The organism is Geodermatophilus sp. CPCC 205506 (assembly GCF_051383635.1).
GTDB lineage: Bacteria > Actinomycetota > Actinomycetes > Mycobacteriales > Geodermatophilaceae > Geodermatophilus.
In genome coordinates, this window is the sequence record NZ_JALPKP010000003.1 from 56,547 (window position 1) to 112,100 (window position 55,554).

60 protein-coding genes (2 of these 60 running past the window's edge) are annotated in these 55,554 nt (G+C 74.7%); 35 read left to right on the plus strand and 25 right to left on the minus strand.

The window, feature by feature from the left end:
* The 6 genes from MY520_RS02575 to MY520_RS02600 all read right to left on the minus strand — a co-directional run.
* Positions 1-350 carry the 5' portion of a hypothetical protein gene (locus MY520_RS02575; RefSeq protein ID WP_436689775.1) on the minus strand. 40 nt of this gene lie to the left of the window's left edge, so only the first 350 of its 390 coding nucleotides appear in the window; the start codon lies at positions 348-350; its stop codon lies beyond the left edge, outside the window.
* A gap of 105 nt (positions 351-455) precedes the next feature.
* Positions 456-2,132: an MFS transporter gene (locus MY520_RS02580; RefSeq protein ID WP_436689777.1), complete on the minus strand. Its 1,677-nt coding sequence runs from the start codon at positions 2,130-2,132 to the stop codon at positions 456-458.
* Between the two features lie 9 nt (positions 2,133-2,141).
* On the minus strand, positions 2,142-2,855 hold the full coding sequence (locus MY520_RS02585) for a Crp/Fnr family transcriptional regulator (RefSeq protein WP_436689779.1): 714 nt from the start codon (positions 2,853-2,855) through the stop codon (positions 2,142-2,144).
* A 468-nt stretch (positions 2,856-3,323) separates the two neighbouring features.
* Complete coding sequence (locus MY520_RS02590; RefSeq protein WP_436689781.1) at positions 3,324-4,637, minus strand: TldD/PmbA family protein; 1,314 nt, start codon at positions 4,635-4,637, stop codon at positions 3,324-3,326.
* Positions 4,634-6,109: a TldD/PmbA family protein gene (locus MY520_RS02595; RefSeq protein WP_436689783.1), complete on the minus strand. Its 1,476-nt coding sequence runs from the start codon at positions 6,107-6,109 to the stop codon at positions 4,634-4,636. Before MY520_RS02595 ends, MY520_RS02590 begins: the two co-directional genes overlap by 4 nt.
* Positions 6,106-6,405, minus strand: a complete 300-nt coding sequence (locus MY520_RS02600) for a hypothetical protein (RefSeq protein WP_436689785.1) — start codon at positions 6,403-6,405, stop codon at positions 6,106-6,108. The genes MY520_RS02595 and MY520_RS02600 overlap by 4 nt, the downstream gene beginning before the upstream one ends.
* Before the next feature lie 116 nt (positions 6,406-6,521).
* On the opposite strand from MY520_RS02600, the gene MY520_RS02605 reads away from it, so the two are divergent.
* On the plus strand, positions 6,522-7,112 hold the full coding sequence (locus tag MY520_RS02605; RefSeq protein ID WP_436689787.1) for a GAF domain-containing protein: 591 nt from the start codon (positions 6,522-6,524) through the stop codon (positions 7,110-7,112).
* Complete coding sequence (locus tag MY520_RS02610; protein ID WP_436689789.1) at positions 7,090-7,902, plus strand: S8 family serine peptidase; 813 nt, start codon at positions 7,090-7,092, stop codon at positions 7,900-7,902. Before MY520_RS02605 ends, MY520_RS02610 begins: the two co-directional genes overlap by 23 nt.
* 159 nt (positions 7,903-8,061) lie before the next feature.
* Here MY520_RS02610 and MY520_RS02615 read toward each other — a convergent pair whose 3' ends face one another.
* Positions 8,062-10,176 (minus strand): catalase, encoded by a 2,115-nt coding sequence (locus MY520_RS02615; protein ID WP_436689791.1) that lies wholly within the window; start codon positions 10,174-10,176, stop codon positions 8,062-8,064.
* 116 nt (positions 10,177-10,292) lie between these two features.
* Between MY520_RS02615 and MY520_RS02620 the strand changes: the two genes are divergently transcribed.
* Together MY520_RS02620 and MY520_RS02625 are read left to right on the plus strand one after the other, a co-directional pair.
* On the plus strand, positions 10,293-11,195 hold the full coding sequence (locus MY520_RS02620; RefSeq protein WP_436689793.1) for an ATP-binding cassette domain-containing protein: 903 nt from the start codon (positions 10,293-10,295) through the stop codon (positions 11,193-11,195).
* Positions 11,192-11,941 (plus strand): ABC transporter permease, encoded by a 750-nt coding sequence (locus tag MY520_RS02625; protein WP_436689794.1) that lies wholly within the window; start codon positions 11,192-11,194, stop codon positions 11,939-11,941. The genes MY520_RS02620 and MY520_RS02625 overlap by 4 nt, the downstream gene beginning before the upstream one ends.
* Before the next feature lie 17 nt (positions 11,942-11,958).
* On the opposite strand, the gene MY520_RS02630 is transcribed toward MY520_RS02625, so the two are convergent.
* A complete protein-coding gene (locus tag MY520_RS02630) occupies positions 11,959-13,146 on the minus strand; it encodes a serine hydrolase domain-containing protein (protein ID WP_436689796.1) in 1,188 nt (395 codons plus the stop codon).
* Positions 13,147-13,199: 53 nt separating this feature from the next.
* The gene (locus MY520_RS02635; protein ID WP_436689798.1) at positions 13,200-13,748 is read right to left on the minus strand and encodes a DUF1990 family protein; all 549 of its coding nucleotides are present in this window, start codon (positions 13,746-13,748) and stop codon (positions 13,200-13,202) included.
* A 45-nt stretch (positions 13,749-13,793) separates the two neighbouring features.
* Here MY520_RS02635 and MY520_RS02640 point away from each other — a divergent pair, with 45 nt between their 5' ends.
* The 4 genes from MY520_RS02640 (at position 13,794) to MY520_RS02655 (ending at position 17,572) form a co-directional block, all read left to right on the plus strand.
* Positions 13,794-14,648 carry a HipA family kinase gene (locus tag MY520_RS02640; protein ID WP_436689800.1) on the plus strand — a complete coding sequence of 285 codons (855 nt, stop codon included), beginning with the start codon at positions 13,794-13,796 and terminating at the stop codon, positions 14,646-14,648.
* Positions 14,645-15,037: a DUF3037 domain-containing protein gene (locus MY520_RS02645; protein ID WP_436689802.1), complete on the plus strand. Its 393-nt coding sequence runs from the start codon at positions 14,645-14,647 to the stop codon at positions 15,035-15,037. Before MY520_RS02640 ends, MY520_RS02645 begins: the two co-directional genes overlap by 4 nt.
* Before the next feature lie 124 nt (positions 15,038-15,161).
* A complete protein-coding gene (locus tag MY520_RS02650) occupies positions 15,162-17,108 on the plus strand; it encodes a PhoX family protein (protein ID WP_436689804.1) in 1,947 nt (648 codons plus the stop codon).
* Positions 17,109-17,194: 86 nt separating this feature from the next.
* Positions 17,195-17,572 carry a VOC family protein gene (locus MY520_RS02655; protein WP_436689806.1) on the plus strand — a complete coding sequence of 126 codons (378 nt, stop codon included), beginning with the start codon at positions 17,195-17,197 and terminating at the stop codon, positions 17,570-17,572.
* A 3-nt stretch (positions 17,573-17,575) separates the two neighbouring features.
* Here the strand turns inward: MY520_RS02655 and MY520_RS02660 are convergent, their stop codons facing one another.
* From MY520_RS02660 to MY520_RS02680, 5 genes are all read right to left on the minus strand, one after another.
* Positions 17,576-17,869 (minus strand): 4a-hydroxytetrahydrobiopterin dehydratase, encoded by a 294-nt coding sequence (locus MY520_RS02660; protein WP_436689808.1) that lies wholly within the window; start codon positions 17,867-17,869, stop codon positions 17,576-17,578.
* Positions 17,870-18,003: 134 nt separating this feature from the next.
* Complete coding sequence (locus tag MY520_RS02665) at positions 18,004-18,714, minus strand: phosphoadenylyl-sulfate reductase (protein ID WP_436689810.1); 711 nt, start codon at positions 18,712-18,714, stop codon at positions 18,004-18,006.
* Between the two features lie 168 nt (positions 18,715-18,882).
* The gene (locus tag MY520_RS02670; RefSeq protein ID WP_436689812.1) at positions 18,883-20,571 is read right to left on the minus strand and encodes a nitrite/sulfite reductase; all 1,689 of its coding nucleotides are present in this window, start codon (positions 20,569-20,571) and stop codon (positions 18,883-18,885) included.
* A 277-nt stretch (positions 20,572-20,848) separates the two neighbouring features.
* On the minus strand, positions 20,849-21,400 hold the full coding sequence (cysC, locus tag MY520_RS02675; RefSeq protein WP_436689814.1) for an adenylyl-sulfate kinase: 552 nt from the start codon (positions 21,398-21,400) through the stop codon (positions 20,849-20,851).
* A 46-nt stretch (positions 21,401-21,446) separates the two neighbouring features.
* Complete coding sequence (locus MY520_RS02680; RefSeq protein ID WP_436689816.1) at positions 21,447-21,929, minus strand: RrF2 family transcriptional regulator; 483 nt, start codon at positions 21,927-21,929, stop codon at positions 21,447-21,449.
* 46 nt (positions 21,930-21,975) lie between these two features.
* On the opposite strand from MY520_RS02680, the gene MY520_RS02685 reads away from it, so the two are divergent.
* Complete coding sequence (locus MY520_RS02685) at positions 21,976-22,737, plus strand: (deoxy)nucleoside triphosphate pyrophosphohydrolase (RefSeq protein ID WP_436689818.1); 762 nt, start codon at positions 21,976-21,978, stop codon at positions 22,735-22,737.
* A 128-nt stretch (positions 22,738-22,865) separates the two neighbouring features.
* The gene (locus MY520_RS02690; protein WP_436689820.1) at positions 22,866-23,750 is read left to right on the plus strand and encodes a DUF559 domain-containing protein; all 885 of its coding nucleotides are present in this window, start codon (positions 22,866-22,868) and stop codon (positions 23,748-23,750) included.
* Positions 23,751-23,844: 94 nt separating this feature from the next.
* On the opposite strand, the gene MY520_RS02695 is transcribed toward MY520_RS02690, so the two are convergent.
* Positions 23,845-24,015: a CsbD family protein gene (locus tag MY520_RS02695; protein WP_436689822.1), complete on the minus strand. Its 171-nt coding sequence runs from the start codon at positions 24,013-24,015 to the stop codon at positions 23,845-23,847.
* Positions 24,016-24,361: 346 nt separating this feature from the next.
* Between MY520_RS02695 and MY520_RS02700 the strand changes: the two genes are divergently transcribed.
* From MY520_RS02700 to MY520_RS02730, 7 genes are all read left to right on the plus strand, one after another.
* Positions 24,362-25,975, plus strand: a complete 1,614-nt coding sequence (locus MY520_RS02700; RefSeq protein ID WP_436689824.1) for a peptide ABC transporter substrate-binding protein — start codon at positions 24,362-24,364, stop codon at positions 25,973-25,975.
* 139 nt (positions 25,976-26,114) lie between these two features.
* Positions 26,115-27,038 carry an ABC transporter permease gene (locus tag MY520_RS02705; RefSeq protein WP_436689826.1) on the plus strand — a complete coding sequence of 308 codons (924 nt, stop codon included), beginning with the start codon at positions 26,115-26,117 and terminating at the stop codon, positions 27,036-27,038.
* Entirely contained in the window at positions 27,031-27,999 is a 969-nt protein-coding gene (locus MY520_RS02710; RefSeq protein WP_436689828.1) for an ABC transporter permease, read from the plus strand. The genes MY520_RS02705 and MY520_RS02710 overlap by 8 nt, the downstream gene beginning before the upstream one ends.
* Positions 27,996-29,045, plus strand: a complete 1,050-nt coding sequence (locus tag MY520_RS02715) for an ABC transporter ATP-binding protein (protein WP_436689830.1) — start codon at positions 27,996-27,998, stop codon at positions 29,043-29,045. The genes MY520_RS02710 and MY520_RS02715 overlap by 4 nt, the downstream gene beginning before the upstream one ends.
* Positions 29,038-30,093: an ABC transporter ATP-binding protein gene (locus MY520_RS02720; RefSeq protein WP_436689832.1), complete on the plus strand. Its 1,056-nt coding sequence runs from the start codon at positions 29,038-29,040 to the stop codon at positions 30,091-30,093. The genes MY520_RS02715 and MY520_RS02720 overlap by 8 nt, the downstream gene beginning before the upstream one ends.
* A gap of 37 nt (positions 30,094-30,130) precedes the next feature.
* Entirely contained in the window at positions 30,131-31,036 is a 906-nt protein-coding gene (gene mshB, locus MY520_RS02725) for an N-acetyl-1-D-myo-inositol-2-amino-2-deoxy-alpha-D-glucopyranoside deacetylase (RefSeq protein ID WP_436689834.1), read from the plus strand.
* Positions 31,033-31,452 (plus strand): hypothetical protein, encoded by a 420-nt coding sequence (locus MY520_RS02730; RefSeq protein WP_436689836.1) that lies wholly within the window; start codon positions 31,033-31,035, stop codon positions 31,450-31,452. The genes mshB and MY520_RS02730 overlap by 4 nt, the downstream gene beginning before the upstream one ends.
* Here the strand turns inward: MY520_RS02730 and MY520_RS02735 are convergent.
* Positions 31,409-32,161, minus strand: coding sequence for a GNAT family N-acetyltransferase (locus MY520_RS02735; RefSeq protein ID WP_436689838.1), 753 nt, complete (start codon positions 32,159-32,161; stop codon positions 31,409-31,411). The genes MY520_RS02730 and MY520_RS02735 overlap by 44 nt on opposite strands.
* Positions 32,162-32,320: 159 nt before the next feature.
* On the opposite strand from MY520_RS02735, the gene fdxA reads away from it, so the two are divergent.
* From fdxA to MY520_RS02750, 3 genes are all read left to right on the plus strand, one after another.
* Entirely contained in the window at positions 32,321-32,647 is a 327-nt protein-coding gene (gene fdxA, locus MY520_RS02740; protein WP_436689840.1) for a ferredoxin, read from the plus strand.
* A 32-nt stretch (positions 32,648-32,679) separates the two neighbouring features.
* On the plus strand, positions 32,680-33,765 hold the full coding sequence (gene dapC / locus MY520_RS02745; protein WP_436690008.1) for a succinyldiaminopimelate transaminase: 1,086 nt from the start codon (positions 32,680-32,682) through the stop codon (positions 33,763-33,765).
* A gap of 109 nt (positions 33,766-33,874) precedes the next feature.
* A complete protein-coding gene (locus tag MY520_RS02750; RefSeq protein WP_436689841.1) occupies positions 33,875-34,678 on the plus strand; it encodes an aminoglycoside phosphotransferase family protein in 804 nt (267 codons plus the stop codon).
* A gap of 2 nt (positions 34,679-34,680) precedes the next feature.
* Here MY520_RS02750 and MY520_RS02755 read toward each other — a convergent pair whose 3' ends face one another.
* Positions 34,681-35,346 carry a hypothetical protein gene (locus tag MY520_RS02755; RefSeq protein ID WP_436689843.1) on the minus strand — a complete coding sequence of 222 codons (666 nt, stop codon included), beginning with the start codon at positions 35,344-35,346 and terminating at the stop codon, positions 34,681-34,683.
* A gap of 98 nt (positions 35,347-35,444) precedes the next feature.
* On the opposite strand from MY520_RS02755, the gene MY520_RS02760 reads away from it, so the two are divergent.
* Complete coding sequence (locus MY520_RS02760; RefSeq protein WP_436689845.1) at positions 35,445-36,578, plus strand: alpha/beta fold hydrolase; 1,134 nt, start codon at positions 35,445-35,447, stop codon at positions 36,576-36,578.
* A 12-nt stretch (positions 36,579-36,590) separates the two neighbouring features.
* Here MY520_RS02760 and MY520_RS02765 read toward each other — a convergent pair whose 3' ends face one another.
* Entirely contained in the window at positions 36,591-37,964 is a 1,374-nt protein-coding gene (locus MY520_RS02765) for a TrpB-like pyridoxal phosphate-dependent enzyme (protein WP_436689847.1), read from the minus strand.
* Between the two features lie 189 nt (positions 37,965-38,153).
* A complete protein-coding gene (gene dapD / locus MY520_RS02770; RefSeq protein WP_436689849.1) occupies positions 38,154-39,128 on the minus strand; it encodes a 2,3,4,5-tetrahydropyridine-2,6-dicarboxylate N-succinyltransferase in 975 nt (324 codons plus the stop codon).
* Between the two features lie 129 nt (positions 39,129-39,257).
* On the opposite strand from dapD, the gene dapE reads away from it, so the two are divergent.
* From dapE to MY520_RS02800, 6 genes are read left to right on the plus strand one after another with little or no spacing between them, the layout of a single operon-like run.
* Positions 39,258-40,376, plus strand: coding sequence for a succinyl-diaminopimelate desuccinylase (gene dapE / locus MY520_RS02775; RefSeq protein ID WP_436689851.1), 1,119 nt, complete (start codon positions 39,258-39,260; stop codon positions 40,374-40,376).
* On the plus strand, positions 40,373-41,212 hold the full coding sequence (locus tag MY520_RS02780; RefSeq protein WP_436689853.1) for a TIGR00730 family Rossman fold protein: 840 nt from the start codon (positions 40,373-40,375) through the stop codon (positions 41,210-41,212). The genes dapE and MY520_RS02780 overlap by 4 nt, the downstream gene beginning before the upstream one ends.
* A 3-nt stretch (positions 41,213-41,215) precedes the next feature.
* Positions 41,216-41,566: a DivIVA domain-containing protein gene (locus tag MY520_RS02785; protein ID WP_436689855.1), complete on the plus strand. Its 351-nt coding sequence runs from the start codon at positions 41,216-41,218 to the stop codon at positions 41,564-41,566.
* Positions 41,559-42,017, plus strand: coding sequence for an SRPBCC family protein (locus MY520_RS02790; RefSeq protein WP_436689857.1), 459 nt, complete (start codon positions 41,559-41,561; stop codon positions 42,015-42,017). Before MY520_RS02785 ends, MY520_RS02790 begins: the two co-directional genes overlap by 8 nt.
* Before the next feature lie 47 nt (positions 42,018-42,064).
* Positions 42,065-42,250 (plus strand): hypothetical protein, encoded by a 186-nt coding sequence (locus MY520_RS02795; protein ID WP_436689859.1) that lies wholly within the window; start codon positions 42,065-42,067, stop codon positions 42,248-42,250.
* Positions 42,251-42,262: 12 nt separating this feature from the next.
* Positions 42,263-42,970: a DNA alkylation repair protein gene (locus MY520_RS02800; protein ID WP_436689861.1), complete on the plus strand. Its 708-nt coding sequence runs from the start codon at positions 42,263-42,265 to the stop codon at positions 42,968-42,970.
* Positions 42,971-42,972: 2 nt separating this feature from the next.
* Here MY520_RS02800 and MY520_RS02805 read toward each other — a convergent pair whose 3' ends face one another.
* Together MY520_RS02805 and MY520_RS02810 are read right to left on the minus strand one after the other, a co-directional pair.
* On the minus strand, positions 42,973-43,305 hold the full coding sequence (locus MY520_RS02805) for a hypothetical protein (RefSeq protein ID WP_436689863.1): 333 nt from the start codon (positions 43,303-43,305) through the stop codon (positions 42,973-42,975).
* A 71-nt stretch (positions 43,306-43,376) separates the two neighbouring features.
* Positions 43,377-43,997, minus strand: coding sequence for a LysE family translocator (locus MY520_RS02810; protein WP_436689865.1), 621 nt, complete (start codon positions 43,995-43,997; stop codon positions 43,377-43,379).
* Between the two features lie 76 nt (positions 43,998-44,073).
* Between MY520_RS02810 and MY520_RS02815 the strand changes: the two genes are divergently transcribed.
* The 6 genes from MY520_RS02815 (at position 44,074) to MY520_RS02840 (ending at position 50,262) form a co-directional block, all read left to right on the plus strand.
* Positions 44,074-44,979 (plus strand): DMT family transporter, encoded by a 906-nt coding sequence (locus MY520_RS02815; protein ID WP_436689867.1) that lies wholly within the window; start codon positions 44,074-44,076, stop codon positions 44,977-44,979.
* 131 nt (positions 44,980-45,110) lie between these two features.
* Positions 45,111-45,659, plus strand: coding sequence for a DNA-3-methyladenine glycosylase I (locus MY520_RS02820; RefSeq protein ID WP_436689869.1), 549 nt, complete (start codon positions 45,111-45,113; stop codon positions 45,657-45,659).
* Positions 45,660-45,774: 115 nt separating this feature from the next.
* Positions 45,775-45,942, plus strand: a complete 168-nt coding sequence (locus tag MY520_RS02825; RefSeq protein WP_012947303.1) for a DUF3117 domain-containing protein — start codon at positions 45,775-45,777, stop codon at positions 45,940-45,942.
* Positions 45,943-46,031: 89 nt separating this feature from the next.
* The gene (locus tag MY520_RS02830) at positions 46,032-47,543 is read left to right on the plus strand and encodes a leucyl aminopeptidase family protein (RefSeq protein ID WP_436689872.1); all 1,512 of its coding nucleotides are present in this window, start codon (positions 46,032-46,034) and stop codon (positions 47,541-47,543) included.
* On the plus strand, positions 47,543-49,006 hold the full coding sequence (locus MY520_RS02835) for a hypothetical protein (RefSeq protein ID WP_436689874.1): 1,464 nt from the start codon (positions 47,543-47,545) through the stop codon (positions 49,004-49,006). Before MY520_RS02830 ends, MY520_RS02835 begins: the two co-directional genes overlap by 1 nt.
* A gap of 194 nt (positions 49,007-49,200) precedes the next feature.
* On the plus strand, positions 49,201-50,262 hold the full coding sequence (locus tag MY520_RS02840; protein WP_436689876.1) for an MBL fold metallo-hydrolase: 1,062 nt from the start codon (positions 49,201-49,203) through the stop codon (positions 50,260-50,262).
* 1 nt (position 50,263) lies between these two features.
* Here MY520_RS02840 and MY520_RS02845 read toward each other — a convergent pair whose 3' ends face one another.
* Positions 50,264-51,766, minus strand: coding sequence for a phytoene desaturase family protein (locus MY520_RS02845; protein ID WP_436689878.1), 1,503 nt, complete (start codon positions 51,764-51,766; stop codon positions 50,264-50,266).
* A 137-nt stretch (positions 51,767-51,903) separates the two neighbouring features.
* Between MY520_RS02845 and MY520_RS02850 the strand changes: the two genes are divergently transcribed.
* Positions 51,904-52,302 carry a hypothetical protein gene (locus tag MY520_RS02850; protein WP_436689880.1) on the plus strand — a complete coding sequence of 133 codons (399 nt, stop codon included), beginning with the start codon at positions 51,904-51,906 and terminating at the stop codon, positions 52,300-52,302.
* Positions 52,303-52,387: 85 nt separating this feature from the next.
* Complete coding sequence (locus tag MY520_RS02855) at positions 52,388-53,077, plus strand: DUF6766 family protein (protein ID WP_436689882.1); 690 nt, start codon at positions 52,388-52,390, stop codon at positions 53,075-53,077.
* Positions 53,078-53,225: 148 nt separating this feature from the next.
* Here MY520_RS02855 and MY520_RS02860 read toward each other — a convergent pair whose 3' ends face one another.
* From MY520_RS02860 to MY520_RS02870, 3 genes are all read right to left on the minus strand, one after another.
* Positions 53,226-54,329 carry a spore photoproduct lyase family protein gene (locus MY520_RS02860; protein WP_436689884.1) on the minus strand — a complete coding sequence of 368 codons (1,104 nt, stop codon included), beginning with the start codon at positions 54,327-54,329 and terminating at the stop codon, positions 53,226-53,228.
* Positions 54,330-54,393: 64 nt separating this feature from the next.
* Positions 54,394-55,428: a M23 family metallopeptidase gene (locus MY520_RS02865; protein WP_436689886.1), complete on the minus strand. Its 1,035-nt coding sequence runs from the start codon at positions 55,426-55,428 to the stop codon at positions 54,394-54,396.
* Positions 55,425-55,554 carry the final stretch of a hypothetical protein gene (locus MY520_RS02870; protein WP_436689888.1) on the minus strand. Its footprint extends 572 nt past the window's final position, so 130 of the gene's 702 nt are visible here — the last part of the coding sequence; the start codon falls outside the window, past its right edge; its stop codon occupies positions 55,425-55,427. Before MY520_RS02870 ends, MY520_RS02865 begins: the two co-directional genes overlap by 4 nt.

Below are 55,554 nucleotides of genomic sequence, written 5' to 3' on the forward strand. Positions count from 1 at the left end.
CCGCTCAGGTGGCCGGCGACGTCGTCGTCCTCGCGGGCCTTCGGGTCGGTCGGCCGGTAGCGGCCCCGGATGACGTGGCCCTGGGTGTCGTCGGTCTCGTCGCGCTCGGCGTCGGCGCCCCACCGTGGTGCGTGGCCGTGGGTGTCGTCGGTCTCGTCCCGTTCGGCGTCGGCCCCCCACCTGCCGGCGTGGCCGTGGGTGTCGTCGGTCTCGTCCCGTTCCGAGTCCGCTCCCCACCTGCCGAGGTGGCCCTGCGTGTCGTCGGTCTCGTCGCGTTCGGCATCGGCGCGCGCCTTGTAGAGGTGGCCCTCGGTGTCGTCAGGGTCGAAGACGGGCTGCTGCGGGTTCATCGGTTCCTCCTCGGGGTGCGGACTTGCTGGTACTGCGAGTCTTCGACCGCCGGCGGCACCGGACTGTCGAGCCGGCGACTCCGCAGCTGTCGGCTGCGCGACACGTCAGGCTCTCCCCGGGGTGCGGGCCAGCCGGGTGCTGATGCCGGTGGTCAACGTCGGGGACAGGGTGGGTGCTCCGGTCACCGCCTCCAGGAACAGCTCACCGGGGATGCGCCACAGCAGGGCCTCGGTCGCCGCCGTGACGGTGGCGGTGCGCGGCACCCGCTCGACCAGACCGATCTCGCCGAGGTAGTCGGGCGCCGTCATCTCGTTGATCCGGCGCACGGTCACGCCGTCGTCGTGGTCGACCACCAGGTCGCCGTCCACGAGTACGAAGAGGTCCTCGGCCGGCTCCCCCTGCCGAAGGACGACGGTGCCCCCGGGCAGCCGCTCCTGACGGACCGCGGCGGCCAGCCGCTCGATCGCCGCGGGACCGGCTCCCTCGAACAGCCGCAGTGTCTGCAGGACGGCGACCCGCGGCTCCAGCGCGTGCCGCCCGCGCTCCGTCGCGGCGTCGAACCCGCGCAGCAGCGACAGCGAGGCGGCCGCGATCAGCACCGGTGTCAGTCCCGCGACGGCCAGCGTGGCCGGGAGCCCCAGCCCGTCGACCAGGGCCGGGGCGACGAGGGTCCCGAGGGCCGTGCCGACCGCGGAGAGGGAGAGGACCAGACCGGACACCCGACCCAGGACGTCCCTCAGCACGGTGCGCTGCATCGTCGTCTCGATGAGGATGTCGAGCGCCACGATGGCCACCCCCTCGACGACGAGGACGAGGTAGGCCACTGCCGGCGCCCTGACCAATGCCAGCGCCGCCAGGGGCACCCCGGTGAGCAGGACGAGGATGGCGATGGTCAGCCTCGGGCGGCGTGCCCGCGCGAACCGGGGGCTGAGGGTCGCCCCCAGGATCCCGCCGACGCCGGAGGCGGCGAGCAGCCAGCCCAGGCCCTGGGAGCCGGTCCCGAGCAGCTCGCTGCTGACCAGGACGAGGACGACGAGCTCGACGCCGTACACGAGCGTCCCGGCCACCAGGCAGCCGACGAGGACGAGGACCACCCGATCTCCGACCAGGGCCCCGACGCCTTCCCGCAGTTCACCGAGGACACTCCCGTGCGCGGACGGCGTGGTGCGCCGGGATCGGGTGCGGATGGCCAGCAGCAGCAGGGCCGAGATCCCGAAGGTCGCCGCGTTGATCCCCAGGGCGATCGCCGGCTGGCCGAACAGGAGGAGCAGCGCGCCACCCGCGGGTCCGGCGACGAAGGCGACCTCGTCGACCGTGCTCATCAGCGCGTTGGCCGCCGCGAGCTCGTCCTCCGGGACGACGGTGGTCACCATGGCCGATGCCGCCGCGTGGTACAGCGTGGCCGCCGACGCGGCGACCGCGGAGAGGACCACCACGAGCGGGACGGGCCCGGACATCGCCGCGGTCACCGTCAGGCCCGTCATCACCGCCAGCTGGACGACGTCCCCGGCGGCCATCACCGTGCGGCGTTCGTAGCGGTCGGCGATCACGCCGGCGATCGGGGACAGCAGCGTGTAGGGGACGAACCGGCTCAGCGCCGCCGCCGACACCCACGCGGCGGACCCGGTCTGCGCGAACACGTACGCGACCAGCGCGACGATGTAGAGGAAGTCGCCGAGCTTGGACGTGGTGAACGACAGCAGCAGCAACCGGTAGTCGCGCCGCCCGAGCACCTGGCGCCGCGGGCTGCTGCGCGTGACGGCTGCCCGCTCGGTGACCATCGGCGTCCCTCAGCCGACGAACCGGTGCAGCGCGTCGACGTCGTGCAGCCGGATCTCCTGGGAACCCACGGTGACCCACCCTCGGCGCTGGAAACCCTGCAGCGCCGCGTTGAGGCTCTGCCGGGAGGCCCCGACCCGGTCGGCCATCTCCGCCTGGGTGAGCCGGGTTCGGACGACGACGGCGTCGCCGTCTGCCCGCGGGAGCGACAGCAGCAGCTTGGCGACCCGCCGCGGGATGTCGAGGAACACCAGGTCGGCGGCGTGCCCGGTCAGCCGCCGCACGGTGGAGGCGAGCGAGTCGAGCAGCGCCCGGGTGAGCGCCGGCGAGCGCTCCGCGGCCGAGAGGACCGCCTCGCGTGGGATGCGAAGCACGGTGGCGTCGGTCAGGGCCGCGATGGTCGCCGACCGCGCACCGCCGTCGGCCACGGTCAGCTCACCGACCGTCTCCCCCGGCTCCACGACGGCCAACAGCAACTCCTCGCCGTGCGGCGAGCTGCTCACCGCCTTGAGGCTGCCCTCGACTACGACGAGGAGAGAGTCCCCGGGGTCCCCCTCGTAGACGAGCAGCTGCCCCCGCCGGTAGCGCCGAGCCGTGGCGACGGTGGCCAGGCGCTGGAGGTCGGCCTCGGGGACGCCGGCGAACAGCCGGCACCGGGAGAGCGCCCGGGCCCGTCCCTGCTCGTCCACCATGCCCCCGCCCCACGACGATGTGATCTGAGTCATGAACGGCCCGGTGAGCATGACTGCCCTCGCCCCCGCTGGGAAGGCCGGGCGGGACGTTCCCGGCTCGTATCGCGTCCTGCCCCAGCGCCTCAGCGGTCGCGTGGAGCGTCGCCCTGACGTGCTTCCACGGCTGCGAGGCGCCGGTCCAGCTCCTTGACCGCCTCGATGAGCGGTGCGACCAGGCCCGCGTAGCCGACCTGCTTGCGGCCCTGCTCATCGGTGGTGACGAGCGCGGGGAATGGCCCTGCGTGTCGTCGCCGCCGGATCCGGGGGCCGTCTCCTGCAGCGTGGTGAGGGCACTGCTGAGCTGTGCGACGGCCTGCTCGAGGCCGCTCGCGTCGTGGGTGCCGGTCGTCTCGGATTCCCTCTCTCTCGTGGGTGGTGGCACGAGCCTGTCCCGGACGACATCCCCCGGCTGTCGGGGTGTGCGACAGCCCCGCGGTCGGATGCGCGACGCCGCGCGCCGGCTCACCGCAGTCCCCGAGGCAGGAGGACGGTCGGCGCTCGGACGGGGGCGCCGGTGACGACGCGGGCGTTCGCGCCCACGCCGCCGACCTGGGACCACAACTCCCCGAGCGTCGTGGACCAGGGCAGGACGGGGAGCCGTCCCGCGGGCTGCCCGTCCTGCACGAGGTGGCCGACGAGGCCGACGTCCACCCGTCCGGTCACCGGCCGGATGCCGCTGCCCTCGCCGGTCAGCTGCCGGACGTGCACCGCCTCGTCCGCCGTCACCACGCCGGACGGCGCGAGCCGGAGCGTCGTCGGGGCGACGACGGGCAGCGACCGGTGACTGCCCCGGCGCGCGTTGCCGGTCGACCGCTGACCCGGGGGTGCGGTCGCCGAGGTGTGCAGCGCCCCGACGAGGCGGCCGGCCTGCAGCAGCGGCGTCAGCTGCCGGGGCACCCCCTCGTCGTCGACGGGCGCCGCGAGGGGGGACGCCGGGTGGAGCCCGTCGTCCACCAGGGTGACGCCGGGTGCGGCGACCTCCTGGCCGAGCCCGCCGGAGAACGGTCCGCGCCCGTCGAGCGCCGGGCCGGTGAGAGCCCGGCCGAGCGCGGCCAGCAGGGGGGCGGTGACCTCGGGGGCGAGCAGGACCGGCCATCCGGGGGGCAGCGCCCGGTGCGGACCGAGCAGGTCAGTCGCGGAGCGGACGGCGTCCTGGGCGACCGACGCCGTATCGCACCCGCTGTCCGTGCCCCACCACTCCGCGTACCCGCTGGCGGTTCCGTGGGCGTCCTCGCCGACGACGGCGAGATCCACCTCGACGGACCGTCGGGAGTACCCGGTCCGCACCCCGCGCGACGAGGCGACGGTGACCTCCACGCACTCCTCGCGCCAGGAGGCGGTGTCGACCGTCCGCACCCGCGGGTCGAGGGTCGGCGCGCGGCGGGCGAGCTCGATGGCGAGGGAGATGCCGTGCCTCAACCCCGTGCCCTCCGCCGACGACGAGGACGGTGCCGGTGGCAGCGGCGCGGGGTCCGGCAGCCGGTTCGCCGGGGACGGCGTGGACAGCGCCGCTGCCGCGCGAGCCGACCCCAGCGTGGCCGCCAGCCCCGCCGCGCCGAGGTCGGTGGTCGACGCGTAGCCCATGCGGTCGCCGGTGACCAGCCGCAGCCCCACCCCCTGGCTCTCCGACCGGCCGACCCGACGCAGCCGGCCCCCGGCGCCGGCCTCGACCCGCGTCACGAGCCGGTGCAGTCCGTACACCTCGACGTCCTCGTGGCCCTGGCAGCGGGCGAGCAGCGCGTCGACCGCTCCCGCGATGTCCGGTGCGTCGGTCACGAGGCCACCCCCGTCACGACGAGGCCGTCGATGCGCAGCGTCGGGCTGCCGTAGGACACCGGCACCCACTGACCGTCGTTGCCGCACAGCGCCTGGGTGAACACGAGGTCGTCGGCCACGGCCGAGATGCCCGCGAGCGCGGCGGGTCCCTTGCCCAGGAGGGTCACTCCGGACAGCGGCATGGTGAGCGCCCCCCGTTCGACCAGGTGGGCCTCGCTGGCGGTGAACGAGAAGTCGCCCGTCGCGATGTCGACCTCCCCGCCGGACAGCCGCGACACGTACACGCCGTGGGCGACGTCACCGAGCAGATCGGCCGGGTCGGCGGGGCCCGGGCGCAGGTGGGTGTTGCTCATCCGGCACAGCGGGGCCGACGCGGCGGACTCGCGGCGGCCGTTTGCCGTGCGCGGCCGGCCGAGCTCGTCAGCGGTCGAGCGGTCGGTCATCGCGGCCGCCTGCACCCCGGAGTCGATGAGCACCGTCGGGGCGGCCGGCGCCCCCTCGTCGTCGACCCGGTAGGAGCCGAACCCGCCGGGCAGGGTCGGGTCGTCGACCAGGGTGACGTGCGGGTCGGCCAGTTCCCGGCCCTGCGTGCCGGCGTAGATCGAGGTGCCCCGTGCCACCCCGTCGGCCTCGAGGCCGTGCCCGCAGGCCTCGTGCACCAGCAGGCCTCCGCCGCCGGGCCCCAGGACGACCGGCATGGGGCCGGCCGGTGCCGGCCCGGCGTCGAGCATGCGCAGTGCCCGGCCGGCGGCCTCGGCGCCGATCCCCTCCGGCGGGCGATCGTCGAACAGCTCCAGGCCGCCGCCGTGACCGGGGCCCTCGAAGCCGGTGGCCGTGCGGCCCGACCGCCGAGCCACGACGCGGCAGGTCATCCGCGTCCGCACGCGGGTGTCCCGGGCGAGCAGCCCGTCGCTGGTCGCGACGAGGACGTGCTGCACCACCTCGACGAGGGTCACCGTCACGGAGCGGACGGCGGCGCCCGCTCCGTGCGCCGCGTCCGCCGCCCGCCGGAGCAGGTCGGCCCGGACGGCCGTGTCCACGTCGGCCCTGTCCACGTCGGCCGGGGGCCGGCCGACGGCCGGTGCGGTCGTCCGGTCGAGCGGACGGACGGCGACCCGGGAGCCTGTTCCGTCCCGGACGGCGGCTGCCGCCTCCGCCGCCCGGAGCAGGGACGGCCGGGTGAGGAGCGTGGTCGAGGCGGAGCCGCGGGGTCCGCGCCCCCCGACGCGGACCCCCGCCCCGACGTCCCGGTCGCTGCGGAACTCGAGCTCCCCGTCGTCGAGCCGCGCGGTGGAGCTGGTGCGGTGCTCGGCGAACACCTCGCTCCACGTGCCGCCGCGGACCAGTGCGGCGGTGAGCGCGGCGGTGACGTCCCCGGGGTCGAGGAGATCCCGGAGGGGGTCGATCGGCCCGTTCGGCTCGCCGCCCGCCTCGACCGCGCCGTCCACGTCGGGGCGGCGGGCTCCGGTCACGGCTTTTTGTAGCCCTGGGGTGCCTCGGGCGGGTCGGTCTCGGCGTCGGCCCGAGCGAAGTGGCGGCGGTGGCCTTCGACGTCGTCGGTCTCGTCGGATTCGGCGTCGGCGTGCCGGAAGTTGCGGCGGTGGCCTTCGACGTCGTCGGTCTCGTCGGTCTCGGCGTCGGCTCGCTTGAAGGGCATGTGGCCCTCGACGTCGGGGGTCTCGTCGGTCTCGGCGTCGGCCCTGTACCGGAGGGGCATGTGGCCCTCGACGTCGGCGGGCTCGGGGACGGGGCGGTCGGTCTCGGTCATGACGTCCTCCTGTGGTGGTTGCTGCGGTGCAGCACTACCGTCCCGGCGCGGCGGCGGGCAGCCTGTCCGCCGTCGGACGTCGGAGTTGTCGGATTCCGGACAATGCAGGGGGTCTCGTGGCCGCGCAACACGTGGATGCCCTCCTGACGTCGCTCACCGAACTGGGCCGCCGGGTGTTCGGTGCAGCGGCCTGCTCGCTGGCCGTCCTGGAGCCCGACGACGAGCACCTCGTCTTCCGCGCCGCGAGCGGGGCGGGCGCCGACGAGGTCGTCGGGTTGCGGCTGCCGGTGAGCAGGGGCATCGCCGGGTGGGTGGTCTCGTCCGGGCAGCCGATCGCCGTCCACGACGTCCGCGCCGATCCGCGCTTCGCCGTCGACGTCGCGGAGTCCACCGGCTACGTGCCGCGGTCCATCCTCGCCGCGCCGATGACCGCTTCCGGCGAGGCGATCGGCGTGGTCGAGGTGCTCGACCGGCAGGCGGTCGACGGCCGCGACGACATGGACCTGCTCACCCTGTTCGCCGACCAGGCGGCGCTCGCCATCGGCCTGGCGCGGACGTCGCCGACCGCACCGCCCGGAACCGACCCGGCTGCCGTGCTCGCCCAGGTGTCCCGGCTCGGCGCAGCCGAGCAGCGGGTCGTCGTCGGGCTGCTGAGCGAGTTCCTCGCCTACGTGGGACGGCGCGGTGGACCTGCCGGCCTGGTCTGAACCGTTCACCGCCGAGCGGCTGGGGACGGTCCGACCCCTGGGGGTGCCGATCACCCGGGAGTGGGCCTGGGGCGGCTCGACCGGGCGGGGCGTGAAGGTCGCCGTCATCGACAGCGGCGTCGACGGAGGGCACCCGCGCGTCGGCGGGGTCGACGGCGCGGTGGCGCTGGAGTACGACCCGGACGCGCCGGACGACGTCCGCGTCCTCGAGGGGCCGCACGAGGACCTGTTCGGCCACGGCACCGCCTGCGCGGGGGTCATCCGGGGACTGGCCCCCGACTGCGAGATCCACAGCGTCCGGGTCCTCGGACGGCGGCTGACCGGCAAGGGCCTGGTCTTCGCCGCCGGCCTGCGCTGGGCGATCCAGGCCGGGATGGACGTCGTCAACCTCAGCCTGAGCACGTCGCGGCGGGAGTACTTCCCGCTGTTCCACGAGCTGGCCGACGAGGCCTACTTCCGCCGGGTGCTGCTCGTGTCCGCGGTGAACAACACCCCGGCCGCGAGCTACCCGTCGCTCTACTCGTCGGTCTGCTCGGTGGCCGCCCGGCCCGGGCCCGGCCCGGGCTTCGCCTACAACCCCGACCCGCCGGTCGAGTTCGGGGCGGCGGGGGTGGACGTCGACGTCGCCTGGCTCGACGGCGGTGCCATCACGGCGACGGGCAACAGCTTCGCCGCCCCGGTGATCGCGGGCTACGCGGCACTCATCCTCGCCAAGCACCCGGGCCTGACGCCGTTCCAGGTGAAGACCGTCCTGCAGGCGACCGCCGACAACGCCGCCCCGACCGCCTGAGCCGGTGCCGGAGCGGAACGGATGCGTTCCGGCAGGCGCGGGGTCACAGTGCTGTCCTCCGGCACGGAGGCGACATGGCGACGCGGACGTTCCTGTTCGTGGACCAGGTGGGGTGCCCGAGGGGCAGAAGTGGCCACTTCTGCCCCTCGGGGGCGGAGCTCAGACAGTCGGCGGGACCAGGGAGGCGCTGACCAGCGGGGTGCGGTCCCAGGCGCGGTGCAGCCCGAGGGCGCCGACCAGGCCGGCGGCGAGCGCCCTGTCCGACTTCTTGCCGGTGAGCACGCCCGGGGCCTCGACGTCGATGCCCGCGGTCTGGAGCACCTGCACGCCGTCGCCCCACGCGCCGACCGCCTTCAGGTGCCGGAAGGCCTCCTGCAGCATCACCAGCGCGCGGAAGTCGCCGTCCTTCGGGGCGCCGTCGGCCACGACGATCGCGTCGAACTCGATCGACCGGCCGGTGGCGAAGGTCCGCTCGACGATCTCCACGTCCTTGCCGTCGACGAGCTGCCCGCCGTGCGGGGCGATGACCCGCAGCAGCGCGCCCTCCGCCTCGAGCGCCGTCCGCAGCGTGGCGATGCCCTTGAGGTCGGCGCCGGGACCGGCCACCACGCCGACGATCCGGCCGGCGATCGGGAAGGGGGTCGGCGTGATCTGGCGCAGCGCGGGGGACTCGACGGTGGGCCGGACGGGGTCGAGCTCCGGCGCGGGCAGGCCCAGGCCGGTGGCGACCTGGGTGCACAGCTCGGCGTCGATCCGGGCCAGCACGGTGAGCGCCCGCTCCTTGATGCCCTGCTCGTAGCACTTGCCGAGCTCGAAGGTGTAGGCGTCGATGACGTGCTGCTGCTCGACGCCGGTGAGGCTGGCGTAGAACAGCGCCGGCTGCGAGAAGTGGTCGTCGAAGGACGCCGGCGCCGCGCGCACCGCCTCGCCCTGGATCACCCGCGGCACGTTCACGTAGCCGCCCTCGGCCCAGTCGGAGGGGAACGGCGCGCCCGCGTCGACGCTGTTGGGCGTGTACGGCGCCTGCCCGGTGTGGACGGCGTGCTGGTGGAAGCCGTCGCGGGTGTTGTCGTTGACCGGCGCGTGCGGCCGGTTGATCGGGATCTGGGTGAAGTTCGGGCCGCCGAGCCGGGTGAGCTGGGTGTCGAGGTAGGAGAAGTTCCGGCCGGCCAGCAGCGGGTCGTTGGTCGGCTCGATGCCCGGCACCAGGTGCCCGGTGTGGAACGCGACCTGCTCGGTCTCGGCGAAGAAGTTGGTCGGGTTGCCGTTGAGCACCAGCGTGCCGATCACCTGCACCGGCGCGAGCTCCTCCGGGACGATCTTCGTCGGGTCCAGCAGGTCGATGCCCTCGAACGTCTCCTCGGGGGTGTCCGGGAAGACCTGGATGCCGAGGTCCCACTCGGGGAAGGCGCCGGCCTCGATGGCGTCGTACAGGTCGCGGCGGTGGAAGTCCGGGTCGACGCCCGCGGCGATCTGCGCCTCCTCCCACGTCAGCGAGTGCACGCCCAGCCGGGGCTTCCAGTGGAACTTGACCAGCACGGTCTCCCGGTCGGCGTTGACCAGCCGGAAGGTGTGGACGCCGAAGCCCTCCATCGTGCGGTAGCTGCGCGGGATGCCCCGGTCGCTCATGTTCCAGATCGTGTGGTGGGTGGCCTCGGTGTGGAGGGTGACGAAGTCCCAGAAGGTGTCGTGCGCCGACTGCGCCTGCGGGATCTCCCGGTCCGGGTGCGGCTTGCCCGCGTGGATGATGTCGGGGAACTTGATCGCGTCCTGGATGAAGAAGACCGGGATGTTGTTGCCGACCAGATCCCAGGTCCCCTCCCGCGTGTAGAACTTCGTCGCGAACCCGCGGGTGTCGCGCACGGTGTCGGCCGACCCGCGCGAGCCCAGCACGGTCGAGAACCGCACGAAGACCGGCGTCTCCAGGCCCTTCTCCGCCAGGACGGCGGCCCGCGTGACCTTCGCGGCCTTCCCGTTGGCGGTGAAGACGCCGTGCGCCCCCGCGCCGCGGGCGTGCACCACGCGCTCCGGGATCCGCTCGTGGTCGAAGTGCATGATCTTCTCGCGCAGGTGGAAGTCCTCGAGCAGGACCGGGCCGCGGGGGCCCGCCTTGAGCGAGTGGTCCGAGTCGGGGATCCGGACGCCGTTGGGGGTGGTCAGCGCGTCGCCGGCCTGCCCCCGCGGGTCGCGGCCCGCCGCCGGGCCCTCGTACACCACCCCCGTGGGGCTGACGGTGGCGGGCGCGGACTGGTCGGGCTGACGTGCGGGGGGCATGGCTTCTCCTGACGGGACTGCGAGTGCGGTACCGGACCGCTACCCGGCGCCCGCCGCGTCACACGGACGGCCGCGCCTCCGCGGCAGCCGGGTCCGCGGTCGTCATGCTGACGCGCGTGATCGAGCTCGACGGCCTCACCAAGGAGTACCGGGACCGGGTCGCCGTCGACGACCTCACCCTCCGCATCGAGCCGGGCCGGGTGACCGGCTTCCTCGGCCCCAACGGCTCGGGCAAGACGACGACGATGCGCTGCGTCCTGGGGCTCACCCGGCCCACCGCCGGGACGGCGACGGTGCTCGGCGTGCCCTACCGGCAGCTGGACCACCCGGCGCGGCGGGTCGGCGCGCTCATCGACGCGCGGGCGTGGCACCCCGGCCGCACCGCCCACGCCCACCTGCTCGCCCTCGCGCAGAGCAACGCGCTGCCCCGGTGGCGGGTCGACGAGGTGATCGAGCTGGTCGGCCTCGGCGCCGTCGCCTTCGAGCGGGTGCGCGGCTTCTCCCTCGGCATGGGGCAGCGGCTCGGCATCGCCGCCGCGCTGCTGGGGGACCCCGACGTCCTGATCCTCGACGAGCCGGTCAACGGGCTGGACCCGGAGGGGATCCGCTGGGTGCGCGAGCTGCTGCGCGGGCTCGCCGCCGAGGGCCGCACGGTGCTGGTGTCCAGCCACCTGATGAGCGAGATGGAGGACACCGCCGACCACCTCGTCGTCCTGGGCCGGGGCCGGCTGCTGGCCGACGTGGCCGTTCCCGACCTGCTGGGCGGGCACGCGGCCGTGCGCGTGCGCAGCCCGCAGGCGCCCCTGTTGTCGGCGGCCCTGCGGCAGGCCGGGGCGCTGGTGTCCCTGGAGGTGGACGGCGCGCTGCGGGTGGAGGGCCTGGACACCGTCGCCGTGGGGGACGTCGCCTTCGCGGCCGGGGTGCGGGTGCACGAGCTGACCGCGGTGACGGTCTCCCTCGAGGCGGCCTACCTGGCCCTCACCGGCGACGAGGTCGAGTACCGGGCGGTGGCCCGGTGAGCCGCGGCGTCCCGTTCCCCGCGCTGCTGCGCAGCGAGTGGACCAAGCTGCGCTCGGTGCGTTCGACGTGGTGGTCCAGCGCGGTCTACGTGGTGGTGGTCGGGGCGTTCAGCTGGCTGGCCGCGGCGGTCACCGACCGGGCGCCGGCGGCGGGCGTCGCCGTCTCCACGGCGCTGACCGGGTTCGGGTTCGGCCAGGTCGTGCTCGTCGTCCTGGGCGTCCTCGTCGGGGCAGGGGAGCACACCACCGGCATGGCGCTCGCCTCGTACGCGGCGGTGCCCCGGCGCACCCGGCTGCAGCTGGCCCGGACGGTCGTCGTCGCCGCGCTCGTCGCCGTCCTCTCCGTCGTCCTGGCCGTGGGTTGTGCGCTCGCCGCCCGGCTCCTGACGGTCGTGCCCGGCGGCGTGGACCTCACCGACCCCTCCGTGCTGCGGCCGCTCGGGCTGCAGGTGCTGAGCGCGGTCGCGCTGGTCGTGCTGGGGGTGGCCGTCGGGACGGCGCTCCGCTCGACCGCCGGCGGCGTGGGGGCGTGTCTCCTGCTCGTCCTGGTCCTTCCGGTGCTGCTGGCCGCGGACGGCGGGCCGTGGACCGAGCGGCTCGGTGAGGCCCTGCCGGCGCTGCGGGTCGGCGAGGACGCGTTCCTCGTCGGCGCGTCGACCTGGCCGGTGGGCCTGGTGGTCGTCGGTGCGTGGGCGCTGGGGGCCTGGGCGATCGGCGCCGTGCTGCTCGAGCGCCGGGACGTCTGAGGAGGACCCCGCCCGCCTCACGCCTCGCCGGCTCGGCACGAGCCTGCGGGCGGGGCCGCACCGAAGGCGACGGCCCGGAGGTCACCGAACACCGCCGGCGGCTCGGGGGAGGACCACATCTGGTTGGTCAGCAGGATCGCCGTGGCCCCGCTGACCGGATCGGTCCACCAGGAGCCGCCCAGGCCGCCGTCCCAGCCGAAGGACCCGGCGTGCCGGCCGCCCGGCTCGTCGGCCCGGCGGACGCCGATGCCCAGCCCCCAGCCGCCGCCCTCGTCGTCGACCGGGCCGGCCTGCTCGGTGGTCATCGCCCGGACCGCCGCCGCGCTCAGCACGCGGTTCCCGCGCGGCGTGCGGCCGCCCGCGGCGAGCATCCTGGCGAAGGTGGCGAGGTCGTCGACGGTCGCGACCAGCCCGTCGCCGCCGTCGGGGAACGCCGGCGGTCGGGCCCACTGGCCGTCGGCGGGGTCGTAGAGCGCGCGGGTGCCGTCGTCGGACGGCGGGGTCCAGTGCGGACCGAGCCGGCCGCGCGCGTGCTCCGGCACGCCGAACCCGGTGTCGGCCATGCCGAGGGGATCGAGCACCCGCTCGGCCACCACGTCGGGCAGCGGCCGGCCGGCCACCCGGGCGACGAGGACACCCAGGACGCTCGCGCCGGTGTGGTACAGCCAGCGTTCCCCGGGCTGGTACGCCAGCGGGACGGTGGCCAGCCGGCGCAGCCACTCGTCCGGCTCCGGCGTCGCCTGCGGGTTGGGCCGCCCGGCGGGCAGGCCGGCGTCACCCAGCGCGGCGACCGTCGGCGACGGCCACGGGACGGTGAAGTCCAGCCCGAGCCCCAGCCGGAACGTCAGGACGTCGCGGACGGTGATCGCCCGGCGGGCCGGCACGGTCCCCGCCGCCGGATCGGCCGGGTCGGCGAGGACCCGCCGGTCCGCGAGCTCGGGGAGGACGTCGTCCACCGGGTCGTCCAGGACCAGCGTGCCGTCGTCGACCAGCGCCATCGCCGCCGCGGCGACCACGGGCTTGGTGATCGAGGCGATGCGGAACACGGTGTCCGGTCCGATGCGGTCGTCGCCGCCCGGCGTGTGCGCCCCCGCCGCGCCCCGGGCCACCTCGCCGCCCCGGGACACCCACCACGCCGCGCCGGGCACCCCGCCCGCCGCCACGGAGCCGGCCACCACCGCCTCGACGTCCTCCGCCAGCCCCACGCCGCCTCCCCGGTCCGCTCGCTCCCAGGTCCGACCGGCCGGCGGTCCGGGACTCATCGGTCCCGGGCGGCCCGCCGGATCGCCGACAGGTAGCGCGCGGTCGCCAGGCGCTGCACGACGGTGCTCACCGGCCCGCCGAGACGGGCGAGCGGGGAGGCCAGCCGGGCGAAGACCCGCACCGCGAAGACGACCTCGCCGTCCGGCGTGCGGCGGACGAGGAACGCCTCCTCGCCGCTCTCGGGGTGCCCCGGCAGGGTGCCGTAGCCGAAGCCGTGCTCGTCGCCGTCGGTCCGGGCCCACACGACCCGGCAGGGGATGTCGTAGCCCAGCCGCGGCAGGCCGGCGGTGAGGACGACGACCGTGCCGGGTTCGGACGCCGGACCGCTCGCCGCCACCCGCAGCCCGACGCCGCGCTGCGCCCGCCAGTCGAACACCGCGGCCGCGGCGCGCTCGAACACCGCGTCGCCGCGGCCGACGACGACGGACCGCTCGACGTGGTCGTAGCCGGCCGGCAGCTCGGCGTCCCGGGTCGCGCCCACATCGGGATAGGTGAACGGCGCGTCGGCGAGGTCGGCGGGGGAGGTCGCGCGGAGGAGGCCCACGCCCGCAGTCTCCCCGGCCGGGCCGCCGGTAGGGTCGCGGCCACTGTGCTGCCCGCCGTCACCGCCACCCGCTACGTCACCCCGCTGCGCGAGGGTGGCTCGCTGCCGGGGCTCATGGAGGCCGACGACCTGGGCACCTACGTGGTCAAGTGGCGGGCCGCCGGGCAGGGCGTGAAGGTCCTCGTCGCCGAGGTCGTGTGCGGCGAGCTCGCCCGGGCGCTGTCGCTGCCGGTGCCCGCGCTGGTCACCGTCGACGTGGCGCCGGAGCTGGCGGTGGGGGAGCCCGACCCCGAGGTGCAGGAGCTGCTGCAGCGCTCGGCCGGGCGCAACCTCGGCCTGGACTACCTGCCCGGCGCGCTGGACTTCGAGGCCGGCGTCGCGTCGGTGGAGCCGGAGCCGGCCGGCCGGGTGCTCTGGCTCGACGCGCTGATCGGCAACGTCGACCGCTCCTGGCGCAACCCCAACATGCTGTTCTGGCACGGCCGGCTCCAGCTGATCGACCACGGTGCCGCGCTGACGTTCCACCACCACTGGCCCGGCGCCGCGGCCGCGGTTGCGCGGCCCTACGACGCCGCGCAGCACGCGCTGATCGACTGCGCGCCCGACCTGCGGGCGGCCGACGCCGCGCTCGGGCCGCGGGTGACGCCCGAGCTGCTGGCCGGCGTGCTGGCCCAGGTGCCCGACGAGTGGCTGGAGGGTCCCTCCCCGGACGACGCCCCGGACGCCGTACGCGCCCGCTACGCCGACCAGCTGCTGGCCCGGCTGGCCGCCCGGGACGCCTGGCTGCCGCCGCTGGTGGCCGCCGCGGAGGCCGGAGGGTCGCGCCGCCGGGCGCCGCGGGGCGAGAACCGGCCGTCGTGGCTGGGGCCGCCACCGCCGGAGGGGGTGACCCAGCGATGACCCGGGACACCTTCGAGTACGCCGTCCTGCGGGTCGTGCCGCGGGTCGAGCGGGGGGAGTCGCTGAACGCCGGCGTCCTCGTCTACTGCCGGCAGCGGGACTACCTCGGCTCGCGGGTGCACCTCGACGTCGACCGGCTGCACGCCCTGGACCCGACCGCCGACGCCGAGGCCATCCGGCGGGCGCTGCAGGTGGCCGCCGACGTCTGCGCGGCCGACCCCGGGGTGGGCGCGGCCGGCCGGGAGGCGCTGGGGTCGCGGTTCCGCTGGCTGACCGCGCCGCGCAGCACCGTCGTCCAGCCGGGCCCGGTGCACACGGGGCTCACCGAGGACCCCGATGCCGAGGCGGACCGGCTGCTGCGCCTCCTGGTGCTGCCCGTCGCCGGCTGACCGGGACGGGTGAACGGCGGGTGGCCACCGGGTTCACCGGTCGGCCGCCCGGCGGCCACGGCGCCGTCGATCCGGCTCCCTAGCGTCCGCGGCGGTCCACCGCCGAATCCCAGGAGCATCCTCCGTGACGCTGACGTCCGACCCCGCCCGCCCCGACGCCGTCGACCCCGACGACCTGCCGTCCAACCCGACCAGCAGCACCCCGCTGTCGGACCTCGTGACGGCGCGGGTCTCCCGCCGAGCCGTGCTCACCGGCGGTGTGCTCGCCGCCGCCGGATTCCTGACGACGAGCCTGGTCGCGCCCCCGGCGGCGCAGGCCGCGCCCGGCCGCGGTGCCGGGCGGGCGCTGCTCGGCTTCGCCCCGATCGGGCCGAGCACCGACGACGTGGTGCACGTGCCCGCCGGCTACACCGCGCGGGTGCTGATCCCGTGGGGCACGCCGATCACCGGTGCGCACCCGGCGTTCGTCCCCGGGACCCCCGGCGAGCCCGGCGGCAACGCGTCGGGCAACACCGCCGCCCAGCAGGCCGAGCAGGTGGGCATGCACCACGACGGGATGACGTACTTCCCGCTGGAGTCGGGGCGCCGGGGCGACGAGCGCGGCCTGCTCGTGCTCAACCACGAGTACACCGACGAGTTCTACCTGCACACCGGGAGCTACACCGCCGGCTACAAGCCGATCACCGCTGAGGGCGTGCACAAGTCGCAGGCCGCGCACGGCGTCTCCGTGGTGGAGATCGAGCGCGGCCGCTCCGGCGAGTGGGCCCCGGTGCGGTCCGCCCGCAACCGCCGGATCACCGCCACGTCGCCGATGGCCTTCTCCGGGCCCGCCGCCGGGCACCCGCTGTTGCGCACCGGCGCCGACCCGCAGGGCAGCACCCCGCTGGGCACGATCAACAACTGCGGCAACGGCGAGACCCCGTGGGGGACGTACCTGACCTGCGAGGAGAACTTCAACGGGTACTTCCGGGTCGACGGCCCGCTCGCCCCGGCCGACGCCGCGCGCGTGTCGCGGTACGGGGTGGGCGGCGACCGCAACGGCTGGGCGGCGCACGACCCCCGCTTCGTCCTGACCGCCGGCGACCCGAACGAGCCCAACCGGTTCGGCTGGGTCGTCGAGATCGACCCGTTCGACCCATGGTCGACGCCGGTCAAGCGGACCGCCCTGGGCCGGCTGAAGCACGAGGACGCCACCGTCCACGTGACCAGGGGCGGCCGGGTCGTCGTCTACATGGGCGACGACCAGGTGTTCGAGTACCTCTACAAGTTCGTCAGCGCCGACAACTGGAGGTCGATGCGGGCCCGCCGCCGCAGCCCCCTCGACGAGGGCACGCTGTACGTCGCGCGCTTCGACGCCGACGGCCGCGGCACCTGGATCCCGCTGGTGCACGGGCAGGGTCCGCTGACGGCGGACAACGGCTTCGCCGACCAGGGCGCGGTGCTGGTGGACACCCGGCAGGCGGCGACGCTGGTCGGGGCGACGCCGATGGACCGGCCGGAGTGGACCGCTGTCGACCCCCGCACGGGCACCGCCTACCTGACCCTCACCAACAACACCGAGCGCACCGAGACCGACGCCGCCAACCCGCGGACGGCCAACCGGTGGGGGCACATCATCCGGTGGGACGAGGACGGCGGCGACCACGCGGCGACCGGTTTCACCTGGGACGTCTTCCTGCTCGCCGGCCCGGGAGGCGGCGTCGAGGGCTCCACGATCGCCGCCGAGGACGCCTTCGGCTCGCCCGACGGGCTGTGGCTGGACCCCGACAGCCGGGCGTGGATCCAGACCGACGGCACCCAGCCCGGCTCGGCCAACAACCAGATGCTCGCGGCCGACCCCACGCGCACCGACGTCACGGGAGCGCCGGAGGTGCGCCGGTTCCTGACCGGGCCGAAGCAGTGCGAGATCACCGGCATCGCGATGACCCCGGACCAGCGCACGCTGTTCGTCAACGTGCAGCACCCAGGGGAGAACGGGCAGAGCGCCTGGCCCGCGGAGGACGGCGTCGCCACGCCGCGCTCGGCCACCGTCGTCGTCACCAAGGACGACGGCGGCGTGATCGGCACCTGACGGCCCGCTGCGCCGCTCACGGCGCCGTGACCACCGGGCGCGGGTCACGGCGCCGTGCTGTCGGAGGCCGGGTGCAGGCCTGCGGCATGGAGATCGCCGCCGTGGCCGTGAGCGCCACCGACCTGCCCCGCGCCGTCGCCTTCTACGAGCTGCTCGGTTTCCGCTTCCCGCCGCTCGAGCCGGACTCGGCGCACGTGGAGGCCGAGGCCGGCATCCGCCTCATGATCGACACCGCCACCCTCCTCGAGGGCCTGCACGGCGAACCCCCGCGGCCGGGGAACACCGCCGCCTTCGCGCTGCTGTTCGGCTCGCCCGCCGAGGTGGACGACGCGGTCGGCCGGGTGTCGGCGGCCGGGCGGACCGTCGTGGACGAGCCCTTCGACGCCCCCTGGGGCCAGCGCTACGCGACCGTGGCCGACCCCGACGGGTACCGCATCGACCTGTTCTGTCCCCTGCCGGGGTGAGGGTCAGCCGGGCAGGAGCTCGTCGATCCGGCGGGCGAGCTGCAGGTCCAGTTCGGTGACCCCGCCCGCGGAGTGGGTCGCCAGCGTGAGGTGCAGCGTGCGCCAGCGCAGGTCGACGTCGGGGTGGTGGTCCAGCTCCTCGGCCACGAACCCGATGCGGACGATCGCGGCGACGGCGTCCGGGAAGCCCGCGGTCTCGACGCTGCGGTGCAGTCCCTCGCCGTCCCCCGACCACAGCGGCAGCCCGGACAGGGCGGCGGCGATCTCGTCGGGGGACAGGCGGGGAGGCGGGGCCACGGCGGTGAGTCTGCCGCCTCGAACGGCCGCGTTCCAGGGTGCCGCGGCGCGGCCCCGTCCCGAGGCTCGCCCTGAGCTCGCGAAGGGTGAGGAGGACGGGGTCCTTCGATCGTGGGGTGGAACGGGGTCCTTCGTCAGACGTGCAGGCCGCACTCGGTCTTGCCGATGCCCGCCCAACGGCCCGCGCGCGGGTCCTCGCCCGGGGCCACCGGCCGCGTGCAGGGCGCACAGCCGATGGACGCGTAGCCGATCTCCTGCAGCGGGTTGACCGGCACCTGGTGCTCGGTGATGTAGGCGTCGACGTCGTCCTGCGTCCACGCGGCGAGCGGGTTGACCTTCACCATGCCGCGCTTGTCGTCCCAGTCGACCAGCCGGGTGCCGGCGCGGGTCGGCGACTCGTCCCGGCGCACGCCCGAACCCCAGGCCACGTAGCCGGCCAGCGCCTTCGCCAGCGGCGTGACCTTGCGCAGCGAGCAGCACAGGTCGGGGTCGCGCTCGTGCAGCCGCGGGCCGTACTGGGCGTCCTGCTCGGCGACCGTCTGCGGCGGCTTCACGTCGACCAGCGTGATCGGCATGACCGCGCTGACCCAGTCGCGGGTGCCGATCGTCTCGGCGAAGTGGTACCCGGTGTCGAGGAAGACGACGTTCACCCCGGGCACCGCCCGGGAGGCCAGGTGGGCGAGCAGCCCGTCGGCCATGGACGACGTGACGGCGAACTCGTCCCCGAAGGTGTCCCCGGCCCACGCCAGCACGGCGAGCGCCTGCTCGACCGGGTCGGCGATGCCCTCGAACAGGGCGTCGGCCTCGGCGGCGAGTTCTGGCGTGGCACGTACGGCGGTCGTCATGGGTGCTGCACTCCTGTTCCGGTCAACCGGACGGCGAAGGTCCGCAGGCAGGCGGCGCAGTGCCACTCGCCCCCGTCCCCGTGCGGGGTCAGTTCCTCGTCCCCGCAGTACGGGCAGCAGAACACCGGGAGCTGCCGGACCCTTCCCGCCGTCGGCTCGTCGTCCATGTCAGAGCAGCCAGGCTTCCTCGGCGCGGGCGACGTACGAGGCGAAGGTCTCACCGGGCGCCCGGCGGTCCAGGTAGCCGCGCAGCACCCGCTCGCAGTAGTCCGCGGTCTCCGCCTTGGTCACCTTGTGCCCGCGGAACTTGCGCCCGAAGGCGGCCTCGATCCCCAGGTGCCCGCCCAGGTGCACCTGGAAGCCCTCGACCATCTCGCCGCTGTCGTCGCGCACCATCGACCCCTTGAAGCCGATGTCGGCCGTCTGGAACCGGGCGCAGCTGTTCGGGCAGCCGTTGACGTTGATCGTGATGGACTCGTCGAAGTCCGGCAGCCGCTTCTCCAGCTCGCCGTAGAGCTCCTGGGCGTGCTGCTTGGTCTCGACGATGGCCAGCTTGCAGAACTCCAGGCCGGTGCACGCCATCGTGCCGCGGCGGAACGCACTCGGCCGGACCTGCAGGTCGAGGTGGTCCAACGCCGAGATCAGGCCCTCCACCCGCTCGTCGGGGACGTCGAGGACGACCAGCTTCTGCTGCGCGGTGGCACGGATCCGGCCCCGGCCGTACTCGTCGGCCAGGTCGGCGACCCGGGTCAGCAGCGTGCCGCTGATCCGGCCGGTGCGCAGCGCGAACCCGAGCGCGTTGGCGCCGTCCTTCTGCTTCATGACGCCGACGTGGTCGCGCTGGTCGTGCCGGGCCGGCTCCGGCGCCGGGCCGTCGGGCAGCTCGTGGTGGAGGTACTCGTCCTCCAGCACCTGGCGGAACTTCTCCGGGCCCCAGTCGGCCATGAGGAACTTCATCCGCGCGTGGTTGCGCTGCCGGCGGTAGCCGTAGTCACGGAAGATCGAGGTGACCGCGGCCCACACGTCGGTGACCTGGTCGGGCCGGACGAAGACGCCGATCCGCTCGGCCAGCTTCGGGTTGGTGGACAGCCCGCCGCCCACCCAGAGGTCGTAGCCGGCCTGGCCGTAGTCGTCGAGGACGCCGACGAAGGAGACGTCGTTGATCTCGTGGTTCGTGCAGTGGTCGGCGCACCCCGACATGGACGTCTTCCACTTGCGCGGCAGGTTGCTGAACTCCGGGCTGCCGACGTACTTGGCGACCGTCTTCGCGAGCACGTCGGTCGCGTCGACGACCTCCTCCTCGAGGAGGCCGGCCAGCGGGCAGTTGAGCATGACGCGCGGGGTGTCGCCGCACGCCTCCGTCGTCGACAGCCCGACGGCCTCGAGCCGCCGCCAGATCTCGGGGACGTCCTCGATGCGGATCCAGTGCAGCTGCACGTTCTGCCGGTCGGTCACGTCGGCGACGTCGCGGCCGAACTCCGTGCTGATGCCGGCGATCGTCCGGAGCTGGTCGCTGGTCAGCGCGCCGCCGTCGATGCGCACGCGCAGCATGAAGTAGGAGTCCTCGAGCTCCTCCGGCTCGAGGACGGCGGTCTTCCCGCCGGGGATGCCCTGGGCGCGCTGGGTGTAGAGGCCCATCCAGCGCATCCGGCCGCGCAGGTCGCTGGGGTCGATGCCGTCGAAGCCGGTCTTCGAGTAGATGTCGAGGATCCGCTGGCGGACCGTGAGGCCGTCGGCGTCCTTCTTCATCCGCTCGTTGGGGTTGAGCGGCTCACGGTAGCCCAGTGCCCACTGGCCCTGGCCGCGCTGGGGCCGGTTGCTGGTCCGGGTCGGGCCGGAGCCGGTAGAGGGAGTCACGAGGGCACTTCCTTCTGCGCCGCCCGTCCGGCGCCATACCGGGACGGAGTGGGCGCTGCCAGATCGGAGGGCGCAGCGGAGCTGCGCGGGGGAACCGGGGGTCAGCGCGCGGGGCGACAGACCGCGCTGCTGACCAGCGCCAGATCGATGTGACGGCGCGCGACGAGGAACTGCCCGCGATCGGTCACGCCCTCCATCGTCCCACACGTGGCCAGGGCCGCCGAGTGGAACTCCGACCGTGCCCGCCGGGACCTTCTCTCGGGGTGGCCGGGCGGCGTCACGCGACGGACGCCGGCCGCCCGTCCATCGCCTCCCGGATGCGGGCCACGGACTCCGCGAGCGGCGTCACCGAGGTGTCGATGACCAGCTCGGCGCGGACCGGCGGCTCGTACGGGTCGTCGATGCCGGTGAAGCCGGGGATCTCCCCGGCGCGGGCCCGGGCGTACAGGCCCTTGACGTCGCGGCGCTCGCAGACCTCGATCGGGGTCGACAGGTGGACCAGCACGAAGCGGCCGTGCCGTTCGACCAGCGCGCGGGCCTCCTCGCGGGCGTTCTCATAGGGGGCGATCGCCGCGACGACGACCGTTCCGCCGTGCTTGACCACCTCGCCGGCGACGAAGCCGATGCGGCGGATGTTGAGGTCGCGGTCCTCGCGGGAGAACGAGAGCTCGCTGGAGAGGTGGGTGCGCACCACGTCGCCGTCCAGGACGGTGACCGGCCGGCCGTCGTCCTCCAGGGACGCCACCAGGGCGTCGGCGATCGTGGACTTCCCGGCACCGGACAGCCCCGTGAGGAACACGGTGACGCCCTGCCGCTGCGTGCCTGCCATGCCCGCCAGTCTCGCCCAGGCCGTCCGGCCGCCCGCCACCCGCCCCTCAGCGCGACGGTTCGTCGCCGAAGGAGCGCCAGGCCTCCTCGAGCGCGGTCAGCTCCGCGACGGCGGCCGGCAGCTTGCCCGCAGCCACGTCGGCGAGGGTGACCTCCTCCAGCACCCGCCGGTAGGCCTCCCGCGCGGCCACCCAGACGTCGGCCAGCGGGGCGGCGGCACCCGGGTACTCGACGTCCTCCGGGCGCTCCCCGTGCACCTCGGCGAGGAAGCCCTGCTCGATCCGCATGACCCGGGCGATCGAGACCTCCTCCGGCGGGAGCGCCAGCCGGTAGCCGCCCTCCCGGCCGCGCTGGCTGGTCACCAGCCGGGCGTGCTGCAGGTCGCCGAGGATCGACTGGAGGAAGCGCGAGGGGATGCCCTGCGCGGTCGCGATGCGGTCGCAGGTGAGCGCGCCGGGCGCCGCGGCCGCGAGCTCGACGGCGGCGCGGACGGCGTAGTCGACCCGGGCAGTGATGCGCACGGGGGTCATCCTGCCGTGGGATGGGCCGGCGGACCCGGTCTGGGACCCTGATCGGGTGTCCCAGCTGCGTTTCACCACGCTGGTCGAGGCGCCGCTGACGGTGGCGTTCGACGTCGCGCGCGCCCTCGGCCGGCCGTGGCCGGTGCCGCTGGAGGAGGTCGTGTCGGTGCGGCCGGCGCGGGACGTCTATGCGGTCGGGCCCGGTCGCGGCTGGCGCTGGCTGACCCACTCCCGCCGGTTCACCCCCACCGGCGCCGGCACCCTCGTCGACGAGCAGGTGGACTGGTCGACCTCGCTGCCGGCCCCGCTGGACCGGGTGCTCGACCGCCTGCTGCGCCGCCGCATCCTGCGGGCCATGCGGGCGCACCTGGACGCCTACTCCGCGGCGGCGGCCCGGCGCGCGCTCGACGTCGTCCAGGTGGTCGGCGCCGCGATGGTCGACGGCGACCGCGTGCTCGTGGCGCAGCGGTCGGGTGGGCCGTACGACGGCTGCTGGGAGTTCCCCGGCGGCAAGGTCGAGCCGGGGGAGGACGACCTGACCGCCCTCGTGCGCGAGATCGGGGAGGAGCTCGGCGTCGTCGTCGCCCCGCAGGCGTTCCTCGGGGAGGTCGTGCTGGACGGCGTCGTGGCCGGCGGGCTGCCCGGCGCCTCGACGCTGCGGGTGTGGTGGGCGCGGATCGTCGACGGGGCGGAGCTGACCGCGCTCGAGCACGCCGAGCTGCGGTGGCTGCCCGCCGACGAGCTGGACGCGCTGGACTGGATCCCCGCCGACCGCCCCCTCCTCCCCGCCGTCCGCTCCCTCCTCACCCGCCTCTGACTCGCCTCCGTCGGTTTCCGCGGAAAGCGACGGCACGACCCCCGGCGGTTTCCGCGGAAATCTCCGGGGCGGACGGCGGCCTGTGGACAACTCCCCGAGCACGCCATCAGGTCGGCGAGCATCCGCGGATGCTGCTGCGATCGCTGGGCCTGCACGGTGTGTTCCTCGGGTCCCACGCCGTCGGGGAGGGAGCGCTCTCCCAGAGACAGCTGCGAGAGGGGCCGTACGTCCGCGTGCTCCACGGCGTCTATGCCGACCCGTCCCTCCCGCGGGACCACCTGCTGCGCTGCCGGGCGGCCGCGCTGCTCATGCCAGCGGGAGCGGCACTGGGTGGGAGGTCCGCGGCGGCGGTCCTGGGTGCGCCGGCGCCGTCCTACGGCGACCCGGTCACCGTCGTCCTGCCCGCTCCGCTCAAGTGGGCAGGCCCCAGAGGCGTCCGGGTGCACCGGACCGACCTCGAGACCGAGGACATCGGTCGCGGCGTGGACGATCTGCCGGTCACGTCCCCGTTGAGGACCGCCTGGGACCTCGCGGTGCTGGAGACGGTGCCGACAGCCGTTGGCGTCCTGGATGCGATGGTGCGCAGCGGTCAGGTGACCACGGAACAGTTGCTCGGCCTGATCGACCGGAGCACCGGCCGATGGGGGCTCCGGCGAGTCCAGCGCGCTGTCGACCACGTCGACGGACGCAGTGAGTCACCGCCGGAGTCGTGGGTGCGGGTGGCCTGTGCTCAAGCGGGACTGCCCGCCCCGGTCCCGCAGTACGTCGTCGTCGAGGACGGGGACTTCCTGGGCAAGGTCGACCTCGCGTGGCCGGAGGCCCGGCTGGTCGTCGAGTACGAGGGCGAACACCACTTCGACGAGCTGCAGATCCGACGCGACGACCGCCGGTACGAGCGGCTGGTCGCTGCGGGATGGCGCGTCATCCGTCTGTCGGCGGCGGACCTGCGCGACCTGGAGGCCGTCGTCCGTCGGATCGCCGAGGCGCTGGGTGTGACGGCCCGGGTCGGCTGAGCCGGACCGGCGGTTTCCGCGGAAACCGCCGGGGCCGGCGGCGGGCGCCGGCCGGGTGGCGCGGCGCCCGTCGGCCGTGCGTCCGGGGCTGTGGTTACTTGAAGACGTCCTTGACCTTCTCGCCGGCCTGCTTGAGGTTGCCCGACGCCTGGTCGGCCTTGCCCTCGGCGCGCAGGTCCGGGTCGTCGGTCGCGTTGCCGACCGCCTCCTTGCCCTTCCCGGACAGTTCCTCGGCCTTGTTCTTCATCTTGTCCATGCCGCTCATGCCGGGACTCCTCTCGCTCGGTTCGGGTGGGAGACGTACCCCGGCGGGGCTGACCCGACACCCTGCCGCAACACTTGCGGCCGAACAGGGTCTGCGCCGCAACCCGTACGGCTCCTGACCGGTCGGCTGGCCGCGAGGAGGAGTCCACCCTGTGGGATCCTGAGCCGAGGTCACAAGTCGGTGACGGTCGTGGACGCTCCTCGCGGCGCGCGCCTAACGTCCCCCGTCGTACCGACGAGACTCCGGTACCTGTCCGCAGGTCCACCAGCCGTCCGGCCCATGGCGCCGGGCAGCTGGGAGAACCCGTCCATTCCCCCCGCACCGCGGGACGAGGGAGGCATTGCACGTGAAGTTGAGCAAGCACTCTGCTGCGCTCATCTCGACCGGCCTCGCCGGTCTGATGGTCTTGTCCGCCTGTGGCGGCGGTGACGACGAGGGGGAGGGTGGCGCCAGCGACGGTGCCGGCACCTTCAGCATCTACACCGGCGAGCCCGAGAACCCGCCGGTCCCCGGCAACACCACCGAGCAGAACGGCGACCGCATCGTCAACGCCCTGTGGACCGGCCTCGTGAAGTTCACGCCGGAGGGCGAGATCGACTTCTCCGGCGTCGCGGAGTCGATCGAGTCCGACGACAACGTCAACTGGACCATCACGCTCAAGGACGGCTGGACCTTCCACGACGGGACGGCGGTCGACGCCGAGTCCTTCGTCGACGCCTGGAACTACACCGCCAACCCGGCGAACGCCCAGGACGGCGGCTCCTACCTGTCCCGCATCGCCGGGTTCCAGGAGCTGCAGGACGGCGCCGCGACCGAGCTGAGCGGGTTGACGGTCGTCGACGAGCGCACCTTCACCGTGCAGCTGAGCGCGCCCTTCGCGCTGTTCCCGGCGGTCGTGGGCTACAACTCGTTCTACCCGTTGCCGGACGCGTTCTTCGAGGACCCGGAGGCCTTCGGCAACCGCCCGATCGGCAACGGGCCGTTCCAGGCCGATGGCGACTTCGTCCCCGGCGAGGGCATCACCCTGACCCGGTACGACGACTACGCCGGCGAGGACGCCGCGCAGTCCGGTGGCGTGGAGTTCGTCATCTACGCGGAGCAGGACACCGCCTACACCGACGCCCAGGACGGCAACGTCGACATCGTCGACGTCATCCCGCCGGACGTCATCGAGAGCGCGGAGCAGGAGTTCGGCGACCGGTTCATCGAGACCGAGTCCTCGCAGATCACCTACCTCGGCATGCCGACCTACGACCCGCGGTTCTCCGACCCGCGGGTGCGGCAGGCCCTCTCGATGGCCGTCGACCGCGAGGCGATCTCCGAGGCCATCTTCGCCGGTACCCGCGCGCCGGCGGACTCCTTCATCCCGCCGGTCCTCGACGGCTACCGGTCCGGCTCGTGCACCTACTGCATCCTGGACGTCGAGCGGGCCAACCAGCTGCTCGACGAGGCGGGCTTCGACCGCAGCCAGCCGGTCAACCTGTGGTTCAACTCCGGCTCCGGGCACGACGCCTGGATGGAGGCGGTCGGCAACCAGCTCCGGCAGAACCTCGACGTGGAGTTCACGCTGCAGGGCCAGCTGGACTTCGCCGAGTACCTGCCGCTCGGCGAGCAGAAGGGCTTCACCGGCCCGTACCGCTACGCGTGGAGCTTCGACTACCCGGCCGCGGAGGGTTACCTGACCCCGCTGTTCACGGCCGCGTCCTTCCCGCCCATCGGGTCGAACTACAGCTTCTACGACAACCCGCAGGTCAACCAGGCCATCGCGCAGGGTGACCAGGCGTCGGACGAGGCGGCGGCGATCGAGTCCTACCAGGCGGCGGAGGACATCATCGCCGAGGACATGCCGATGGTCCCGATGTTCTTCACCGAGATCCAGTCGGTGCACACGGAGAACGTCGCCAACGTCCGGCTGGACCTGTTCCAGCGGGTCGTGCTCTCCGAGGTCACCGTCAACTGACCCCTGAGGGCCCGCACCACCCGCCGGGGGCGCCCGTCCGCGAGGACGGTCGCCCCCGGCGGCGCGCGGATCCCGTTCCGGGCACGATGGACTCCGTGCCGCCGGGTCGTCCCGGCGCCACGCCGACCCGAGGGGGGACATGGGCCGCTACGTAGCGCGCCGTCTTCTGCTGACCATCCCGGTCCTGCTCGGCGCCTCATTCCTGATCTTCGCGCTCGTCTACGCCCTCCCCGGGGATCCGATCCGCGCCCTCGGCGGTGACCGGCCGCTCAGCCCCGCGGTGGTCGAGGAACTCACCCAGCGGTTCAACCTCGACGACCCGCTGTGGGTCCAGTACTGGGAGTACCTGAAGAACCTCCTCCAGGGCGACCTGGGCACCGACTTCCGCGGCCGGCCGGTCGCGGACACCATCGAGCGCACGCTGCCGGTCACGGTGCGGCTGACCGTCGTCGCCGTCGTGTTCGAGGTCGTCATCGGCATCATCGCCGGCGTGCTCGCCGGTCTCCGCCGGAACAGCTACTTCGACAACCTGGTGCTCGTCTCGACCACGCTGGTCGTCTCGGTCCCGATCCTGGTCCTGGCCTTCGTCGCCCAGCTGCTGTTCGGCCTGGAGCTGGGGTGGTTCCCCATCGCCGGCACCCGCGAGGGCTGGTACAGCTACGTGCTCCCCGGCCTGGTCCTGGCCGCGGGGTCGCTGGCCTACGTCGCCCGGCTCACCCGGACGAGCCTCGCGGAGAACATGCGGGCCGACTACGTGCGGACGGCGAGGGCGAAGGGGCTGCCCCGGCGCACGGTCGTGGTCCGGCACACCCTCCGCAACAGCCTCATCCCGGTGGTGACCTTCATCGGGGCCGACATCGGAACCCTGCTGGGCGGGGCCATCGTCACCGAGTCGGTCTTCAACCTCCCCGGCGTCGGCCGCGAGGTCTTCGACGCCATCCGCTCCCAGGAGGGGGCGGTGGTCGTCGGCATCGTCACCCTGCTGGTCTTCTTCTTCATCTTCTTCAACCTGGTGGTGGACGTGCTCTACGCCGTCCTCGACCCGAGGATCCGCTATGACTGAGCCCAGTCGCCGGTCCGACCAGCAGCTGGCCGACCTCCGGCACGACGAGGTGGAGGCCGGCACCACCACCGGTCTGGCCTCGCCCTCCGTCGACGTGACCAGTGCCCGGCAGAACAGCCTGTGGAGCGACGCCTGGCGCGACCTGCGGCGCAACCCGCTGTTCTGGATCGGGGCGGTGCTCGGCGTCGTCTTCCTGGTGATGGCGGTGTTCCCGCGGGCGTTCACCCGGGGTGCCGACCCGCGCGCCTGCGACCTGGCCAACTCGGCCGAGCCGCCGTCGGCGGACCACTGGTTCGGCTACGACCAGCAGGGCTGCGACTACCTGGCGAACGTGGTGTCCGGGGCCCGCAACTCGCTGATCATCGGCTTGCTCGCGGTGACGGTCATCCTGCTGCTCGGCGTGCTCGCCGGCGCCGTCTCCGGCTTCTTCGGCGGGGTCACCGACGGCGTCCTCTCCCGGATCGCCGACATCTTCTACGGCCTGCCGCTGATCCTCGGCGCGCTGGTCGTGCTCCGCAGCGGCACCCTGGGCCGCGGCGTCGTCGCCGTGGCCATCGCCCTGGCCGCGTTCAGCTGGATGACCGCGATGCGGCTGGTCCGCTCACAGGTGATCGCGGTGAAGAGCTCCGACTACGTGGCCTCGGCCCGCGCCATGGGGGCCTCCAACCGGCGGATCCTGCTGCGGCACATCCTGCCCAACGCCGTCGCGCCGGTCCTGGTCTACACGACGATCACCATCGGTGTCCTCATCGCCGCCGAGGCGACCCTGACCTACCTGGGCGTCGGTCTCCAGCGGCCGGCGATCTCCTGGGGGCTGCAGATCGAGGCCGGCCAGTCGCTGCTGCGCTCGGCGCCGCACCTCGTGCTCTTCCCCAGCGTGATCCTGACCCTGACCGTGATGGCGTTCGTCATGATGGGCGACGCCCTGCGGGACGCACTCGACCCGAGGCAGCGCGCATGACCCGACCCGGCCCCTCCGCCCCCCTCGTCGCCCCCGGCGCCGGTCCGACCGTCCTCGAGGTCGACGACCTGCACGTCGAGTTCCGCACCCGCAGCGGTGTGGTCAACGCCGTCAACGGGGTGAGCTACCGCCTCGCCGAGGGCGAGACGTTGGCGATCCTCGGCGAGTCGGGCTCCGGCAAGTCGGTCTCGGCGCAGGCGATCATGGGGATCCTCGACACCCCGCCGGCGGTCATCAGCGGCGGCGGAATCCACTTCGCGGGCCGCAACATCCTCGAGATGTCGGAGGAGGAGCAGCGCAAGGTCCGCGGCCCCGGCATCTCGATGATCTTCCAGGACGCCCTGTCGTCGCTGAACCCCGTGTACAGCGTCGGCTTCCAGATCGGCGAGATGTTCCGCGCGCACCGCGGCGCCTCCCGCAAGGAGGCCAAGCAGAAGGCCATCGAGCTGATGGACCGGGTGCGGATCCCGGCGGCCCGGTCCCGGGTCAACGACTACCCGCACCAGTTCTCCGGCGGCATGCGGCAGCGGGTCATGATCGCGATGGCGATCGCCCTCGACCCGCGGGTCCTCATCGCGGACGAGCCGACGACCGCGCTCGACGTCACCGTGCAGGCGCAGGTCATGGACCTGCTCAAGGACCTGCAGCGGGAGACGGGGATGGGCCTCATCCTCATCACGCACGACCTCGGCGTGGTCAACGAGGTGGCCGACAACGTGGTGGTCATGTACGCGGGGAAGATCGTCGAGCGCGGCACGGTGGACGACGTCTTCACCAACGCCGCCCACCCCTACACCGACGGGCTCATGAGCTCGGTGCCCCAGGTGGAGGCCAAGGGTGGCCGGCTGCAGCCGATCGCCGGCCAGCCACCGAACCTGGCGGCGATCCCGTCCGGGTGCTCGTTCCACCCACGCTGCTCGCGTCGCCGGCTGGGGGCGGCCGCCGCCCCGGGCCGCGAGTGCGCCACCGACGTCCCCCCGCTGCGGCTGGTCCTCCCGGGCCGCGAGGCGGCCTGCCACTACAGCGAGGAGTTGCTGGGTGTCTGATCTCCCGACCTCGTCCGCCTCGTCGCTGCGCGGCGCCCTCGGCGAGACCCTGCTCGAGATCCGGGGTCTCAAGAAGCACTTCCCGCTCACCCAGGGCGTCGTCTTCAAGCGGACGGTCGGCCACGTCCAGGCGGTGGACGGCGTCGACCTGACGTTGCGCCGCGGCGAGACCGTCGGCCTGGTCGGCGAGTCCGGCTGCGGCAAGTCGACGGTGTCCAAGCTGCTCGTCGCGCTGGAGAAGCCCACCGACGGCCAGATCCTGTTCAAGGGCAAGGACCTCGCCAGGATGTCCGGCCGGGCACTCAAGGACTACCGGCGCGAGGTCCAGATCATCTTCCAGGACCCCTACGCGTCGCTGAACCCGCGGATGACCGTCGGGGACATCGTCGCCGAGGGCTGGTCGGTGCACGCCGACGTCGCGCCGAAGAAGGGCCGCCTGCAGCGCACCCAGGAGCTGCTGGACCGCGTCGGCCTCAACCCCGACTACGTCAACCGCTACCCGCACCAGTTCTCCGGCGGCCAGCGGCAGCGCATCGGCATCGCCCGCGCCCTCGCCCTGCGCCCCGAGGTCATCGTCTGCGACGAGCCGGTGTCCGCCCTCGACGTCTCGGTGCAGGCACAGGTGGTCAACCTGCTGGAGGACCTGCAGGACGAGTTCGGCCTCTCCTACCTCTTCATCGCGCACGACCTGTCCGTGGTTCGGCACATCTCCGACCGCGTGGCGGTGATGTACCTGGGCAGGATCGTGGAGGAGGGCACCGACGTCGAGGTCTACACCGCCCCGTCGCACCCCTACACCCAGGCGCTGCTGTCGTCGGTGCCCCTGCACGAGCCGGCGCTGCGCGGGCAGAAGGACCGGATCCTGCTGCAGGGGGACGTGCCGAGCCCGGCCAACCCGCCGTCGGGCTGCCGGTTCCGCACCCGCTGCTGGAAAGCCCAGGACGTCTGCGCCGAGGAGGTCCCGGCGCTGGTCGACCGCGGCCAGGGCCACCCGTCGGCCTGCCACTTCGCCGAGGCCCGCGCGGTGGTCCCGGTCGACGTGGAGTAGGAGGCGCGTCGCCGGCCCGGCCGCGGCACCCGCGACAATGTCCCCCGTGACCGCTGAACGACGGCTGCTGCTGGTGCACGCCCACCCGGACGACGAGACGATCAACAACGGCGCGACGATGGCGCGCTACGTCGACGAGGGGGTCGCGGTCACCCTGCTCACCTGCACGCTGGGAGAGGAGGGCGAGGTCCTGGTCCCCGACCTCGAGCTGCTGGCCGTCGACCACGCCGACCAGCTGGGCGGGTACCGGATCGGCGAGCTGCAGGCGGCCATGGCGGCCCTGGGCGTCAGCGACTGGCGGTTCCTCGGCGGGCCGGGCCGCTACCGGGACTCCGGGATGATGGGGACGCCGGCCAACGACCGGCCCCGCGCCTTCTGGAACGCCGACCTCGACGAGGCGGTCGCGCACGCCGTCGCCGTCGTCCGGGAGGTGCGGCCGCAGGTGGTCGTCACCTACGACGAGCACGGCGGTTACGGCCACCCCGACCACATCCAGGCCCACCGCGTCGCCATGGGCGCCGTCGAGGCCGCCGCCGACCCGGGGTACCGCCCGGACCTCGGCCCGGCGTGGGACGTCGCCAAGGTCTACTGGTGCTGCATGCCGCGCTCGGTGCTGCGCGAGGGCATCGCGGCGATGGCCGCGCTGGGGGAGGAGTCCCCGTTCGACTCGCTCGGCGACATCGAGGAGGTGCCGTTCGCCGTCCCCGACGAGCTGGTCACCGCCGCGGTGGACGGCCGGCCGCAGGCCGGGCGCAAGGACGCCGCCATGCGGGCGCACGCCACCCAGATCACCGTCGACGGCCCGTTCTTCGCCCTGTCCAACAACCTCGGCCTCGAGGTCATGGGCGTCGAGTACTACCGCCTCGTGCGCGGCCAGCGCGGACCCGCCGGCGGGGCCCCCAACGGCTGGGAGGACGACCTGTTCGCCGGTCTGACCGGATGAGCCGGAGCCCCTGGGCGCGTGCCGGGGCGGGGCTGCTGGTCGTGGTGATCGCGGTGGAGCTGGCGCTGGTCGAGGTGTTCTGGCTGCCGCTGCGCGTGCTGGGCGTGCTCGTGCCGGTGTCGGTCGTGGCCGCCGTCGCCGGCAACCTGCTGCTGGTGTCGCTGGCCGCCCGGCTCACCGGGTCGCGGGTCGCCGCGGCGCTGCCGGCGCTGGTCTGGCTCGTCGTCGCGGTGGCGGGCAGCATCCGCCGTCCCGAGGGGGACCTGCTCATCACCGGCGGCGGCGTCGCCGGCTTCGTCAACCTGGCGTTCCTGCTCTGCGGTGTGGTCGCCGCGGCCTTCGCCGTCGGCAAGGCGATGGCCGCGCCGCCGGTCAGCCGGGGGCGTACCGGTAGTGGTAGCGGTGGTGCTCGATGAACCCGGCGCTGCGGTAGAACGCGCGGGCGGGCGCGTTGGACGACGTGACCTGCAGGTACACCCACGCGGCTCCGCGCTCGGCGGCCCAGCGCTGCAGCGCCGCCATGACGGCGGTGGCCAGGCCCCTCCGGCGGTGCTCCTCGGCGACGGTCACCGCGGTGACGCCCAGCCAGTCCCCGGTGACCACGCCGCGGGCGACGGCGGCCAGCGGCGCCGGTCCGGGGTCGAGGCGCACGGAGGCGAAGACGACGTCGTCGGCGTTGGTCAGCACCGCGCGGGCGGTGGGCGGCAGCGGGCGGCCGCGGTGGTGGTAGCCGGCCAGCCAGGCGTCGTCCGGCTCGGGGGCGAGCGCGACGGGGACGCCGCCGTCCGGCGGAGGGGTCAGCGGTGCGGTGAGCACCAGGACGTCCTCGTCGCGGTCCCAGCCGGCGGCGGCGAGGGCGGCGTCGGCGGCCCGGGCCTGGCGGCCGGGCAGCTGGGCGCAGGGCCGCAGGTCCCGGTCGCGGTACCAGGTGGCGACGGCGTCGACGGCGTCCGCCAGGGGCAGGCCGGGATCGCCGACGACGAGCACGGAGTTGGCCCGCCCGGTGAAGCCCCCGCCGGCGCGCAGCAGCCAGTCGCCGAGCGCCGCCTCCTCGGTGCCGCGCCACCCCCGCGCGGCGATCCGCTCCAGGCCCGCGACGTCCAGGGGTGAGCGGCTCTGTCCCATGCCGCGATCCTGCGCCGGTGCCCCCCGTCCTCACCCGCGCGGGTCCCCGCGCCGACCCGTCGCACCCACGACCAGCGCGACGCGCCATACTGAGCACCGGAACAACCGGCCTGGCCCCGGCCAGAGCCCGAGCCTGCGCGTCCCCGGGAGGGATCCACCGTGACCTACGTCATCACCCAGGCCTGCGTCGACGTCCTCGACAAGGCGTGCATCGACGAGTGTCCGGTGGACTGCATCTACGAGGGCGACCGGATGCTCTACATCCATCCCGACGAGTGCGTCGACTGCGGTGCCTGTGAGCCGGTGTGCCCCGTGGAGGCCATCTACTACGAGGACGACGTCCCGGACAAGTGGAAGGACTTCTACAACGCCAACGTGGAGTTCTTCTCCGACCTCGGCAGCCCCGGCGGTGCGGCGAAGACCGGCAAGATCGGCAAGGACCACCCGCTGGTCGCTGCTCTGCCGCCGCAGGCGGAAGGGCACTGACGACCACCGTCGCGGGGACGGCGGCCGGCCGGCTGCCCGACTTCCCCTGGGACTCCCTGACCGCGGCGCGGGCGAAGGCGGCCCGGCACGCGGGCGGCGTGGTCGACCTCTCCATCGGGACGCCGGTCGACGACACCCCTGAGGTGCTCGCCGACGCCCTCGCCGGTGCGGGCAACGCACCGGGGTACCCGACCGCCCTCGGCACCGCCGAGCTGCGCACCGCCGCGGCCGGCTGGCTGCAGCGACGGCTGGGCGTGCACGTGGCGGACCCGCTCGGCACCGACCCCTCGGTCATCCCGACCGTGGGCTCCAAGGAACTGGTCGCGCTGCTGCCCACGCTGCTGGGCCTGCGCGGCGGCGGGAGCGTCGTCCTCCCCGAGGTCGCCTACCCCACCTACGAGGTCGGGGCGGTGCTGGCCGGGCTCAAGGTGCGCCGCACCGACACCCCGCCGGACGACGCCACCGGCATCGTGCTCGCCTGGCTCAACTCGCCGGGCAACCCGCACGGCCGCGTGCTCACCGACGACCAGCTGCGGCGCTGGGTGGCGTGGGGCCGGGCGCACGGCATCCCGGTCGTCGCCGACGAGTGCTACGTGACCCTCGGCTGGGACGTGACGCCGCGGTCGATCCTGCACCCGGAGGTCGCCGGGGAGGACCACAGCGGCCTGCTGGCCGTGCACTCGCTGTCCAAGCAGTCCACCGCCGCCGGCTACCGGGCCGGGCTGCTCTCGGGTGACCCGGAGCTGGTCCGCCAGGTCTGGGAGGTGCGCCGCCACGTCGGCCTGCTGGTGCCGGGCCCGGTGCAGGTGGCGATGACCGCCGGGCTGGCCGACGACGCGCACATCGACGTGCAGCGGGAGCGCTACCGCGCCCGGCGCGACAAGCTGGCCGCCGCGGTGCGCCGGGCCGGCGCCCGCATCGACCACTCCGAGGCCGGGCTCTACCTCTGGGTCACCCGCGACGAGGACTGCTGGACGACGATCGACTGGCTGGCCGGCCTGGGCATCGTCGCCGCCCCGGGGTCGTTCTACGGCCCCGCGGGCGTCCGGCACGTGCGCCTGGCCCTCACCGCCACCGACGAGCGGATCGCCGCCGCGGTCGAGCGCCTGGCGGGATGAACCCCGTCGTCCCTCCCGCGCTGGTCGCGGCGATGGGCGACCTGCACGGCGACGCCGGACGGAACTGGTGTGCCGGGCTGCCCGACGCGGTGCGGCGCGCCGGTGGGAGGTGACGGTCGGTCCGCCGTACCCGGCCACCTACCACTGGGTGGCGCCGGCGGTGCGGGCCGACGGGGTCGCCGTCGTCCTCAAGCTGGGCCTGGCCGGGGACCTCGCGGAGGAGGCGGCCGTCCTCGGCGCCTGGCGCGGTCACGGCGCGGTGCGGGTGCTGGCGTACGAGCCGGACGACGGCGGGACGGCGGCTCTGCTGGTGCGGGCCGCCGTCCCGGGCAGCGACCTGTGCACCCTGCCCGACGAGCAGGCCCTCCCGGTGCTGGCAGCGGTCGCCCGCCGGCTGCACGACAGCGGCGCGGCCCGGCCCGAGGGCGTCCCGGACAGCCGCCGGCGGGTGCCGCTGCTGCGCGCCGGTCACCCGCTCGTGCCGGCGACGGTCACCGGCGCCGCCGCCGACGTCCTCGAGGGGCTGCTGGCCACCGCGGCGCCGCCGGTGCTGTCCCACGGGGACCTGCACTCGGCCAACGTGCTCCGCGACGGGGACGGCTGGGTGGCGATCGACCCGCACGGCGTCTGGGGCGAGCCCGCGCTGGACGCCGGCACGGCGCTGCACAACCCGGTGCGGCCGTGGGCGTCGGTCCCCGGGCTGCCGGACCTGCTGGCCCGTCGGGTGGCCCTGCTCGCCGAGGGCCTGGGCGTGCCGGCCGCGCGGGTCCGCGACTGGGGCCTGGTGAGCGCCGCCGTCGGGGCGGTGTGGACGGCCGAGGACCACGGCCGGCGCTACGACGACGCCGTCGCGCTGGTCGCCGCGCTCAGCGCGCTCGACGCCTACGCGCTCGGGGCCGGCGCCCTCGGGTGAGGTCAGCCGCAGGGCAGGTCGTCGACGTCGATCGCGGCCGTGAGTTCGACGGCCATGCCCTCGTGCTTCTGGTAGGCCTCGGGGAAGCCGCTGCGCTGCACGATCTGGGCGGCGTCGGTGAGCCGGCGGGTCTCCCAGCCGGGCACGCGCACCAGCCCGTCGTAGAACTTCCCGGCCGCGTAGACCGGGTCCTGCACCTGCGCTTCGGTGCCCCAGCCCTGCGACGGACGCTGCTGGAACAGCCCGAGGGAGTCCCGGTCCCCGTAGGCCAGGTTGCGCAGGCCCGACTCCTGCATGGCCGTGGCCAGGGCGATGACGACGGCCCGCTCGGGCAGCCCGCGGTCGTGGCCGACCCGGGCGATCGCCCGGGCGTTGGCGATCTGCTCAGGGGTGAGCTGCACGCCGGTCGCGGGCAGGGTGCACTCCGCGGTCACGGTGGCGGTGTCCTCCGGGTCGTTCGTCGTCGTGAGCGCCACGAGCGCGACCACGGCCACCACCACCGCGAGCCAGGCCCAGGACGCCAGGTCCCGGCGGCGGTTGCGCCGCCCCGGCGACGGGCGGCGCGCCGACGGCCGTCGACGGCGGTGCGGACGGCGGGCCGAGGAGGGGCGCCGGGCCGCCGTCCGCCGGACCGGGCGGGCCGCGGTCGCACTCCGTCCACTGCTCATCACCGCCGACTCTAGGTGCCGGTGCCGCGAGGACCGTGGTGTCGCGGCCGAGGTGTCCGTCGCTAGGGTGCCTCCGCCCGTCACCTGTGAGGAGACCGATGAGCGACGTCCTGCTGCCCGGCATCACCGCCACCCGCGTGCCCACGCCGCGGCTGACGCAGAACGTCCTGCAGCCGGCCGGCACCGACCCGGCCGGCCCGGGCGAGGCGGTGCTGTTCGTGCACGGCAACGTCAGCTCCGCGCTGTTCTGGCAGCAGCCGATGCTGGCGCTCGCGGAGACCGGGCGGGTGCGGCCGCTCGCCGTCGACCTGCGCGGGTACGGCGACACCGATCCGCTGCCCATCGACGCCCGGCGCGGCGTGCGCGACTGGGCCGACGACGTCGCGGCGCTCGTGGAGGCGCTCGGCCTGGAGCGGGTGCACCTGGTCGGCTGGAGCATGGGTGCGGGTGTGGTGCTGCAGTACCTGCTCGACCACCCGGAGCGGGTCGCCTCGGTGGCGCTGGTCGCGCCGATCTCCCCGTACGGCTTCGGCGGCACGGCCGGCCCCGAGGGACGGCGGCTCTCCGACGAGGGCGCCGGCGCGGGCGGGGGCGCGGCCAACCCCGCGTTCGTGGCCGCCCTGGCCGCCGGCGACACCAGCGCGGACGAGCCGACCAGCCCGCGGTCGATCCTGCGGGCCTTCTACGTCGCGCCCGGCTCGCTGCCGATCGACCCGCAGCTGGAGGACGTCTTCGTCGCGTCGATGCTCAGCACCCGCACCGGCGAGGACCACTACCCCGGCGACGCCGCCACCTGCGGCACCTGGCCCGGCATCGCGCCGGGGGAGCGCGGGGTCCTCAACACGATGGCGCCGACGGTCTTCGACCTCAGCGGGGTCGTCGACCTGGCCCAGAAGCCGCCGGTGCTGTGGATCCGCGGGGACGCCGACGCCATCGTCTCGGACGCGTCGATGTTCGACCTGGCGCAGCTCGGGGCGCTGGGCGCGGTGCCGGGCTGGCCGGGGGAGGAGGCCTGCCCGCCGCAGCCGATGGTCGCCCAGACCCGCGCGGTGCTGGACCGCTACGCGGCGAGCGGCGGCGCCTACCGCGAGGTCGTGCTGCCCAGCGTCGGCCACTCCCCGCACGTGGAGCGCCCGCAGGAGTTCGTCGTCGCGCTGCTCGAGCACCTGAGCTCCCCGGCGGCCGCGCCGTCGAACACCCCGGAGACGCCCGGGCCGGGGGACCTGGGCTGATCCGGCCGGGCCTCAGGCCCCGGCGGGCACCGGCGGCAGTTCGGCCAGGCCCGGCGCCAGGCGGTCGTCGGTCACGTCCTCGTCGGTCATGCGCCCGGTCAGGTACGCCTCGTACGCCGCCAGGTCGAAGTGGCCGTGCCCGCACAGCGCCGTGAGGATCACCTTCTCCTCGCCGGACTCACGGCACGCCTGTGCCTCGCGCAGGCAGGCGGCGAGCGCGTGCGACGGTTCCGGCGCCGGGACGATGCCCTCGGTGCGGGCGAAGCGCACGGCGGCCGCGAAGCACTCGGTCTGCGGCAGCGCGAGCGCCTCCACCAGCCCCAGCTCGTAGACGTGCGAGAGCAGCGGGGACATCCCGTGGTAGCGCAGCCCGCCGGCGTGGATGGGGTCGGGGATGAACCGGTGGCCGAGCGTGTGCATCTTCAGCAGCGGGGTCATGCCCGCGGTGTCGCCGAAGTCGTAGGCGTACACCCCGCGGGTCAGCGACGGGCAGGACGCCGGCTCGACCGCCCGGATCGTCGGGGACATCCGGCCGGCCAGCTTCTCGCGCAGGAACGGGAAGGCCAGGCCGCCGAAGTTGGAGCCGCCCCCGGTACAGCCGACGATGACGTCCGGACGCTCGTCGACGGCGGCCAGCTGGAGCAGCGCCTCCTCGCCGATGACGGTCTGGTGCAGCAGGACGTGGTTGAGCACGCTGCCCAGGGCGTAGCGGGTCTGCGGGTCCTGCGCGGCGACCTCCACCGCCTCGCTGATCGCGATCCCGAGCGACCCGGGGTGCTGCGGGTCCTCGGCCCGGACGTCGCGGCCGGCGGCCGTGAGCTCCGAGGGCGAGCGGTGCACGGTCGCCCCGAAGGTCTCCATCATGACCCGCCGGTAGGGCTTCTGGTCGTACGAGGCGCCGACCATCCACACCTCGCACTCGAGGTCGAACAGCGCGCTGGCGAAGGCCAGCGCGGTGCCCCACTGCCCGGCGCCGGTCTCGGTCGTCAGCTTCCGCACGCCGGCCTTCGCGTTGTAGTAGGCCTGCGGAACGGCGGTGTTCGGCTTGTGCGAGCCGGCCGGTGAGACGCCCTCGTACTTGTAGTAGATGCGGGCGGGCGTGCCGAGGGCCTTCTCCAGCCGGCGCGCGCGGTACAGCGGCGAGGGCCGCCACAGCCGGTAGACGTCGAGCACCTCGCCGGGGATGTCGACGAAGCGCTCGGCGGTGACCTCCTGCGCGATGAGGTCCATCGGGAAGAGCGGGGCCAGGTCGTCGGGGCCCACGGGCTGCATCGTCCCCGGGTGCAGCGGGGGTGGCGGTGGGCTGGGCAGGTCCGGGACGACGTTGTACCACTGCGTCGGCAGCTGGGACTCGTCGAGCTGGATCTTGGTCCGCGTCTCGGTCACCGTCGTCTCCTCCGACTCGGTCCGCGCACGAGTGCGGGCGAGCGTAGTGCCGGACGCCGTCGGTTTCCGCGGAAACCGACGGGGCTCGGTCCACCCCGGACTTTCGGCGCGGAAAGTCCGGTAGCCGTAGGCGTCGGTTTCCGCGGAAACCGACGGGGCTCGGTCCACCCGGGGGAGTCCGGGAGGTGTTCAGTTCTTGTGGAGCTCCGCGTTCAGCGCGCCCCAGTCGCCGTCGCGGGGCAGGGCCTCCAGCGCGCCGCTGACGCTGTTGCGCCGGAACAGCAGCCCGTCCCGGCCGGAGAGCTCCGCGGCCTTGACCACCGAGCCGTCGGGGAGGGTGACCCGGGAGCCGGCCGTCACGTAGCAGCCGGCCTCGACCACGCACCGGTCGCCGAGGGAGATCCCGACGCCGGCGTTGGCGCCCAGGAGGCAGCCCGAGCCGATCGAGATGACCTCCTTCCCGCCACCGGAGAGGGTGCCCATGATCGACGCGCCGCCGCCCACGTCGCTGTCGGCCCCGACGACGACGCCGGCGCTGATCCGGCCCTCCACCATCGACGGGCCGAGCGTCCCGGCGTTGAAGTTGACGAAGCCCTCGTGCATGACCGTCGTCCCCTCGGCCAGGTGCGCACCGAGCCGCACCCGGTCGCCGTCGGCGACCCGCACGCCCGAGGGGATGACGTAGTCGACCATCCGCGGGAACTTGTCGACGCCGAACACGGTGACGTGGCCCAGTGCCGCCCGGAGCCGGTGGACGTTGAAGGTCGCCGCCTCGACCGGGCCGGCGCTGGTCCAGGCGACGTTGGTGAGCAGCCCGAAGACCCCGGTCATGTCGGCACCGTGCGGGCGGATCAGCCGGTGCGAGAGGAGGTGCAGCCGCAGCCAGACGTCGTGGGTGTCGACCGGCGGCGCGGACAGGTCGGGGATGACGGTGCGGACGGCGATCACCTCGACCCCGCGGGCCTCGTCGCGGCGCACCAGGCCGCCGTAGTCGGGGCCCAGCTCCCCGGAGAGCTCGAGTGCCCCGAGCCGGCTGGTCCCAGCCTTGGCGCCCTCGGGCGCACCGAGCCGGGGCTCGGGATACCAGGTGTCGAGCACCGTGCCCGAGGGGGTCACGGTGGCCAGACCGGCGGCGACGGCGGAGAGCGGGGCGGTGTCGGTCACGGCGACGACGCTACCGAGGGCGGGACGACGGCGTGCCCGGCGGCCCGCGGGGTGAACGTCGGGTGACCGGTCGGTGCCCTGGCGCGCTGCGGCGGCCGGGCGCGACCGCCGCCCGTAGGCTCGGCTGCCGTGAGTGCCGCGCTCGATCTGTCCGCCGACGTCCTGACGCTGACCCGGGCGCTGGTCGACACCCCGTCGGTGTCGGGCACCGAGGAGGCGCTGGCCGACGCGGTGGAGACGGCGCTGCGCGGGCTCGGCGGCCTGGAGGTCGAGCGGGTCGGCAACGCCGTGCTGGCCCGCACCAGCCTCGACCGGCCCAGCCGGGTGGTGCTGGCCGGCCACCTGGACACGGTGCCGATCGCCGACAACGTGCCCAGCCGGCTAGACGAGGAGTCCGGCCGCCTCTACGGCTGCGGCACCAGCGACATGAAGGCCGGCGACGCGGTGATGCTCCGGCTGGCCGCGCGGTTCGGCGTCCCCGGTGCGGAGCCGGCGCACGACCTCACGTTCGTCTTCTACGACAACGAGGAGGTCGAGGCGGTCAAGAACGGCCTCGGCCGGGTGGCGCGGGAGCGCCGCGGTTGGCTGTACGGCGACCTGGCGGTCCTGCTGGAGCCGACCGACGGCGAGATCGAGGCCGGCTGCCAGGGCACCCTGCGGGCGGTGCTCGAGGTGCCCGGACGGCGGGCGCACAGTGCGCGCGGCTGGCTGGGCGTGAACGCGATCCACGGTGCCGCCGACATCCTCACCACACTGGCCCGGTACCGGGCCCGCGAGGTCGAGATCGACGGCTGCACGTACCGCGAGGGCCTCAACGCCGTCCGGGTCGAGGGCGGGGTCGCCGGCAACGTCATCCCGGACCGGTGCGCGGTGACGGTGAACTTCCGCTACGCGCCGGACCGGGACGAGGACGCCGCCGAGGCGCACGTCCGCGAGGTGTTCGCCGGCGCGCTGGCGGCCGGCGTGACGCTGACCGTCGTCGACAACGCCGGCGGTGCGCTGCCCGGGCTGGCCGAGCCCGCGGCCGCCGCGTTCGTCGCCGCCGTCGGCCGGCCGGCGCGGGCCAAGCTCGGCTGGACCGACGTCGCCCGGTTCGCGGCCTTCGGCATCCCCGCCGTCAACTACGGGCCCGGCGACCCGCAGCTCGCCCACACCCGCGAGGAGCACGTCGTCGTCGACCGGCTGCAGCCGGCCGAGGACGCGCTCGTCGCCTATCTCTCGACGCCCACCGGAGGAAGCGCCGCATGACGACCACCCCTGAGCCCGCGACCGGCCGCAAGCCGCGGCCCACCCGGCACCGCGGCCCGGTCATGCTGCGCGGCGGCGAGCCGGACCCGCGCACCCAGGGGACGACGACCGATGCCCGGCTGCTCGACCGCCGCGGCCCCACCGACTGGGTGCACACCGACCCGTGGCGGGTCCTCCGGATCCAGAGCGAGTTCGTCGAGGGCTTCGGCCTGCTCGCCGAGCTGCCGCGCGCGGTCAGCGTCTTCGGCAGCGCGCGCACGCCCCGCGACCACCCCCACTACGAGTCCGGCGTCCGGATCGGCGCGGCGCTGGCCGACGCCGGGTACGCGGTCATCACCGGCGGCGGTCCCGGGGCGATGGAGGCGGCCAACCGCGGCGCCTCGGAGGCCGGCGGGCTGTCCGTCGGGCTGGGCATCGAGCTGCCGTTCGAGCAGGAGCTCAACGAGTGGGTGGACGTCGGCATCGCGTTCCGCTACTTCTTCGTGCGCAAGACGATGTTCGTGAAGTACGCCCAGGCGTTCGTGATCCTCCCCGGCGGCTTCGGCACCCTCGACGAGCTGTTCGAGGCGCTCACCCTGGTGCAGACCCGCAAGGTCACCCGGTTCCCCGTCGTCCTCTTCGGGTCGGAGTACTGGACGGGGCTGGTCGACTGGATGCGCGGCACGATGGTCCCGGCTGCCACCATCCGGGAGAGCGACCTGGACCTGTTCACCGTGACCGACGACGTCGACGAGGTGGTCCGGGTCATCCAGGAGGCCGAGGCCGGCCGCGTGGCCGGCGACGCCGGCGGTGGGATGCGGTCGCTGCCGGTCGACACCGCGCCCAGCGACGCCTGAGCCGTGCTCTCCGCCGTCGTCTTCGTCGTCACCGTCCTGGTCGTGGGGGCCCTGGTCTTCCTCGGCGGGTCGCTGCTGCTCGGGCGCGGGGAGACCCGGCCACCGGCCGATCCGGACCACTCGCCGGTGGAGCTGCCCGAGGACCGGCCGGTCACCGCGGACGACGTCCGCGGGCTGCGGCTCTCGGTGACCGTCCGCGGCTACCGGATGACCGAGGTGGACTGGCTGCTGGAGCAGCTCGCCCGGACGCTGGAGGAGCGCGACGCGGAGCTGGCCGCGCTGCGCGGCCGGGTGGACGCCGGTGGCCCGGGCGACGCGCCGTCCGGCCCGAGCGGGCGGCACGCGCGTGCCTGAGCTGGTCGAGACCGTCGACGTCGACGCGCCACCCGAGCGGGTGTGGGCCGCGCTCACCGACTGGACGCGGCAGGGCGAGTGGATGCTCCTCACCGACGTGGAGACCGTCGGCGACACCGTGGCGGGCGTGGGTGCCCGGTTGGCCGCCCGCACCGGCGTCCCCTGGCGCCGCGGCCGGCACCTCGGGGTCCTGGACACGATGGTCGTCACCGAGTGGGACCCCCCGCGGCGCGTGGTCGTCCAGCACACCGGCCGGATCGTGCGCGGCCCCGGCATCTTCGTCGTCACGCCGCGGGGCGAGCACGCGACCCTGGAGTGGACCGAGCGGCTGTACCTGCCCTTCGGCGTGCTGGGCCGGCTGGGCTGGCCGCTGGTGCGCCCGGTCATGGTGATCGGGGTGCGCCGCTCGCTGCGCCGGTTCGCCGCGTTCGCCGCGACGCACCCCGGCTGAGCGCGACGGGCCTGGTCAGGCCGGCCCCCGCGGCCCAGACTGGAGCCATGACCGAGCGCGCCGGCGGGCCCTTCGACCTCAGCCTCGAGGAGTTCGACCGCCTCGTCCGGGTACCCGAGGAGGTCCGTGAGGAGTGGGTGCCCGTGGTGCCGCCCGTCGTGCCCGACCCGTCCACCTGGCTCGCGGCCGGCGGCGGCGGGGGAGCGGACGCCGGCGGCTGCGACGGTGACTGAGCAGCACAGCGGGTGACCGCGGCGCGGATCCGGGCGGAGCTGGCGGCGGCCGCCGACCCCGAGCGGGCCGCCGGGATGGCCCGCTACTTCCAGGTCCGGCCCGGCGGGTACGGGGAGGGTGACCGGTTCCTCGGTATCGGCGTGCCCGCGCAGCGGCGGATCGCGCGGCGGCACGCGGCCACCACGCCCCTGGAGGACGTCGAGGCGCTGCTCGCCAGCCCGCTGCACGAGGAGCGGCTGACCGCCCTGTTCGTGCTGGTGCAGCGCTTCGGCACGGCCGACGTCGGCGAGCGGCAGCGGATCGTCGACCTCTACCTGCGCTGCCGGGCGCACGTCTCCAACTGGGACCTGGTCGACGCCTCGGCGCCGTACCTCCTCGGTCCCTGGCTGATCGACCGGGACCGCGCCGTGCTGGACGAGTTGGCGGCCTCGCCGTCGGTGTGGGACCGCCGGATCGCGGTGATGGCGACCTTCGCCCTCATCCGCGCCGGGGAGTTCGCGCCGACGCTGCACCTGGCCGACCGGTTGCTCGACGACCCGCACGACCTCGTGCACAAGGCGGTCGGCTGGATGCTGCGCGAGATCGGCGACCGCGACCGCGCCCTGGCCGAGGAGTTCCTCGCGTCCCGCTACCGGCGGATGCCGCGGACGATGCTGCGCTACGCGATCGAGAAGTTCCCGCCCGAGCGGCGCCGCGGCTACCTCGCCGGGACGGTCTGACCTCAGCGGCGCCGGGAGCGGACGAACTCCAGGGCCTCGCGGGCCAGCGGCAGGTCGGAGGCGGGATCGCCGTCCGGCAGGGTGACCCACTCGCGGTACGGCTGCCCCTTGCCGTTGCCGAACGGCGCCCCGGTGCCCGCGGCCAGCAGCGCCTCGACCCGCGTGCCCGGCAGCTTGAGCACCAGCGCGCCCTGCACGAGCATCGCGAAGATCGAGCCGCCGGCCCGCAGCGTGGCCGAGCCGAAGCGGCGACCGCCGTCGGCGTCGGGCGGCGTCACCCCGGGGTCGTCGGCGAGGGCGTCGACGAGGGCGGTGAAGCGGTCCTGTGCGTCCACCCGCCCATGTCAGCGGTCCAGGTGCCGGTGCACAAGCCCGGCCGGGCGGACGCGCGGCTGACGTACCAGCGTCAGGCGCGCTCGGTGGCCAGCCGGGCGCCGAAGCCGAGCAGCGCGCAGCCGGTCAGCGCGTCGAGCGCGCGGCGGAGCGGTCGCCGGGAGAGCACCGCGCGGGCCCGGTCCAGCCCGGCGACCAGCAGCAGCAGCCAGCCCAGCCCCAGGACGGCGTGGGTGAGCGCGAACGCCGCCAGCACCGGCACCGTGGCACCCGGGCCGAGGAACTGCGGCAGCACCGCGAGGTAGAAGGCGAGCACCTTCGGGTTGGTGATGTTGGAGACGAGGCCCTGCCGCCAGCCGGCCAGCGCCTGCCCGGTGGGGGCGTCTCCGGCCGACAGCGCCGGGTAGCGGCCGCGCACGGCCGAGCGCAGCGCCTGCACGCCGAGCCATCCGAGGTAGGCCACGCCGGCCCAGCGGATCGCCTGGAACACCGGCTCGACCCGCACGACGACGGCGGCCAGCCCTGCGGCCGCTGCGACGCCCTGCACCACGTTGGACGAGGTGATGCCGAGCGCGGCCCAGGCACCGCGGCGCCGCCCGCCGGAGAGCGTGTTGGTCACGACCACCGCGAAGTCCGGCCCCGGCACGAGGACCAGCACCGCGGCGAAGAGGACGAAGCCGCCGTACCCCGACATGAGCCCACCGTAGGACGTCGGTGGGCTCGGGCAGGATGTCCGCCGTGAGGTCGTGCAGCGCAGCGCGTCGGCAGCGATGAGCCGGAAGGGCTGGGCGCTGTTCCTGGCGATGTCGGTGATCTGGGGTGTCCCGTACCTGCTCATCAAGGTGGCGGTCGGCGAGCTCTCCCCGGTCATGGTGGTCTTCGGCCGCTGCCTCCTCGGCGCGGCGCTGCTGCTGCCGTGGACGGTCGCCCGCGGCCAGCTGCGCCCGGCGCTGCGGTACTGGAAGCCGCTGCTGCTGTTCACCGTGCTGGAGATGACCGGCCCCTGGCTGCTGCTCTCCTACGCCGAGCAGACGCTGTCGAGCTCGCTGACCGGGCTGCTGGTGGCCGGCGTCCCCTTCGTCGCCGCGCTGGCCGGCCGGCTGGCGGGCGACGAGGAGCGGCTCACACCGGTGCGGCTGGCCGGCATGGGCCTGGGCGTCGTCGGCATCGCCGTCCTGCTGGGCCTCGACGTCGAGGGGCTGGCCCTGCTGCCGCTGCTGGCGGTGGCGCTGGTCGTCGTCGGTTACGCCACCGCTCCGCTGATCGTCAGCCGGGCGCTGCCCGACGTGCCCGGGGTGGCGGCCAGCGCGATCGCGCTCACCGTCACCGGTGTCGTCTACGCACCGTTCGCCGTCCCCCGGCTGGGCTCGGCGGTGCGGGCTCCCGCCGACGCGCTGCTGTCGGTGCTCACCCTCGGAGTGCTGTGCACCGCGGTCGCCCTGGCGCTGTTCTTCGCGCTGATCCGCGAGGTCGGTCCGCAGCGGGCGCTGGTCATCACGTTCCTCAACCCGGCGGTCGCGGTGCTGCTGGGCGTGCTGCTGCTCGACGAGCCGTTCACCCTCGGCCTCGCCGTCGGGCTGCCGGTCATCGTCCTGGGCTGCGCGCTGGCCACCCGGCGCAGCCCCGTGCGCACCGACCGCTGCGAGCTGTCCGACGTCGACGCCGCCGTCCCCTGACCCCGGCGGCCGGTCAGCCCAGCCGGCGCAGCTGCGGCGGGGGTAGCGGTGCGACGGGGCGGAGGGAGGTCGCCGGCGCGGCCACCGGACGACCGTAGGGGTGTCGGTGCCCCCGGCTAGCGTTCCGCGCCGTGGACCGCATCAGGTGTGAATGGGGGGACAGCGCCCCCGAGTACGTCGTCTACCACGACGAGGAGTGGGGCACCCCGCTGCACGGCGACGACGCCCTGTTCGAGCGGCTCTGCCTGGAGGCGTTCCAGTCGGGGCTGTCGTGGATCACCATCCTGCGCAAGCGCCCGGCGTTCCGGACCGCGTTCGCCGGGTTCTCGATCGACGCGGTCGCCGAGTTCACCGAGGAGGACGAGGCCCGGCTGATGGCCGACGCGGGCATCGTCCGGAACCGGGCCAAGATCCGGGCGTCGATCGCCAACGCCCGGGCCGCGCAGCAGGTGCCGGAGGGGCTCGACGCGCTGCTGTGGTCGTTCGCACCGCCCGGTCCGCGGCCCCGTCCGGCGTCGCTGGCCGACGTCCCGGCGACCAGCCCCGAGTCCACGGCGATGGCCAAGGAGCTCAGGCGCCGCGGCTTCGTCTTCGTCGGCCCGACGACCGCTTACGCGCTCATGCAGGCCACGGGGATGGTCGACGACCACGTCGCCGACTGCTTCCGGGCGGGCCCCTGAGGGGGCTCGTGTTGGAACCCTGCCGCGGATACGGGATCATGGGACCGGAGCTGAGCATCGACGAACGCCACACCACGACCGGCCCGGTCGTGGGTGGCCGGTGAAGGAGGCACGCATGGCGGCCATGAAGCCGCGCACTGGTGAAGGTCCCCTGGAGGTCACCAAGGAGGGGCGCGGCCTGGTCATGCGCGTACCGCTCGAAGGCGGCGGTCGCCTGGTCGTCGAGCTGTCGCCCGACGAGGCCGCGGCCCTCTCCGAGGCACTGAAGGGCGCGACCAGCTGAACACCGCAGCGCATCTGCCCCCGGGCAGCCCCGCGCAGGACGTCACGGCCCCGGCCGCCGGCAGCACGCCGGCGACCGGGGCCGCGCCGTTGCCGCGGGTCGAGGTCACCACCACGCTGCCGGCGCTGGGGGAGGACGACGTCCTCGCCGTCCCGGTCGGCTCCGGCACGGCGCTGCCCGGCTGGCTGGAGGCACCCGGCTCCCCGGTCGACGCCGCGCTGCTCACCGGCGCGCTGCGTGACACCGGCAACACCGGCCGGCCGGGCACGATCACCAACGTCCCGGTCCCCGGCCGGCGCCCGCGCAGCGTGGTCGCGGTCGGCGTCGGCGACGCCACCCTGCTCGACCTGCGCGCCTACGTCGGTGTCGCGGTGCGCCGAGCCCAGACCCTCGCCGAGCACGGCGCCCGCCGGCTGGTCCTCCCCGTGGACGACGCCGCCGCGCCGGCCGGAGCCGAGGAGGTGCGCGCCGCCGTCGAGGCCGCGCTGCTGGCAGGCTACCGCTACCGCGAGACTTCCCGGCCGCACCCGCCGCGCCTGGCGACCGTCACCGTCGTCGCCGCGGACGCCGCCGACCCCGCCGTGGGCGCGGCCGCCCGCGCCGGCGAGGTCGCCGGGCACGCGGTGGCCTGGGCCCGCGACCTGGTCAACACGCCCAGCAACACCAAGGACCCCGCCTGGCTGGCCGAGCAGGCGACCGTCCGGCTGGGCGGCCTGCCGCACGTCACCGTCACCGTGCTCGGTCCCGAGGAGCTGCGGGCAGGCGGCTTCGGCGGCGTGCTCGCCGTCGGTGGCGGGTCGGCCAGCCCGCCCCGGGTCGTCGTGGCGAGCTACCGCCCGCCGACGGCGCGGCCGGGACACCCGGTCCTCGTCGGCAAGGGGATCACCTTCGACACCGGCGGCATCTCGATCAAGCCCAACGCCGGCATGCGGGAGATGAAGACCGACATGGCCGGCGGCGCCGCGGTGCTGGCCGCGGTCGACGCCGCGGCGCGGCTGGAGCTGCCGGTGGCGGTCACCGCCGTCGTCCCCGCGGCGGAGAACGCCGTCTCCGGCTCGTCCTACCGTCCGGCCGACGTCGTCCGGCACGTCGGCGGCCGGACGACGGAGGTGCTCAACACCGACGCCGAGGGCCGCATGGTGCTCGCCGACGGCCTGGCCCACGCGCGGTTGCGCCTGGGCGCCACCGTGCTGGTCGACGTCGCCACGCTGACCGGGGCGATGAAGGTCGCGCTGGGCACCCGCACCGCCGGCCTGTACGCCACCACCGACGGCCTGGCCGATGCGCTGCGCACCGCCGCCGCGCACGCCGGGGAGGCGGTCTGGCGGATGCCGCTGGCGGAGGAGCACGCCGACCTGCTGGAGAGCGCGATCGCCGACGCCAACAACGCGCCCGGGAACCCCGGCGGCACGACCGCCGCGCTGTTCCTGCGGCCGTTCGCCGGCGACCTGCCGTGGGCGCACCTCGACGTCGCCGGCCCGGCGCGGGCGGGTGCCGACGAGGCGGAGATCGTCAAGGGCGGCACCGGCTTCGGCGCCCGCACCCTGCTGCGGTGGCTGGAGGCCGGCGCACCGGCCTCCGCCCCGATGACCGTGGACTGATGGCCGACGACACCGGCGTGGTCTTCCCGGCCGGGCCCGACGGGCGGCGCAGCACCGCGGCCCTCGGCCGGGCCGTCGTCGCCGACGCGCTGCGCGGGGTCGACCCGCCCGGCGCGCTCGCTGCCGAGCGGGAGACCAACTGGCGGGCCGGGTACCTGACCCACTTCCGGCGGCTGGTCGAGGCGGGGCTGCCCTCGCGGGCCGCGGCGCTGTCCATCGCCGACGCGGGCCTGACGTCCCTGCACGGGCGGATGCGGGTCACCGGCGCGGACGGCGCCGAAGCCGGTCTCGACGCCCTGGCCACCGCACCGGCCGGGCGCCCCCTCGCCACGGCCGAGGTGCGCGGCACCGCGGAGCCAGAACGTGAGCTGTCCGTGCCGTTCCGGGGCTCGCGGCTGCGCGGCGACGCGCTGCTGCGCCGGCTCGACAGCTGGGTCGAGGCCGGGGTCGTGGAGCCGTCGTGCGCCGAGGCGGTCCGCACCGTCGCCGCGCATCCCGAGTGGCTGGCGCTGCCCGACACCACCGTGGTGGTCCTCGGGGCGGGCGCGGAGATGGGGCCGCTGACCGCGCTGCTGCGCTGGGGTGCGCGGGTGGCCGGGATCGACCTGCCCCGTTCGGCGCTGTGGGAGCGGGTGCTCGACACCGCCCGCCGCGGGGCGGGCACGCTGCTGCTGCCCACCAGCGAGGCGGGCGCCGCGACGCCCGCCGCGGCCGGGGCCGACCTGATCGCCGAGGTGCCCGCCGCCGCCGACTGGGTGGCCGCGCTGCCCGGGCGGGCGGTGCTGGGCAACTACGTCTACGCCGACGGCGCGACCAACGTGCGGGTCTCGGTGGCCGTCGACGCCCTCACCGTCCGGCTGGCCGCGGCCCGTGACGACCTCGCGCTGGCGTTCCTCGCGACGCCCACCGACGTGTTCGCCGTCCCCGCGGAGGCGGTCGAGCAGTCGGTGCGCGCCTATGCCGGGCGGTCGCGGCTGGGCAAGCTGGTCGGTCGGCCGCTGCGGACTCTCTCGGCCGGCCGGCTGCTGCGGCGGGCCTACGTGCCGGGCACCGATCCGGGCATCGCCGACAGCCTGGTGGCCCAGCAGGGCCCGAACTACGCGCTTGCCAAGCGGCTGCAGCGGTGGCGGGCGACGACCGCGCGGGCGGCGGGGACCACGGTGTCCATGAACGTGGCGCCGCCGACCCGCACCCGGTCGGTCGTGAAGAACCGGGCGCTGGCGGCGGCCTACGCCGGGGCGCACCGGTTCGGCGTCGAGGTGTTCGAACCGGCGACATCCAACGTGCTCATGGCGGCGCTGCTCGTCCACGACCTGCACACCGGCGGCGGCCCGGCGCACGAGCACCCGTGGCAGGACGAGGCGCACGCCGCCGCGCACGGCGGCCTGTGGCGAGGCCCCTACGCGCCGCGCAGTGCCCTCGGCCTGGCCGCCCTGCTCGGCTACGGCGCCGCCCGCGGCTGACCGCCGGCCCCGGTCGTGCGACAGACGTCCGTGTCGTCGCCGTGCGTCGTGAGTCGGACAGGAGCCCGCCGCGGTCAGGTCCGTCCCCGCGCACTAGCGTGTCGCGCATCTCACCGAGCCCAGGTGGATGTCAGAGGGCGACCGCGCCCGCTGCACCGAGAGGGACGCTCATGACCCTTCCGTCTCACGGTGGGATGTCCCGACGAAGGCTGTTCACCGTCTCCGGCGGTGCCGTCCTGGCCTCGGGTCTCCTGGGGGCCGCCGCGCCCGCAGCCGCCGCTCGAACCACCGACCAGTCCACGCCGGTGCCCGGCACGGGGACGCACGTCGTCACGCTCGGCACGGCCGCCGGCCCAGCCATCCGGAGGCCGCGGATCGGCATCTCCACCGCCGTCGTGGTCACCGGGAACCTGTACCTGGTCGACTGCGGCCTGGGTATGGTCCGGCAAGCGGCCGCTGCGGGCCTGACCATGGACCGCCTGCGCGCCCTGTTCATCACCCACCTGCACTCCGACCACATCAGCGAGCTGCCCGGCCTGCTGCTCTACAACTGGGGCCCGGGCGTGAACGGCATCGTCGAACCGGTCCGCATCCTGGGCCCGGGGCCGGCGCCGCTGCCCCAGGGCGCCGAGGTCCACGTCCCTCCGTCCACGGCCAGCACCGAGCGGTTCGTCGTCGACCTGCTGCAGGCGTACGCCTACGACGTCAACATCCGGGTGTACGACGAGGGCCGGGCACCTCTCGACGACCTCGTCCGGGCCGAGGACATCCGGCTCCCCGCAGCGGTCCACGCGGATCCGGACCGCAACCCGTGCCCGGAGATGGAGCCGTTCGAGGTCTACGCGGACGCGTCCGTCCGCGTGCTGGCCACGCTGGTCAACCACCCACCGGTCTTCCCGGCGTTGGCTTTCCGGTTCGATTCGGCAGACGGCTCGGTCGTCATCTCCGGCGACACGACCGAGCACCCGAACGTCGTCCGGCTGGCCACCGGCGCAGACGTCCTGGTCCACGAGGCGATCGACCCCGCGTTCTACCAGGCGCAGGGCCTGCCCCCCGACCTGCTGGAACACATCCTCGAGAGCCACACCGACCTGCAGGCCGTGGGCCGGGTGGCCCGGGACGCCGGCGTGGGCCACCTCGTGCTCAGCCACCTCGGCGGCATCCAGGACGACTCGGACGCGGCCCCGACCCGGACCGTCTTCGGCGGTCCGGTGACGGTCGCCGCCGACGGGCAGGTGTTCGCGGTCGGGCAGTGACTCACACGGGACCGACGAGCCCGGCGACGATCTCGGCCGACAGCGCCACGAGCGGCAGCCCGCCCCCGGGGTGCGAGGAGCCCCCGACGAGGAAGAGGCCGGGGACGGGGGAGGCGTTGCCGGGACGGAGGAACGCCGCCCGGGCGCCGTTGCTCGACGTCCCGTAGATGGCCCCGCCCACGCTGCGGGTGTCCCGCTCCAGGTCGGCGGGGGTCCGGACGACGCACCAGCGCAACCGGTCCCGGACGTCGAGCCCGCGCCGCGCCATCACCTCGAGCACCCGGGATGCGTAGCGGTCGGCCAGGCCGGGGGCGTCCCAGTCGACTCCCCCGGCCGGGTCGTGGCGTGCGGCGTTGACCAGCACGAACCACGACTCGCTGTCCTCGTCGGGCCGCGTGGCCGGGTCGTCGGGCGCGCTGATGTAGACGGTGGGATCGTCCACCGGTTGCGGCCGCCCGCGGTGCCGGCCGCCGCCGAACACCGCGTCGAACTCCGCGTCGTAGTCCTCGGGGAAGAGCACGGTGTGGTGCGCGAGCCCCGGTGTCCGCCCGCGCAGGGCGAGCAGCAGCACGACGCCCGACAGCGACGGCGTGCTCCGGGCCAGGTCGCGGCGCACGCTGCGGGTGGACCGGGACGCCGGCAGCAGGTCGGCGTAGAGGCCCGCGGCGTCCGCGCCGGAGACGACGACGTCGGCGCGCACCGCCTCCCCGCCGGCCAGCCGCACCCCCGACGTCCGCCCACCCGCGGTCAGCACCTGCTCCACGGTGCAGCCGGTGCGGACGACGGCGCCGCGCTCGACCGCCCGCTCCGCGACCGCCACGGCCAGCCGGCGCAGCCCCCCGCGTACGTACCAGGAGCCGAACTCCTGCTCGACGTAGGGGACCGTGGCCAGGACCGCCGGCGCCCGCCGCGGGTCGGACCCGGAGTAGGTGGCGTACCGGTCGAGCAGGGTGCGCAGCGCCGGGTGCGCGAGGTGGGCCGCGCCCAGGCCTCGCAGCGTCTGCCAGGGCGCCACGGTGGCGACGTCGGAGGCGCTGCGGGCCAGCCGCGCGAGCGTGGCGGCACCGGCCAGGGGCGAGCGCAGGAAGGGCCCCTCGGTGACCCGCCACATCGCTTCTCCCCGTTCGAGGAGGCCGGCCCACTGCGCTCCGGCGCCCGGTCCGAGGGCGGCGTCGAGCGCGTCCGGGATCGCGGCTCGGGTGCCGGGCACGACCAGCGGCGTCCCGTCGGCGAAGCGGTAGGCGACGGCGGGATCGAGACGCACCAGCTCGACGGCGTCCTCCAGCGGACCACCGGTCGCGTCGAACAGGTCCCGGTACACCTGCGGCAGGGTCACCAGGCTCGGGCCGGTGTCGAAGCCGTGCCCGTCGCGGGCGTACCAGCCGAGCTTGCCGCCCACGGCCGGCGCCTGCTCCAGCACGGTGACCGCGTGCCCGAGAGCGGCCAGCCGGGCCGCCGCCGCCAGCCCGCCCAGTCCGGCGCCGACGACCGCCACCCGCGCCACGCGGCCACGGTAACCGCGGACGCCGAGGCAACCCCCGGTTCCCCCGACGGGTGAAGATCGTTTGACGGGTCTCCGGGGCGGGAAGGCGATCGTCCCGGCGACCACCGCCGGGTGGAGGGGGAGAGCAGGAGGGCCACGTGGGAACCTCGACGAAGAGGTGCCTGGTGGGCGCGGTGCTGGGGGTCGCGGCGCTGCTGTCCGGCTGCGCCGGTGCGCAGTCGGACGACGTCGGCGACGTCGCCGCGGCGTTCGAGGACACCGAGGGGAACCCCGGCGAGCGGTGCGCCCTGCTGGTGCCGGCCACGCTGGCCGCGCTGGAGTCCGAGGAGTCGGCGTCCTGCGCCGACGTGATCTCCGAGCTCCCGCTGGAGGGCGGCGCCGTCGAGTCGGTGGAGGTCTGGGGCGGTGACGCCCAGGTCCGGCTCAGCGGCGACACGCTGTTCCTCACCGAGACCCCCGCGGGGTGGCGGGTGGTCGCCGCGGCCTGCGAGCCCCGGGCCGATGCCCCCTACGACTGTGAGGTGGAGGGGCCGTGAACGGCGTCCGGGCGGTGTTCGTCGGGTTCCTGGTCGTGATCGTGGTGGGGATCGTCTACGTCACCGCGCTGGGGTTGATGGGCCGATGAGCGCCCCCGACCGCTACGGGTTCTTCCGGGCCAACGCGCTCAGCCTCGCGTTCGGTGCGCTGTTCGTCGTCACGCTGGCCGGCCAGGCGATCTCCGGGACCGCCGACGTCAACGCCCAGCAGGTGGCCAACGGGCTGCCGACCGTCTCGTTCCTCGACTACGTCACCTCGTCGTCCTTCGGCGTCGACGTCATGGAGAACTGGCAGTCGGAGTACCTGCAGTTCTTCCTCTACGTCTTCGCCACCGTCTGGCTCGTGCAGCGCGGGTCGTCGGAGTCGAAGAAGCCCGGCGAGGAGGGGACGGAGTCCGACGAGGAGCAGCAGGTCGGCCGGCACGCCGACGGGCACTCCCCGGCGTGGGCGCGGCCCGGAGGCTGGCGGACGGCGGTGTTCTCCCGCTCGCTCGGCCTGCTGATGGGCACCCTGTTCCTGCTGACCTGGGCCGCCTCGTCGATCGCCGGCTGGGCGGCCTTCAACTCCGAGCAGCTGGCCGAGAAGCAGGACCCCGTCACCTACGTCGGCTACCTGGGCGAGGCCGACTTCTGGAACCGCTCCTTCCAGAACTGGCAGTCGGAGATGCTCGCCGTCGGCTCGATGGCGGTCTTCGCCGTCTACCTGCGCCAGCGGGGGTCGCCGGAGTCCAAGCCGGTGGGCGCCGCACACGCGGAGACCGGCCAGACCGGCTGACCACCCGGCTACGCGGGAACGGACACCGCGTCGAGCGTCATCCCCCTCCTCCCCTCTCCGGGGAGTGGTGCCAGGGTCGCGCACGTCACGTCATGCAGTGGACACGCAGCGTCGACATGGCGGCATGTCGACATCGCGACACGTCGGCTCAGAACGCGTAACGCACCCGCAGCCAGGGCGCGTGCGCCGCGATCAGCTCCTGCAACCGGGTCACTCCGGCCCGCTTGACGTCGTTGCGGTAGCGCACGTTCCACTGGCCGTTCTGGCTGCGCTTGGGCTGCTGGAGGTCCGGCCGCCAGAGCAGCTCCTCGGCTTTCGGGTGCCAGCCGAGGTTGACCTCGTGCAGGTCGCGGTTGTGGGTCAGCATGATCACCTCGGCCGCGGTCTGGGCCTTGGCCGCCGGGGACAGCTCGTCGTCCAGTCGGCGCAGCAGGTCGGCCCAGTCGGCCTCCCATCCCTCGCGCAGCACGACGGGGGAGAGGTTGAGGTGCACCTCGTAGCCGGCGGCGACGAAGTCGTCGACCGCGGCGATCCGCTCGGGGACGCGGCTGGTGCGCACGTCGAGCACCTTCGCGTCGACGTCGGGCATGAGCGAGAAGCGGATCCGGGTGCGGCCCTGCGGATCGAGGTCGAGCAGCTGCCGGTTGACGTACTTGGTGGCGAACGACGCCTTGGCCGTCGGCAGCCCCCGGAAGGTGCCGACCAGGTCGGCGACGTTGTCGCTGACCAGCGCGTCGACCGAGCAGTCGCTGTTCTCGCCGATGTCGTAGACCCAGCTCACCGGGTCGCACTGGTCGGCCTCGGTCTTGGCACCCTGCCGGGCCACGTGCCGGCGCAGGTAGCCGGTGATCTGCTCGATGTTCGTGAACACCGTGATCGGGTTGGCGTAGCCCTTGCGCCGCGGCACGTAGCAGTAGGCGCAGGCCATGGCGCAGCCGTTGGACGTCGAGGGCGCGATCCAGTTCGACGAGCGGCTGTTGGCCCGCGCGGTCAGCGACTTCTTGACCCCGAGCACCAGCGTCTCGGACTTCACCCGGACCCAGCGGTCGACGTTGCCCGCGTTGCCGTGCAGCTCGGGGATCTGCCAGTGCGACGGGACCTCGATCACCTCCGCGCCGGGGAAGCGGGCCAGCACCTCCCGTCCCCGGGCGGAGTCGAGGGCGGCCGGTTCGGCGTGGATCTCGCGGACCTGCAGGAGGCGCGACAGATCGGTGTCGGGGTGGACGGGGGACGGCGAGGCGGCGGCTCCCACACCAGGTCCAGCAGCGCCCGCGGGCGCGGGATTCCGGCCGGGACTGCGCCCTGGGCCACCCTCGTCAGCGCAGGTCGAGGCCGCGGTCGGTGAGGAAGGGCAGCGGGTCGACCGGGGCGCCGTCCTGGTACACCTCGAAGTGCAGGTGGCACCCGGTCGAGTCGCCCTTCGTGCCCACGCGGGCGACCTGCTGGCCGGCGACGACCGGCTGGCCGACGACGACGAGCAGGTCGTCGTCCTCCATGTGCGCGTACCGGGTGACGACGCCGCCGCCGTGGTCGACGACGACGAGGTTGCCGTAGCCGGAGGACGCGCCGGCGCGGACGACCACCCCGGCCGCCGCCGCGACGATGGGCGCGTCGCAGCCCGGCGCGAGGTCCAGGCCGGCGTGCAGCCGCACCCCGCCGCCGGTCGGGCTGTTGCGCTGCCCGAAACCGCTGGTGAGCGGGCCCTCGGTGGGGATGGTCCACTCGCCGGTGACCGACCGCAGCAGCGGGCTGACCCCGGTGCACGCGACCGATCCGGTGCCCGGCGCGAGGCCGGTGACGGTGGCGCCGGAGAGCGCGGCGGCGACCTCCAGCGCGTCGTCCCACCAGCGGGCGTAGTGGTACGGGTCGGCGTTGCGCTGCGTCTTGTGGGCGGCCAGCGTCGGCGGCAGCGCCTCCCAGCCCTCCACCTCGAGCAGCGCGGCGTAGAAGTTGGTCGCCGAGGTGGTCGGGTTCATCCGGTCCTCGTAGCTGCCCCACGCCCCGTTGGCGCGCTGCTGGAACAGCCCGCGACTGTCCGGGCCGACGGCGTCGCCGTGGTCGACCACCGTCAGCGAGGACTCGCCCATCGCGGTCATGACGCCGATGACCTGGCCGCGGGCGCTCACGCCCATCGCCTCGCCGGCCTCCATGATCAGCGCCGCGTTCACCAGCTGCTGGCCCTCCCAGTCGGCGACGGGCCCGTCCGGCATGCCCGCCACGCTGACCGACGTCCCGACCGGGGCGCAGGCGCCGGCCTGCGGGTCCTCGTGGGTGACCAGGGCCGCGGTGACCAGGCCGCCCGCGACGAGGACCGGTGCGACGGCAGCGGCCACCAGGAGCAGGCGCCTCACGGTGCCGGCTCCGTGGCTCCGGTCCCGGGAACCGGGGCGTCGCCGTCCAGCGCGCCGCCCGCGTCCTCCGCGGTCCCGGCCTCCGGCGGCACGGTCTCGGCCTCCGGAACGGCGGGCTCGGCCGGG

What these genes read in the sequence shown, in the direction of transcription:
- MY520_RS02580 (WP_436689777.1), bottom strand. Translation starts at nt 2,132, where the DNA reads ATGGTCACCGAGCGGGCAGCCGTCACGCGCAGCAGCCCGCGGCGCCAG.
- MY520_RS02585 (WP_436689779.1), bottom strand. Translation starts at nt 2,855, where the DNA reads ATGACTCAGATCACATCGTCGTGGGGCGGGGGCATGGTGGACGAGCAG.
- MY520_RS02600 (WP_436689785.1), bottom strand. Translation starts at nt 6,405, where the DNA reads ATGACCGAGACCGACCGCCCCGTCCCCGAGCCCGCCGACGTCGAGGGC.
- MY520_RS02615 (WP_436689791.1), bottom strand. Translation starts at nt 10,176, where the DNA reads ATGCCCCCCGCACGTCAGCCCGACCAGTCCGCGCCCGCCACCGTCAGC.
- MY520_RS02645 (WP_436689802.1), top strand. Translation starts at nt 14,645, where the DNA reads ATGACCCGGGACACCTTCGAGTACGCCGTCCTGCGGGTCGTGCCGCGG.
- MY520_RS02655 (WP_436689806.1), top strand. Translation starts at nt 17,195, where the DNA reads ATGGAGATCGCCGCCGTGGCCGTGAGCGCCACCGACCTGCCCCGCGCC.
- MY520_RS02665 (WP_436689810.1), bottom strand. Translation starts at nt 18,714, where the DNA reads ATGACGACCGCCGTACGTGCCACGCCAGAACTCGCCGCCGAGGCCGAC.
- cysC (WP_436689814.1), bottom strand. Translation starts at nt 21,400, where the DNA reads ATGGCAGGCACGCAGCGGCAGGGCGTCACCGTGTTCCTCACGGGGCTG.
- MY520_RS02680 (WP_436689816.1), bottom strand. Translation starts at nt 21,929, where the DNA reads ATGACCCCCGTGCGCATCACTGCCCGGGTCGACTACGCCGTCCGCGCC.
- MY520_RS02690 (WP_436689820.1), top strand. Translation starts at nt 22,866, where the DNA reads ATGCTGCTGCGATCGCTGGGCCTGCACGGTGTGTTCCTCGGGTCCCAC.
- MY520_RS02695 (WP_436689822.1), bottom strand. Translation starts at nt 24,015, where the DNA reads ATGAGCGGCATGGACAAGATGAAGAACAAGGCCGAGGAACTGTCCGGG.
- MY520_RS02705 (WP_436689826.1), top strand. Translation starts at nt 26,115, where the DNA reads ATGGGCCGCTACGTAGCGCGCCGTCTTCTGCTGACCATCCCGGTCCTG.
- MY520_RS02710 (WP_436689828.1), top strand. Translation starts at nt 27,031, where the DNA reads ATGACTGAGCCCAGTCGCCGGTCCGACCAGCAGCTGGCCGACCTCCGG.
- MY520_RS02715 (WP_436689830.1), top strand. Translation starts at nt 27,996, where the DNA reads ATGACCCGACCCGGCCCCTCCGCCCCCCTCGTCGCCCCCGGCGCCGGT.
- mshB (WP_436689834.1), top strand. Translation starts at nt 30,131, where the DNA reads ATGTCCCCCGTGACCGCTGAACGACGGCTGCTGCTGGTGCACGCCCAC.
- MY520_RS02730 (WP_436689836.1), top strand. Translation starts at nt 31,033, where the DNA reads ATGAGCCGGAGCCCCTGGGCGCGTGCCGGGGCGGGGCTGCTGGTCGTG.
- MY520_RS02735 (WP_436689838.1), bottom strand. Translation starts at nt 32,161, where the DNA reads ATGGGACAGAGCCGCTCACCCCTGGACGTCGCGGGCCTGGAGCGGATC.
- MY520_RS02755 (WP_436689843.1), bottom strand. Translation starts at nt 35,346, where the DNA reads ATGAGCAGTGGACGGAGTGCGACCGCGGCCCGCCCGGTCCGGCGGACG.
- MY520_RS02760 (WP_436689845.1), top strand. Translation starts at nt 35,445, where the DNA reads ATGAGCGACGTCCTGCTGCCCGGCATCACCGCCACCCGCGTGCCCACG.
- MY520_RS02780 (WP_436689853.1), top strand. Translation starts at nt 40,373, where the DNA reads ATGACGACCACCCCTGAGCCCGCGACCGGCCGCAAGCCGCGGCCCACC.
- MY520_RS02795 (WP_436689859.1), top strand. Translation starts at nt 42,065, where the DNA reads ATGACCGAGCGCGCCGGCGGGCCCTTCGACCTCAGCCTCGAGGAGTTC.
- MY520_RS02810 (WP_436689865.1), bottom strand. Translation starts at nt 43,997, where the DNA reads ATGTCGGGGTACGGCGGCTTCGTCCTCTTCGCCGCGGTGCTGGTCCTC.
- MY520_RS02815 (WP_436689867.1), top strand. Translation starts at nt 44,074, where the DNA reads ATGAGCCGGAAGGGCTGGGCGCTGTTCCTGGCGATGTCGGTGATCTGG.
- MY520_RS02825 (WP_012947303.1), top strand. Translation starts at nt 45,775, where the DNA reads ATGGCGGCCATGAAGCCGCGCACTGGTGAAGGTCCCCTGGAGGTCACC.
- MY520_RS02835 (WP_436689874.1), top strand. Translation starts at nt 47,543, where the DNA reads ATGGCCGACGACACCGGCGTGGTCTTCCCGGCCGGGCCCGACGGGCGG.
- MY520_RS02840 (WP_436689876.1), top strand. Translation starts at nt 49,201, where the DNA reads ATGTCCCGACGAAGGCTGTTCACCGTCTCCGGCGGTGCCGTCCTGGCC.
- MY520_RS02855 (WP_436689882.1), top strand. Translation starts at nt 52,388, where the DNA reads ATGAGCGCCCCCGACCGCTACGGGTTCTTCCGGGCCAACGCGCTCAGC.